The sequence below is a fragment of the Pseudomonas sp. Colony2 genome (assembly GCF_019382755.1).
Taxonomy (GTDB): Bacteria; Pseudomonadota; Gammaproteobacteria; order Pseudomonadales; family Pseudomonadaceae; genus Aquipseudomonas.
Window position 1 is genome coordinate 4,414,243 of sequence record NZ_CP080030.1, and the last position, 56,365, is coordinate 4,470,607.

The following is a 56,365-nucleotide window of genomic DNA, read 5'->3' on the forward strand; positions in this document are numbered from 1 at the left end:
CCTACAGGGGAATAGCGGCGCTGAAACTGGCGCCGACAGTGGAACAACAATAAATAATCACTGTGAGGGCTACCCAAATGTCAGAACACGCTCAACCCCTGGGCTCCGCCACCAAGGCGCGAGACAGCAACGACACACAGAAAGTCATCTTCGCCTCCTCCCTCGGGACGGTGTTCGAGTGGTATGACTTCTTCCTCTATGGCGCACTCGCGGCGGTAATCAGCAAGCAGTTCTTTGCCGGGGTCAACGACACCACGGCGTTTATCTTTGCCCTGATGGCCTTCGCCGCCGGCTTTGTGGTGCGCCCGTTCGGCGCGCTGGTGTTCGGTCGGCTGGGTGACATGATCGGGCGCAAGTACACCTTCCTCGCCACCATCATCCTGATGGGCCTGGCGACTTTCTGCGTCGGCCTGCTGCCGACCTATTCGAGCATCGGCATTGCCGCACCGATCATCCTCGTCGCGCTGCGCATGCTCCAGGGCCTGGCGCTGGGCGGCGAGTACGGCGGCGCAGCCACCTATGTGGCCGAGCACGCCCCGGCGGGCAAACGCGGCTTCCACACCAGCTGGATTCAATCCACCGCGACCCTCGGCCTGTTGCTGTCGCTGCTGGTGGTGCTGGCGTGCCGTTACTTCACCGGCGACCAATTCGAAGTGTGGGGCTGGCGCCTGCCGTTCCTGCTGTCGATCGTGCTGTTGGGCATCTCCACCTGGATCCGCATGAGCCTGCACGAGTCGCCGGCGTTCCTGAAAATGAAAGAGGAAGGCAAGGCCAGCAAGGCGCCGATCCGCGAGTCGTTCGGCAAATGGGAAAACCTCAAGATCGTGCTGATTGCGCTGTTCAGCATCAACGCCGGCCAGGCAGTGACGTTCTATGCCGCGCAGTTTTATGTGCTGTTCTTCCTCACACAGTTTTTGAAGATGGATCCGGCACTGGCCAACATGCTGCTGATCATCAGCGTGGTGATTGGTGCGCCGTTCTTCATCTTCTTCGGCTGGCTTTCGGACAAGCTGGGGCGCAAGCCGGTGTTGATGGTCGGCCTGCTGCTGGCCACCGCGCTGTACTTCCCGATCTTCAAGGGCCTGGCGCACTACACCAACCCGGCGATGGACCACGCCAGCCGCCAGTCGCCGATCACCGTATTGGCAGACCCGGCCACCTGCACCTTCCAGTTCGACCCGGTGGGCAAGGCGCGTTTTGACAGCCCGTGCGACAAGGTCAAGACCTTCCTGGTGAAACAGGGCCTGCCGTATGAAAGCGCGGCCGCCCCGGCGGGCAGCGCAGTGCAGGTGAGCGTGGGTGATGTGCGTATCGACGGTTACGACGAAGCCGCCCTGAAAGGCGCGGTGACCCTGGCGGGTTATCCGCAATCGGCTGATGTGGCCCAGGTCAACAAAACCATGGTGGTGGTGCTGATTGTCGCGCTGATCCTGATCGCCGCCATGTGCTACGGCCCGCTGGCAGCGCTGATGGTGGAGCTGTTCCCGACACGCATCCGCTACACCTCGCTGTCGCTGCCATACCACATCGGGAATGGCTGGTTTGGTGGCTTCCTGCCGACGGTGTCGTTTGCGCTGGTGGTGTACACCGGGGATATTTTCTATGGGCTGTGGTACCCGGTGGTCATTACCGGGGTGAGCCTGATCGTGGGGCTGATTTGCCTGAAAGAAACCAAGAACGTCGATATCGACAATAACTAAACGTCGATCCGGCCGACGCTGGAGTTTCAGTGTGGGAGCGGGCTTGCTCGCGAAAGGGGTGTGTCAGTCGCCAGACTTGTTGGCTGGCCCACCGCGTTCGCGAGCAAGCCCGCTCCCACATTGGGTTTAGCACCAGACACACAAATTGCTGTATATCCATCCAGATAAAAGTTGCCCAATTCTGATTTATTGCCCATCCTGCTCCCCATTCAATTGCGTAGCGAATGTGGTGACCATGCGGCTGTTCCTCTGTGAAAAACCGTCCCAGGCCAAGGATATCGCCGCCGTGCTCGGCGCGACCCGGCGTGGCGACGGTTGCTGGCTGGGTTCAGGCGTGACGGTGACCTGGTGCATCGGCCATCTGCTGGAAACCGCCCCGCCCGACAGCTACGACGCCAAGTACAAGCGCTGGGTGCTGGCCGACCTGCCGATCATCCCCGAGAAGTGGAAGATGCTGGTCAAGCCCAAGACCGCCAGCCAGTTCAAGGCGGTCAAGCGTCTGCTGGGGGAAGCCCAGGAATTGGTGATCGCCACCGATGCCGACCGCGAAGGCGAGATGATCGCCCGGGAACTGGTGGAGCACTGCAGTTATCGCGGCCCCATCCAGCGGCTATGGCTCTCGGCGCTCGACGATGCGTCGATCCGCAAGGCCCTGGCCTCGTTGAAGCCCGGTGCTGAAACCTTCAGCCTCTACCATTCGGCCCTTGGCCGCTCCCGTGCCGACTGGCTGATCGGGATGAACATGAGCCGCCTGTTTACCCTGCTGGGCCAACAGTCCGGCTACCAGGGCGTGTTGCCGGTCGGCCGTGTGCAAACCCCGACCCTGCGCCTGGTGGTAGACCGGGACCGCAGCATTGCCAACTTTGTACCCGTCGCTTATTGGGCCATCGATGTGGATCTGCTCCACGACGACATCACCTTTACGGCGCAGTGGCGCGCAACAGAAGACGCCTGTGACGATCAGGGCCGCTGCCTCAATCCGCAGCTTGCCCGGGACGCCGCCAATGCCATGAGCAACGCCGCCAGCGCCCGGCTGGTCAAACTGCGTACCGAGCGCATGCGCGACGTCGCGCCCCTGCCCTTCGACCTCGGCACCCTGCAGGAAATCTGCTCGAAAAAGCTTGGCCTCGGCGCCCAGGAAACCCTGGATGTTGCCCAGTCGCTCTACGAAACCCACAAGGTCATCACTTACCCCCGCAGCGATTGCGGCTACCTGCCCCTGAGCCAGCACGGCGACGCGCCGAAAATCCTCGCGGCGCTGGGGCGGGCCGATCCGGCGGTGAATGAATTGATGCCACACATCGACCCGAAGCGGCGCTCCCGGGCCTGGAACGACGCCAAGGTCAGCGCTCACCACGGTATCATTCCCACCGGCGCCGGCAAGGATGTCGGGCAATTGACGGGCAAGCATCGCGCCGTCTACACCTTGATTCGCGCCCGCTATCTCGCGCAGTTCCTGCCCAACCACGAGTACGACCGTACCCAGGCAGATTTCGATTGTGCCGGTGAAGCCTTGCGGGCTGTCGGTAAAGTCATCGTCGAGCCGGGCTGGAAACGCGCATTGCCGGAAGCATTGGCGCCGGCCAAAGGCCGTGAAGCACCTGCGCCGCAGTCCTTGCCAACACTGGTTCAGGGGCAGGACTACGCCGTGGCCAAGGTCAACCTCAAGGACCTGTGGACCCAGCCACCCAAACCCTTCACCGAAGGCGACCTGATCAAGGCGATGAAAAACGTCGCCAAGCTGGTGGAAGACCCGCTGCTCAAGCAAAAGCTCAAGGACACCACCGGGATCGGCACCGAAGCCACCCGCGCCGGGATCATCCAGGGCCTGCTGGACCGCGGCTACCTGGTGAAAAACGGCAAGGCGCTGTCGGCAACACCCGCCGCTTTCAGCCTGATTGATGCAGTGCCACGGGCAATTGCCGACCCCGGTACCACCGCTATCTGGGAGCAGGCACTGGACATGGTACAAAGCGGCGAGATGAGCCTGGAAGAGTTCGTCGCCAAACAGGCGGCATGGATGAGCAAACAGGTGACCCGCTGCACTGGCATGCGCCTGACCATCAGCGGCCCGGCCAGCCCGGCCGGACGTGGCGCCACACCATGGAAAAACAAACGCAAACCGGCCAAGCGCAAGACGGCCACCAGCCCGAAGCGGGCGGCAAAACCGGCAAACAAGGGCTGAGAAGCACTAAGAAATCGCGACAATGACGTTTTTCGACGGGATGTATGCCGCTTTGGACCTTGCCCTGCTGCAGGCCATCCAGGATTCTGTAGGGCCTGCTAACCTCCCAACAATAACAACACCGGAGTGGCCTCCATGAAAACCGTTGCCCAAGTGCTGAAGTCCAAAGACCAGCATAACCAGCAAGTCCACACCATCCCCCACGACCATACGGTATTTGAGGCCTTGATCGTGATGGCTTCGAAAAACGTCGGGGCCTTGCCAGTGCTCCAGGACGGCAAGGTGGTGGGCATCATCAGTGAACGAGACTATGCCCGTAAGGTCATCCTCCATGGATTGTCTTCGGTGACGACCAAAGCCCACGAGATCATGAATTCACCGGTGATCACCGTCGACACTCACCAGACTGTCGAGACTTGCATGACGATCATGACCGACCGACATCTGCGGCACCTGCCTGTGGTGGAGAATGGCGAACTGCTTGGCTTGCTGTCCATCGGCGACCTGGTCAAGGAAGCGATTGCCGAACAGGCCGACCTGATCAAACAGCTGGAGCAGTACATTCGCGGCGAATAATCATTGGGGACCCCATGCTCGATACCCTGCAACATCAAGTCGATAACCAACTCGACAGCCTGCACCGGGCCATGGCCGAACGGCGCTTCCTGGTGCTGACCGGTGCGGGTATCAGCACCTCTTCGGGGATTCCCGATTATCGCGACAGCGAAGGCGTGCGCCGGGGCAAGGCGCCGATGATGTACCAGGAGTTCCTGGCAACCCCGCAGGCGCGCCGCCGCTACTGGGCGCGGGCTATGCTCGGCTGGCCGAGGGTGCGTGTCGCGCAGCCGAACGCGGCGCATATCGCCCTGGCCACTCTGCAGCAACGTCAGCGCATTGCCGGGCTGATCACCCAGAACGTCGACACCCTGCACGATCAGGCTGGCAGCCATGATGTGATCGAACTCCACGGCAGCCTTCACCGGGTGCTATGTCTGGATTGCCAGCAGACCAGCGAGCGGGATCTGATCCAGCGCCAGATGGAAGCCGAGAACCCGTACCTGGCGGGTGTGGATGCCGTCCAAGCCCCCGACGGTGACACCTTGCTGGACCCGGCCTTTGAAGGACGCTTCCAGGTGCCCCTCTGCCCCCATTGCGGTGGGCAACGGTTGAAGCCGGATGTGGTGTTTTTCGGTGAGAACGTCGCCCAGGGCACGGCAGCCAAGGCGATGGCGGCGGTGGATGACGCAGAAGGATTGCTGGTGGTGGGTTCGTCGCTGATGGCGTATTCGGCGTTTCGATTGTGCAAGGCGATGGTCGAGCAAGGCAAGCCCGTGATCGCCATCAATCTGGGCAAGACCCGGGGCGACGAATTGCTGCAACTCAAGATCGAAGCCTCCTGCGAACGTTTGTTGCCGTTGCTGGCAGAACGCCTGGGATAGCCCAATCCTGCTTTTCTGTGGCGAGGGAGCTTGCTCCCGCTGGGCTGCGCAGCAGCCCCAAAACCGACAACCGAATGATTCCTGAAGAACCGCAGTCAGCCTGGTGGGGGCGCTTCGCACCCCAGCGGGAGCAAGCTCCCTCGCCACAAAAAGCCCCCGGATCCCGCGACCTGCCCGCACGAAAAGTGACGCCCAAGTCATGTTTTCCGCTCACACCCCCGCCCTGCAAGGATTTATGTAGTGCTAAAAAATAATCACTACATAATCGTTGACGTAACCGTTTTGTAATTGCATGATTCAAGCGTCTCCCGGATCGGGAGCGTTGGTAACACGCGTTTTGAACAAGCTCGTCTGACCGCCGAGCTGTTTTTTCCGGATGTGCACTGCCCACAAGGCAGATTGATGAAGCTGACCGGCCCGAAAGGATCGGTACAAGGAGCTCAAACGCTGCTTGTCTTCGTTATGAAACCATTGCGTAGCAGGTCATCAGCAAGACTACATGCATCGGTTCAAGACCCTGCCCGTATTCGGCAGACAGTCGCTGACGCCCGGTTTTCTGAGCCGGAGACAACTTAGTAGTTTTAACGGATCAACTAGAGATCGCCAACTGGTCAAGGGGCTTACACATGAATCTGAACAACCAACCAACTATCGATGAATTGGCTGAGATGTTCGCAGCGCAGAAAGACACGCTCGACGACCATATCCTCTGGATTGGTAAATCGGGCCAGGTCCATATTGACTGCCTGGCGCCCCACACCGTGGAAGAAGAGTTCGACAGGAATAACCGTGAACTGGCAGCGCGCCTGAAGATGTACCGCCGCGGCCAGGGTTATGTCGGCAAGAAAGCCGCCGCCGATCGCAACTTTATCGAGCAGGTCTTCCATACACTTAATACCGAGTGGCAGAACCTTAAAGGCCATTCGCAAGTTAAGGTGATCGACAGATACTGCTGATAACTACGCACTTATCACTTAAGCCTGCTCGCTTAAAACGAGCAGGCTTTTTTATGGCCGACGGTTATCGCAACAACGCCGGAAAACGCCCCTTCCCCGCTTCATCGCAAAAAATATCAAACATGGCCTGGGCCGCCGCTGAAAGTTCGTGGCCGGGCTTGGTCAGTACACCAATCGGCCGTTCGATCACCGGATCGCTCAAGGTGATGCAATGGGCGCCTGCTTCCTGCATTTGGCGTGCACACAACGCCGGCACTGCACTCACGCCCAAGCCACTGGCAACCATCTTGCCCACCGTCGCCAGTTGATGGCTCTCCAGGGCTACGGGCAGCTTCAGGTCCAGCGCCTTCAGGTGTTCTTCAAGCATCACTCGTACCGTGGACGGGCGCTGCAAGGTGATGAAGGGTTGTTCCAGCAGGGTGTGCCAGGCGATATCGGAGCGGCGTGCCAATGGCGAGTCACCGGGCACCACCGCCACAAAGCGGTCCACATACAGCGGGGTGAACACCAGCGATGAGCTTTCCGACGGTTCAAACGCCACGCCCAACTCCACTTGGCGATCGCGGACCATTTCCAGCACCTGCTCGTTGATCACGTCATTCACCGTTACGTTGACCTGAGGATAGCGCGCGCGAAAAATCTTCAGGATCGGTGGCAGCAGGTTTCCGGCAAACGACGGCATCGCCGCCACTGTTACCCGCCCGCGCTGCAAGGTGAAACGCTGGCGCAACTCATCCTCGGCATTGTCCCAGTCGGCGATCAAGCGCCGGGCCAGGGGCAGCAGGGATTCGCCTTCAGGGGTCAGCGCGACATTGCGCGTATTGCGGCTGAACAGGCGCCCGCCCAGGCCTTCTTCCAGGCCTTTGATGGTCAGGCTCAAGGCCGACTGGGAAAGATGCAAACGCTCACAGGCGGCCGCAAAGCTCAAGGTCTGGGCCACGGCAAGAAAGGCGCGCATCTGTTTAACTGTCATGAAGCTTCTCTCGATGGCTGAGGACTATGCTGTTTTTTAAATCAATCAACCTTAAAAAACAACTTAACAAATCAATCCGTCGGCGCAACACTCGGTTCATATGGCTGGCCCACAAACAATAAAAGAGGTGCATATGGCAGGTTTTGATAAACGCGTAGCGTCCTATGAAGAGGCGCTGGCAGGCCTGGAAGATGGCATGACGGTTCTTGCCGGTGGTTTTGGCCTGTGCGGCATCCCGGAAAACCTCATTGCCGAAATCAAGCGCAAGGGCACCCGCAACCTGACCGTGGTCTCCAACAACTGCGGCGTCGACGGCTTCGGCCTGGGCCTGCTGCTGGAAGGCAAGCAGATCAGCAAGGTCTTCGCGTCCTACGTCGGTGAAAACGCGCTGTTCGAGAAGCAACTGCTCAGCGGCGAAATCGAAGTGGTCCTGACGCCCCAAGGCACCCTCGCCGAAAAACTGCGCGCAGGCGGTGCCGGCATCCCGGCCTTCTTCACCGCCACCGGCGTCGGCACGCCAGTCGCTGAAGGCAAGGAAACCCGCGAGTTCAACGGTCGCCCGTACCTGATGGAAGAATCCATCACCGGCGACTTCGCCATCGTCAAAGGCTGGAAAGCCGACCACTTCGGCAATGTGATCTATCGCCATACCGCCCAGAACTTCAACCCGCTGGCCGCCACCGCCGGCAGGATCACCGTGGTCGAAGTCGAAGAAATCGTCGAACCGGGCGAGCTGGACCCGGCGCATATCCACACCCCAGGGATCTACGTCGACCGGATCATTTGCGGCACCTTCGAGAAGCGCATCGAACAGCGCACCCTCCGCAAATAATCCACCAGCCCAAATAATAAGGAGACAAAAAATGGCTCTTACCCGCGAACAAATGGCTCAACGCGTCGCCCGCGAAATGCAGGACGGTTTCTACGTCAACCTCGGCATCGGCATTCCGACCCTGGTGGCCAACTACATCCCAGAAGGCATGGAGGTCATGCTGCAGTCGGAAAACGGCCTGCTGGGCATGGGTCCGTTTCCTACTGAAGAAACCATCGATGCCGACATGATCAACGCCGGCAAACAGACCGTCACCGCGCGCATTGGCGCGTCGATCTTCTCCTCGGCCGAGTCCTTCGCGATGATTCGCGGCGGCCATGTCGACCTGACCGTGCTCGGCGCGTTTGAGGTCGATGTACAGGGCAACATCGCCTCGTGGATGATCCCCGGCAAGCTGGTCAAGGGCATGGGCGGCGCGATGGACCTGGTGGCCGGTGCCGAGAACATCATCGTGATCATGACCCACGCGTCCAAGGACGGTGAGTCCAAGTTGCTGAGCCAATGCAGCCTGCCGCTGACCGGCGCCAACTGCATCAAGCGCGTGCTGACGGACCTGGCCTACCTGGAAATCGAAAATGGCGCTTTTGTCCTCAAGGAACGCGCACCTGGCGTCAGTGTTGAAGAGATCGTCAGCAAGACAGCCGGTAAACTGATCGTCCCGGACCACGTTCCAGAAATGCACTTCCAGTGAGGACAGATTCCATGCAAGACGTCGTGATTGTTGCTGCCACCCGCACCGCCGTGGGCAGCTTCCAAGGTTCGCTGGCAAGCATCCCGGCCCCGGAGCTGGGGGCTGCGGTGATCCGTCGCCTGCTGGAGCAGACCGGCATCGACCCGGCACTCGTGGATGAAGTGATCCTTGGCCAGGTGCTCACCGCCGGTAGCGGCCAGAACCCGGCCCGCCAGGCCTCGGTCCTCGCCGGCCTGCCCCACGCCGTGCCGGCGCTGACCCTGAACAAGGTCTGCGGCTCGGGGCTCAAGGCCCTGCACCTGGGCGCACAAGCGATCCGTTGCGGCGATGCCGAGGTAATCATCGCCGGCGGCATGGAGAACATGAGCCTGGCCCCGTACGTATTGCCGGCCGCCCGCACCGGCCTGCGCATGGGCCATGCGAAGATGATCGACAGCATGATCACCGACGGTCTGTGGGATGCGTTCAACGACTACCACATGGGCATCACCGCCGAGAACCTGGTGGACAAGTACGGCATCAGCCGTGAAGCCCAGGACGCCTTCGCCGCCGCCTCCCAGCAAAAAGCCACGGCGGCCATTGAAGCCGGGCGTTTCAGCGATGAGATCACACCGATCCTGATTCCCCAGCGCAAGGGCGACCCGGTGGCCTTCGCCGTGGACGAACAGCCTCGGGCGGGCACCACCGCCGAATCGCTGGCCAAGCTCAAGCCGGCCTTCAAGAAAGACGGCACGGTCACCGCCGGCAATGCATCCAGCCTCAACGACGGCGCGGCTGCCGTGCTGCTGATGAGCGCGGACAAAGCCAAGGCCCTGGGCCTGCCGGTACTGGCACGCATCGCCAGCTACGCCAACGCCGGCGTCGATCCCGCGATCATGGGCATTGGCCCGGTATCGGCCACCCGCCGCTGCCTGGACAAGGCCGGCTGGAGCCTGGGCGACCTGGACCTGATCGAAGCCAACGAAGCCTTTGCCGCGCAGTCACTGGCGGTGGGCAAAGAGCTGGAATGGGACGCGGCCAAGGTCAACGTCAACGGCGGCGCGATTGCCATCGGCCACCCGATTGGCGCGTCAGGCTGCCGTGTGCTGGTGACCCTGCTGCATGAAATGATCAAGCGTGACGCCAAGAAGGGCCTGGCCACCCTGTGCATCGGTGGCGGGCAAGGTGTAGCCCTGGCCCTTGAACGCAGCTGATTTCAAAGAGCAACATGGAAAAGGCCCGGTTCCACGAAAACCGGGCCTTTTCTTTATCGGTCAGTCCCGCGCCTGGGGCACCGCAAACACCGCATTTGCCCGCACCACCACCTTCTCCCCGACCTGCACGCTGACCGTGGCAAACGCCATCTGCCGCCCGCGCTTGTGATGCTCCAGACGCACCTCGACCCACTCCCCTACCTGCACCGCGCCGAGATAGTCCAGGGTCATGCTCGCCGTGATCAACGGCAGCGGCGGCTCGCTGGAAAACGCCATGGCGTAGCCCATGCCCACATCCGCCAGGGTGGCCAGCACGCCACCGTGCACGGTGCCGCGTCCGTTGGCGTGGCGGTTGTCGGCGCGCAGGCCGATTTCCAGCTGCAAGCCTTCACCTCGGCTATACACCGGGCCAAGCAGGTCCAGGAGTGGGCTGCTTCGACGCAGCGGGGTAAAGCCTTCGGGGATGGCATGGGCAGTCATGTCAGGTTCTTCCTTGGGGACAAGGCTGGAGGTGTATCCCACCGCAGCCATCCGGACCATCAACATCAGCCCGGTAAATCCCCGGTGATAAGCCTAACGCTTCATGCAGCGCTGATAACGCTCATCCACGCGCTTGGCAAACCAGGCCGTGGTGAGGTTGCGGGTGATCTTCGGGCTTTTCAGCACGATGCCCGGCAGGATCGCCCGCGGCACCGGTTTGCCGGCGGCCTTGTCGGCCAGGGCGAACACCCGCTGGTACAGGGTAGTGTCTTCAAAATCCAAGCGCTCGCCCTGCTCCAGCTGGCTGCGGATGCTCGGGTTGCGCATGTCCAGCGCCTTGCCCAGAGAGCGCACTGCCAGCTCCGTGGTGCCCGGCAGGAACGAGCCGTAGTTGATCAGGTCGCCATCCAACGCCAGATTGGCGCCCGAGACTCGGCTGACCGCTGCCTGGAATGCGGCGTTGCGGCTGGCGTACCAACCGGCATTGAAATCGGCGAAGCGGTACAGCATCTGGTCGTAGTGCACCGGGTAACCCAGCAAATGGGTGATACCAAAGTACATGCCGCCTCGGCGAGTAAACACTTCCCGGCGGATGCTGCCATCCACGGTGTAGGGATAATCCCGGGCCTGCTTCTGTGCGAAGTCGATGCTGACCTGCATCGGGCCGGCGGTATGCACCGGGTTGAAGCCGCCAAACAGCGTATTGCCCAGGGGCACAACACTGATGAAGTCATCAAAGATTCCACTCAAATCCCGCTCGGTGCGCGCAGCGTTCAAGCGCTCGGCGTAGGACTTGCCGGTGGGCGAGCGCAGTTGCAGTGCCGTGCGCACCAATACCGCCGGCACATGGACTTTAGCAGCGCGCCGCAGGATCTCGTCCTGGGCGATCTTGCCCATGTTCGGGACCGGCGGGTCGACCTGATAGGTGGACTCCTGCTCGGTCACGGCCAATACCGCGCATATGTTCTCCGTACCGGGGTAGATTTTCTGCGTGTTGAAGGCGGTGTAGATGTCCTGGGCCCAGCCGCCACGATCCGGCACGCTGGCCGGCATCAGCCGCACGATCTGCGCTTTCACCTCGGCTTCGCTGCGCTCCGGCAGTTGCTGGGTGCGCTGGCTGGAGCAGCCGGCCAGTACCAATAAGGTGGTAAGGCACAGGATGAGGCGAGATGAACGCATGGGGCTTCCTTGGGCGACAATGGGCCAGTCTTGGCAGATATCGACCGGTAAGTCTAACCGGGGTTCGCCGACCTGCTGCTCTCGCCAAAAAAACCAGGACGTGAAAGGATTAGGCACCCGTCGTTCCTACAAGGAGTTTGAATGCCATGCTTAGCCTGAACTTCCTGATCACCTGCCTGATCGTCGTGCTCATTCCCGGCACCGGCGTGATCTTCACCGTGTCCACCGGACTGACCGCCGGCAAGCGCGCCAGTGTGTTCGCCGCGCTGGGCTGCACCGCCGGGATCGTCCCGCACTTGTTGGCCTCCGTGCTTGGGCTGTCCGCCCTGCTGCATACCAGCGCCCTGGCGTTCGAAGCCCTCAAGTATGCCGGCGCCGCCTACTTGCTGTACCTCGCCTATGCCACCTGGCGGGACCGCTCGGCCTTTGCCATGAACGACGCACCGACGATTTCCAGCGCCCACAGCCTGATGGTGCGAGGCCTGTTGCTGAATATTCTGAACCCCAAGCTGACGATTTTCTTCCTGGCGTTCCTGCCGCAATTCGTCACCCCGGGCGCGGGCGCACCGGCCCTGCAAATGCTGTTGCTGAGCAGTGTATTCATGGCGATGACGTTTGCGGTGTTTGTGATTTATGGCCTGCTGGCCAATGTGTTCCGCCGCGCGGTGATCGAATCGCCACGTGTACAGAACTGGCTGCGCCGCAGTTTTGCAGCGGCGTTTGCGGGGTTGGGGCTGAACCTGGCGTTTGCCCAGCGCTAAGTTGCAAGCAGCCGCGAACAGCCTTCTTGTGGCGAGGGAGCTTGCTCCCGCTGGACTGCGCAGCAGGCCCATTTTCAGGGCCGCTGCGCGCCCCAGCGGGAGCAAGCTCCCTCGCCACAGGTTACTTAGATCCCGGCAAGTGCCAGGTCCATCGCGAAGTAGGTGAAGATCAAGTCCGCACCGGCGCGCTTGATCGAGCCCAGGGTTTCCCGCACTACGCGGGCTTCGTCGATCGCGCCCGCCTGGGCGCCGAACTTGATCATCGCGTACTCGCCGCTGACCTGATACGCCGCCACCGGCAAACGCGAGGCTTCGCGGATGTCGCGGATGATGTCCAGGTACGCGCCGGCCGGCTTGACCATCAGCGCGTCCGCACCTTCTTGCTCATCCAGCAACGATTCGCGCACCGCTTCGCGGCGGTTCATCGGATTCATCTGGTAGCTCTTGCGATCGCCCTTCAGCGCGCTGCCGCCGGCTTCGCGGAACGGGCCGTAGAGGGCCGAGGCGAACTTGGTGGAATAGGCCATGATCGGGATATGGCTGAAGCCTGCTTCATCCAGGGCCCGGCGAATGGCCTGGACCTGCCCGTCCATCGCGGCGGACGGGGCGATCACATCGGCACCGGCACGAGCGGCAGCCACAGCTTGCTTGCCAAGGTTGACCAGGGTGCGGTCGTTGTCGACTTCGGCGCCGTGCATCACGCCGCAATGGCCGTGGTCGGTGTATTCGCAGAAACAGGTATCGGACATCACGATCATTTCCGGCACCGCATCCTTGATGATCGAGGACATGCGCGACACCAGGCCACGCTCTTGCCAGGTGTCACTGCCCGAGGCGTCCAGGTGGTGGGACACGCCGAAGGTCATCACCGACTTGATCCCGGCTTTGGCATAGCGTTCGATCTCGCCGGCCAGCTTCGACTCGGGAATGCGCTGCACCCCGGGCATGCTGGTGATTGGCACGAAGTCGTCGATTTCTTCTTCAACGAAGATCGGCAGCACCAGGTCATTGAGGGTGAATTCGCTTTCCTGGAACAGGCCACGCAACTCCGGGGAGCGGCGCAGGCGGCGTGGACGGGCTTCGGGGAACTGGCTGGACATTGATGCTCCTGAAAAAAGGCAGGCCAAAAATCTTTGGGGCGAAAGCTTATGCCTCGTGCACCGCAGAGCACAAACGCCAAGTGCGGAACAGTTTATTGCAGGCTTGGTAACAATTGCATTGATCTAGAGCTGTAGACGGCCTTCAATGCAAACGGCAACCGCGCCGCCGACCCAGATTTCCTCGCCGCTGTGTTCAACGCGGATTCGCCCGGCGCGGCCCATGGCGGTGCCCTGGCTGACCACATAGCAACTGGGCGCCAAACCCTCGCCCAGCAACCACTGGGCGACACCGGCGTTCAGGCTGCCGGTGGCCGGATCTTCCGGAGCGCCGTCGCCGGCAATAAAGGCCCGCACCTCAAACTGCGCCTCATCGCCATCCCGCTCGGGGTTCCACGGGGCGATCACGCCCACGGCCAAGCCCTGCAACTGCGAATAGTCAGGCCGCAGTGCCAGTACCTGCTCGCGATCCGCCAGCATCACCGCCAGCCAGCCCGCGCCGTTATCCACCCACTGGCTGCGCAAAATCGCACCGGGCTCAAGGTCCAGGGCCCGACGCACGCGCTCGACCAATTCAGCTTCCAGCGGGCCGGAACGCAGCAACGGTGGCGCGATAAACGCCAGTTCATCGCCCTGGCGGCGGATGCGCACCAGGCCGATCTCACACTCCTGGATGATCTCCTCCCCAGCGGGTTGGCCACCGGCCAGCAACCAGGCATGGCAACTGCCCAGGGTCGGATGGCCGGCAAACGGCAATTCATTGAGAGTCGTGAAGATCCTTACGCGGTAGTCCGCTCGTGGATCACGGGGCTTGAGCAGGAAGGTGGTTTCGCTGAGGTTGGTCCAGTTGGCGAAATCCGCCATCTGCTGGTCGCTCAGGCTGTCGGCGCCCAGCACCACGGCCAACGGGTTGCCCTTGACGGCCACGCTGCTGAAAACGTCCAGTTGTTTGAAGTCGAAAGAAGCCATGCCGGTCCTTATGCTGGGATGTTCAAGCCACGGATCACCGCCGGCCGGGCGACGAACCCGTCCAGGGCCCGCAGTACGTTCGGGAAGTCGGTAATACCCACCAGGTCGCCAGACTCATAGAAGCCGATCAGGTTGCGAACCCACGGGAAGGTGGCGATATCGGCGATGCTGTACTCGTCACCCATGATCCAGGTGCGGCCCAACAGGCGCTTTTCCAGCACCTCCAGCAAGCGGCGCGACTCGGCGACGTAGCGGTCGCGCGGGCGCTTGTCTTCATAGGCCGCGCCGGCGAATTTGTTGAAGAACCCCACCTGGCCGAACATCGGCCCGATACCGGCCATCTGGAACATCAGCCACTGGATCGTCTCGTAACGCATCGCCGGGTCTTCGGGAAGCAATTCACCGCTCTTCTCGGCGAGGTAGATCAGGATCGCGCCCGACTCGAACAGCCCCAGCGCCTGGCCGCTCGGGCCATTGGGGTCGATGATCGCCGGGATCTTGTTGTTGGGGTTCAGCGACAGGAACTCGCTGGAAAGCTGGTCCTGGGTCTCGAAACTGACCTTGTGCGCCTCGTAGGGCAGGCCGATTTCCTCGAGCATGATCGACACCTTGACCCCGTTGGGCGTGGGCAACGAATACAGCTGCAGACGCTCGGGATGCCGGGCCGGCCATTTGGCGGTGATGGGGAAGTCTGAAAGTGAGTTCATCATGGGACTCCTGATAAAAGTAGGAGAGTAGTGGTTCAGTGCCTATCGTGCATCCGTCTTAATTCAGCAACATCGGCGGGTTAATCTCCTGCACACGGCAAGGATGCCGCCCCATCTCCCCCGCGAAACGAACCAAACTGCCTTGGGGGACTCTTAAAGAGCGCCCGATGGCTGGGCTTGCTTGCCCTGAATCCCTGCACCGAGACTTAGAACCATCATGACCTACAAGCCTCTGTGTCTTGCGAAACGCTTCAAACGCTACGCCTACATCCTGCTGCCGGTATTGCTGGTGAGCGCCGCGGTCGGCCTTAGCCTGGAATCGCGGGTCAGCCGCGCCCAGCCGGTCGACGGCGTGCAAACCCTGGTGTTCCTGCGCCATGGCGAGAAACCTGCCGGGGGCCTCGGCCAACTCAACTGCCAGGGGCTTAACCGTGCGATGAACCTGGCCACCGTGCTGCCGGAAAAATTCGGCAAGGCCAACTACGTGTTCGCACCCAACCCGACCCGCAATGTCGAGGAAGGCGAGAAAGACAACTCCTACAGCTACATCCGCCCGTTGATGACCATCAGCCCCAGCGCGATCAAGCTCGGGTTGCCGGTCAACATCAAGTTCTCGGCCAATGACACCAGCGCCCTCGCTGACGAACTGGTGGAAGACAAATACCACAACGCCGTCATCTACACTGCCTGGTCCCATGGGTATCTGCCGGACTTGATCAACAAGGTGGCAAGCGAGGCCGTCGGTGAAAAACATGTGATTACCGACGATTGGTCCGGCAGCGATTTCGATAGCTTGTATGTGTTGACCCTGACCTGGCACAACGGCAAGGCCTCGCTGCTCAGCCGCAACTACAAGCAAGGCCTGGATAATGGCCAGCAGACTTGCCCGGACGCAACGCAAGTCAGCGCCGATATCTGACCGCCCCTGAAGACCCGTGGCGAGGGAGCTTGCTCCCGCTGGGCTGCGAAGCGGCCCCAAAATTCTGGGAGCGCTTCGCACTCCAGCGGGAGCAAGCTCCCTCGCCACGGCAAGCTCCCTCGCCACAGTGCTTCGGAGGCGGCCTTGTACAGCGTATGATGTTGCGCTATTGACTCACCTGCGGATCATCTACATGTCCAACCTCTCCTCCACCCAGCCTGCCCGGGGCTGGTCCTTCTGGTGGAAACCAGCGCTGTTCCTGCTGGTGGCCTGCGTCGGCCTCTACTACGTGAAATGGTCGCCCTACTACGCCAAGGCGTTTATCGCGGCAGACAACCACAGCATCGGCGCCTCGATTCTCAACGACCAGCAAAGCGCGCCACTGGCCGCCGCGCTGGCCTATGCCCAGGTGTATTTCCTGGCGATCTGGAAGGCTGCGGTGCTGGCGGTCATTCTCGGCTCATTGCTGCAGGTGCTGATCCCACGGGACTGGCTGCTGCGCCTGTTTGGCCGTGCCGGGCTGGGATCTACCCTGCGTGGCGGGCTGTTCGCCCTGCCGGGGATGATGTGCAGTTGCTGCGCCGCTCCGGTGGCGGCCGGTATGCGTCGGCAGAAAGTCTCGGTCGGCGCGGCGCTGGCGTTCTGGATTGCCAACCCGGTGCTGAACCCGGCGACACTGGTGTTCATGGGATTTGTGCTGGGCTGGGGCTTTACCGCGCTGCGGTTGGTGGCCGGGATCGTGCTGGTGGTGGGTGTTTCGCTGGTGGCGCAACGCATCGCGCGGCCGGAGCAGGTACCGGAAGCCGCGCTCGACGCCGTGGCCCAGGCCAGCCATGCCGAAACCGAACCGTTCCTGACCCGCTGGCTGCGCACCCTGTGGCAGCTGTTCTGGAGCACGATTCCGGTGTACATCCTGGCGGTGCTGATCCTCGGCGCGGCGCGGGTCTGGCTGTTTCCCCACGTGGACGGCGCCATGGCCAACAGCCTGGTGTGGCTGGTGCCGCTGGCGATTGTCGGCACGTTGTTCGTGATCCCGACCGCCGCCGAAATCCCCATCGTGCAGACCATGATGACCCTCGGCATGGGCACCGGCCCGGCCGTGGCCTTGCTGATGACGCTGCCGAGCGTGAGCCTGCCGTCGCTGCTGATGCTGCGCAAGGATTTCGATGCGCGGGTGCTGGTGACCGTGGCCGGGCTGACGATGCTGATGGGGGTGGTGTGTGGGCTGATCGGGGCGTTTATCCTGTAGTGATCGAGTGAATTCGAGGGCCTCTTCGCGGGCAAGCCCGCTCCCACATTCGACCGCATTTATCCTGTAGGAATGCGGTCGAATGTGGGAGCGGGCTTGCTCGCGAAGGGGCCGGCAAACTCAATCAATCACGTACGCCGAGCGAGCCTGCCCCGGAAATACTCCACCACCGCCGCTTGCTCTCCCGCAAACTCGATACGCGCGCCTTTGCTTTCCCGCTGGAACGCATACATCGGGTCGTAGTACTCACGCAGCAGCCCTTCAATCCAGCCGCGGTGCAAATCCACCGCGCCGCTGCTGGCTTGTTCTGCCAATGCTTCCTGCATGATCGCGTGCAACCGCGCAAACCGCTCGCCGCCCAGGCGCTTGTGGATATTGCCCAGGCTCTGGGTCAGGCGCTCGGCAAACAGTTCCTGGCCAGTGTCGCCAAACACCGCGACAAACTCGGCGCAGAGGTCCACTACATAATCCTTCAGGATGCGCTCCACCCGGCCTTCAACGCTGTCTTCCAGCCAGACCATCGGGAAGCCCTGCATGCCTTTGTGCAAGGGCAACGGCAGCGCGCAGCTGCCGATCATGCGGCTCTCATCCTCGACCACAAACTGCTCGATACCGGCGGCGCGCTTTTTCAGCAGGTCCACCGCCAGGCGGTTTTCGAAGTCGATGTTGGAAGGTTGCGCCGTAGCGCGTTTGCCGAAGCTGGAACCGCGATGGTTGGCGTGGCCTTCCAGGTCCAGGGCGTTGTTCAACTGGCCGAGCACTTCGGTCTTGCCGGTACCGGTCATGCCGCCCAACAGTACGAAGTCGCATTGCGCGGTGGCGCTTTCAACCGTGTCGAGCAGGAAAGTCCGCATGGCCTTGTAGCCACCGCCCACTCGCGGATAGTCGATACCCGCCTCGGTTTTCAACCATTGCTGGGCAATCTGCGAACGCATCCCGCCGCGAAAGCAGTACAGCAGACCATCCGGATTGGCCTGGGCAAAACGCGCCCAGTGTTCGATACGTTCGGCCTTGATCGCCCCGGACACCAGTTCGTGCCCGAGAACAATGGCCGCCTGCTGGCCTTGCTGCTTGTAACAGGTGCCCACCCGTTCGCGCTCGTCGTCGGTCATCAACGGCAGGTTGACCACCCCGGGAAACGCGCCCTTGATGAACTCGATCGGCGCGCGGGTATCCATCATCGGCCGGTCGTTGAGAAAGATATCGCGGTAATCGGTGATGTCGATGGGCATCAGAACACCTCAACCGCGTTGGTCTGTCGCTCAACCAGTTCGCCGATCGGCTCAAGGTTCAGGCCCAGCTCCGCCGCCACGGCGAGGAATTCGGCATTGCCTTCGGGGGTGACCGCCACCAGCAGCCCGCCGCTGGTTTGCGGGTCGCACAGCACGCGTTTGTGCAGTTCGTTCAGGCGCCCCAGCTTGCTGGCGTAGCTGTCGAAATTGCGCAAGGTGCCGCCGGGGACGCAGCCCTGTTCCAGGTAGTACTCAACCCCGGGCAGGCGTGGGACTTTTTCGTATTCGATGCGGGCAGTTAATTGGCTGCCGTCAGCCATTTCCACCAGGTGGCCTAACAGGCCGAAACCGGTGACGTCGGTCATGGCCGTGACACCGGCCAGCTTGCCAAAACGGCTGCCGGGTTTGTTGAGGGTGCACATCCAGTCACGGGCCAGGCCCACGTCGGCCTCGCGCAGCTTGCCCTTCTTCTCGGCCGTGGTGAGGATGCCGATGCCCAGGGGTTTGGTCAGGTACAGTTGGCAACCGGCGGTGGCGGTGTCGTTGCGCTTCATGTGGCGCTTTTCCACCAGCCCGGTGACGGCCAGGCCGAAGATCGGCTCCGGGGCGTCGATGGAGTGGCCGCCGGCCAGGGGAATCCCGGCAGCGTCACACACGGAACGGCCGCCGCGAATCACTTCCCGGGCAATCTCCGGAGCCAGCACGTTGACCGGCCAGCCGAGAATCGCGATGGCCATCAACGGATCGCCGCCCATCGCATAGATATCGCTGATGGCATTGGTGGCGGCAATGCGGCCGAAGTCGAAGGGGTCATCGACGATCGGCATGAAAAAGTCGGTGGTGGACACCACGCCGCGCTCCTCGTCGATGGCGTACACCGCCGCGTCATCGCGCGAAGCGTTGCCTACCCAGAGCTTGGGGTCGAGGTTCTGTGCGCCACTGCCGGCGAGGATCACTTCCAGTACCTGAGGTGAGATCTTGCAACCGCAACCAGCACCGTGGCTGTATTGGGTCAGGCGAATCGGCTCGTTCATGGGTATCCCTCAAGGCGTCAAGTGGGCGGATTCTAGCAGACAGCAAAAGGCCGACTGCATGCAGTCGGCCTTTATGTTCAGCCCTTAGTGTTTGGCAGCAAGCCGTTTATGCCGGTTGCGTCGCATCATGTTCAGGCACTCGATGGCCGCCGAGAACGCCATGGCCGCATACACATAGCCTTTTGGCACATGGGCGCCGAAACCTTCGGCGATCAGCGTCATACCGATCATGATGAGGAAGCCCAGGGCCAACATCACGATGGTCGGGTTGTCGTTGATGAACTTGGCCAGCGGCTCGGCCGCCACCAACATCACGATCACCGAGACCACCACGGCAATGATCATGATCGGCAAGTGCTCGGTCATGCCCACGGCGGTGATGATGCTGTCGATGGAAAACACCATGTCCAGCAGCAGGATCTGGCCAATCGCCGAGGCGAAGCCCAGGGTCACGCTCGGCGCGCCGGTGTCCACATGCTCCTTCTCGGGGTCCATGCTGTGATGGATCTCGGTGGTGGCCTTCCACACCAGGAACAGGCCACCGGCGATCAGGATCATGTCTTTCCAGGAGAACGACTGCCCCAGGATGTCGATGACCGGCTCGGTCAGCTGCACGATAAAGGCGATGGTGCTCAACAGGCCCAGACGCAGGATCAATGCCATGCTGATGCCGATGCGGCGGGCCTTGGCCCGGTGCTTCACCGGCAACTTGTTGGTGAGAATCGAGATAAAGATCAGGTTATCGATCCCCAGCACGATCTCCATGACGATCAGGGTGGCCAGTGCGATCCACGCGGTCGGGCTGGCGGCCAGTTGTAAAAGGTATTCCATAGGTCATTCCTGGTGTTGTGTGCGGGTATCAGGTTTCTTGGGAGGTGGACTCAGGCTTGCTGTCTTCCTGTTCCGGCTTGTCCGGCTTGCCTTGCGGCGGTGCGATCAAGCCCTTGGTCGCGTCACTCAACGCCTGCTCGGCGGCCTGGTGGGTGTCGTCAATCACTTGCTTGGCCGACTCGGTGGCCTTGCCCAGCAGTTGTTGCGCGCTTTTTTCCGCTTGGTCACAGCCACTGAGCATGACTAATGAAAGCCCAAGTAACGCCGTTGCGCCCAGGGAATTGAGTTTCATGATGCGTTCCTCGTTAGAACCGTCGGGTCCAAGTAGTGGCCCCTCGATAGCGACGCATTCTATGCAGGGGAACACTTCAGGAAAATTCGTATTTTTTTCGTTTATACTTCGGTTTTCACGAAGTATTGGCTGCCATGCTCAATTACCGACAACTGCACTACTTCTGGGTCGTCGCCAAGACCGGCAGCATCGTGCGCGCCTGCGAGCAACTGAACCTCACGCCGCAGACCATCAGCGGGCAGATCAGCCTGCTGGAACAGACCTTTGGCGTGGCATTGTTCCAGAAGGTCGGGCGCCAGCTGGAGCTGACCGAAGCCGGGCGCCAGGCGCTGCCCTATGCCGAGCAGATGTTCCAGCTGGGCAATGAGCTTGAAGCGATGTTGCGTACCCAGCCCAATGAGCAGCAGATCCTGTTCCGGGTTGGCGTCGCGGATGTGGTGCCCAAGTCCATCGTCTATCGGCTGATTGCGCCAACCATGGAGTTGAGCGAGCCGATCCGCATCACCTGCCGTGAAGACAAACTCGAACGCTTGCTGGCGGACCTGGCGATCCAGCGCCTGGACCTGGTGATCTCCGACAGTCCGATGCCGCCGCATCTGGACATCAAGGGCTACAGCCAGAAGCTGGGGGAATGCGGCATCAGTTTCTTCGCAACCCAGGCATTGGCTGACCAGCATCGCGGCGATTTCCCACAATGCCTGCAGGGTGCGCCGCTGTTGATTCCGGGGGCGGAGACGGTGGTGCGCAGCCGTTTGCTGCGCTGGTTTGCCGAGCAGCAGATCCAGCCGCGGATCGTCGGGGAATTTGACGACAGTGCGTTGATGCAGGCCTTTGGCCAATCCGGCAGCGGGATTTTTATCGCGCCGAGCGTGATTGCCGACGAGGTGGAACGCCAGTATGGCGTGGCGCTGATCGGCCAGACGGATGCGGTGACCGAATCGTTTTATGCAATCTCGGTGGAGCGCAAGGTCAAGCACCCCGGCATCGTGGCGATTACCGAAGGTGCCAGACGGGAGCTGTTCACTTCCCTGCCCTGAAGGCTCAGGCGCAGACGGCGCGAGTCTTGGCGGTCATCAGCCACAGCGCCAGCAGGATCGACAACAGGATAAAGCCCGCCGCGGCAAACCCGAGGCTGCCCAGGCCCAGGGTGTCGATCACGTGCCCGCCCACCAGCGCCCCCAGGCCAATACCCAGGTTGGCCCCGGCAATGTTCAACGAGGCGGCAAACGCCGGCGCATGAGGTGCGGCCTTCATCAGTCGCACATGGCTGACCAGAAACAATGCCGCCTGGGTCACGCCCCATACCGCCATCGCCGCCGCCAACCCGATCGTGGAATGGATGGCGGGCACCAGCGCCACCATGCCGGCGATCATGAAACCGCAGAACACCATCGACGCAATCAGCGGATGACGGTCGACCATGCGCCCGCCCAAAGAGTTGCCGATCAGGCCGACCGCGCCAAAGCCCATGAGGCACCAGCCCACTACCGTGCCGTCAAAACCCGCCAGGCGTTCGAGAATGTCTGCCAGGTAGGTGTAGGCGGTGAACATCCCGCTGAACACCAGGATCGACAGCAGGATATGGCCCTGCATCAGCGGGCTGCGCAAGATCTTGAACTGCGAGCGCAGGCTGACCTGGTCGTTCTTTGCCCGGGTCTTCGGCAGGTAGATAAACAGCAGCAGGGCCTTGGCAAACGCCACCACCGCAAGAATGCCAAAGGCGGTGCGCCAGCCGAACATATCGGAAATCAGCGTGCCCACCGGGATCCCGAAGACCGTGGCACACACGATGCCGAAGCCGATTTTTTCAATCGCGCGGCCGGCGAAGTCCGGCCCGACAATGTCCACCGCTGTTTCGCTGGCCAGGGCCCAGAACACCGGCAGCCCCAGTGCCGGGATCAACCGGGCCAGGGACATAACCCAGATATTCGAGGCCATCGCCGCCAGAGTGTTGGCCAGGCCGAACATGATCAGGATCGTGATAAACAGCCGCTTGCGCTCGAACCGGGCGAAATATGCGGTGAGGAACGGGCCAAACGCCGCCACGGTGAAGGCGAACAACGTCACCAGCAACCCGGCCTGGGACACGCTTACATCGAGGTCCCGGGCGATGGAAGGCAACAGGCCGACGATGATGAACTCTGTGGTCAGCACGGTAAAACCGGCTGCCGACAACAGCAGGATCGGAAACAACATCAAAAACTCCAGAAAACAGCGACATCAACGACAGCCCGGAGGGCCCGCTGATAGAGAAGAAATAAGAGGATGGGCAATGTTAACAGAATGTGTAGCGGCGTGGTGACGGAACGCCGCACCCGGATTAGACGTTTCCTACAGATGTTAGACTTCGCCCCTGCCAGATTCATGCTGCCTAGCTGCATCTATTAAAAAAACCAGAGACAACCTTTTTATGACTGCTGCCCCTTCCCTCTTTCAACGCCTGATGTCTATCAGCCTGGTCACCCAAATTGTCATCGGCCTGATCGCCGGTATCCTGTTGGCCCTGCTGTTGCCCGACGTCGCACAAGCCACCGGGTTTATTGGCAAGGTCTTTGTCTCGGCGCTCAAGGCCGTCGCGCCCATCCTGGTATTTGTGCTGGTGATGGCCTCGATTGCCAGCCACAAGCACGGCCAGGAAACCCATATCCGCCCGATCCTGTTCCTGTACCTGCTGGGCACGTTCGCTGCCGCCGTGGTCGCGGTGATCGCCAGCACGCTGTTCCCCTCCTCGCTGGTGCTGGCCACCCACGATGTGGCCGTCAGCCCTCCCGGCGGTATCGGTGATGTGTTGCAAAGCCTGTTGCTGAGCGTGGTGGACAACCCGGTCAGCGCGCTGATGAACGCCAATTTCATCGGTATCCTGGCGTGGGCCATCGGCATGGGCATCGCCATTCGCCATGCCAGCGACACCACCCGCACCGTACTGGGCGACCTGTCCAACGGCGTCACGCTGATCGTGCGCATGGTGATCCGCTTCGCGCCCCTGGGGATTTTCGGCCTGGTGGCCTCGACCCTCGCCACGTCCGGCTTCGGCGCCCTGCTGGGCTACGCACACCTGCTGCTGGTGTTGATCGGCTGCATGCTGTTCGTCGCGCTGGTGATCAACCCGGCCATCGTGTTCTGGAAGCTGCGCCGCAACCCTTACCCGCTGGTGCTGATGTGCCTGCGGGAAAGCGGGATCACCGCGTTTTTCACCCGCAGTTCGGCGGCCAACATTCCGGTCAACCTGGCGTTGAGCAAGCGCCTGGGCCTGCATGAAGACACGTACTCGGTGTCGATCCCGCTGGGCGCCACCATCAATATGGCCGGCGCTGCCATCACCATCACCGTGCTGACCCTGGCCGCCGTGCACACCCTGGGCATTGCCGTGGACATCCCCACCGCCGTGCTGCTCAGCGTGGTCGCGGCGGTGTGTGCCTGCGGCGCGTCGGGGGTTGCCGGGGGCTCGCTGCTGTTGATCCCGCTGGCGTGCAGCCTGTTCGGCATTCCCAGCGAAATCGCCATGCAGGTGGTGGCCGTGGGCTTCATCATCGGCGTGTTGCAGGACTCGGCGGAGACCGCACTGAACTCGTCCACCGATGTGTTGTTCACCGCTGCCGCGTGCCTGGGCAAGGAAGAACAAGCCGCGTAGACCTTGCGCGCACAAAAAAGCCCGGGGCGGTTCGTGAATGAACCGCCCCGGGCTTTTTATTACAAGGCTTAGAACGCGCCCATGTAGTCGCGCTTGCCCACTTCCACGCCGTTGTGACGCAGCAAGGCGTAAGCGGTGGTGACGTGGAAGAAGAACTGCGGCAGGCCGTAGCTCAGCAGGTACGACTGGCCGCTGAAGCGCTTCTCTTTCGGGGTGCCAGGGCGAGTGATGATCTCGATGCCTTCTTTACCGTCGACCTGGGCCGGGGTGATGGTGTCGATAAACGCCAGGACCTTGGCGATCAGCGCTTGCAGGTCGGCGAAGGTGACTTCTGTATCGTCGTATTTCGGAACTTCGATTTCAGCCAGGCGGGCAGAAACGCCTTTGGCGAAGTCGACGGCGATCTGCACCTGGCGCACCAGCGGGAACATGTCCGGGTACAGGCGTGCCTGCAGGAAGGCGTTCGGGTCGATGTTCTTGGCGGTGGCGTGGGCCTCGGCCTTGTTCAGCACATCGCTCAGGGCGTTGAGCATTTGCTTGAAGACCGGGAGGGAAGCGGCGTACAGGGAAATAGTCATGACAGTCTCGACAGTTGTGGCAGGGTTTGAAACAGCCGCGATTATAGACATGCCGGCCACCGGCGCCGCTTGTCTTTTATTTTTTCAGGATTAGGCTAGTGAGCTCACTGCATTAGGGAAAGCGCGATGACCACCGAGCACGACACCACTTCCGAAGAGCCGCGCCTGAACAGCACGGAGATCCGCATCCTTGGCTGCCTGATCGAAAAACAGGCCACCAGCCCCGAAACCTACCCGTTGACCCTCAACGCGCTGGTGATCGCCTGTAACCAGAAAACCAGCCGCGAACCGGTGATGAACCTCAGCCAGGGCCAGGTTGGCCAGAGCCTGCGGGCCCTGGAAGGCCGCGGGTTTACCCGGCTGGTGATGGGCAGCCGCGCCGACCGCTGGGAGCATCGGGTGGACAAGGCGCTGGAGCTGGTGCCGGCCCAGGTGATTCTCAGCGGGCTGCTGTTCCTGCGGGGGCCGCAGACGGTCAACGAACTGCTGACCCGCAGCGGGCGCATGCATGACTTTGAAGACGCCGAGCAGGTGGTGCATCAACTGGAACGCCTGATTGCCCGTGGGCTGGCGTTGTTGGTGCCGCGTCAGTCGGGGCAGCGGGAAGATCGGTACATGCACGCCCTGGGCGACCCGGCGGACATTGAAGCGATCCTGGCGGCACGTGGGAATCCGGTGGAGCGTGGTGCGGGAAGTGGGGTTTCCCTGGAGCGTATCGAAGAGCTTGAAGCGCGGATTGCGGCGCTGGAAGAGCGCCTTTCGCGGCTCGAATAATGTTTGTGGTGAGTGGGCTTCTGTGGTGAGGGAGCTTGCTGTGGYRAKGGAGCTTTTGTGGCGAGGGAGCTTGCTGTGGCGAGGGAGCTTGCTCCCGCTGGAGTGCGTAGCGCTCCCATTTTCTTGGGGCTGCTGCGCAACCCAGCGGGAGCAAGCTCCCTCGCCACAAAAGCTCACTCGCCACAGCAAGCTCACTCTCCACACCGCCAGCGGTGATGCTCAGCTCCGGGCAAATGCCACCGCCGCCTGAAACTGTTCATCCGTCGGCCGCACGCCGGTGTACAGCACGAACTGCTCCAACGCCTGGATGGCGATCACTTCCAAACCGGTGATCACTCGTTTGCCCTGGGCCCGTCCACGCAGGATCAGTGGCGTTTCCGAGGGAATCGCCACCACATCGAAGACCGTCTCGGCCGCATCAACCGCGTCAGCTTCAAACGCCAACTGATCCGCTTCCGCCCCTCCGGTCATGCCAATCGGCGTCACGTTGACCAGCATCTGCGGGCGCAAGGCACCCAACTGCGCCTGCCACTCATACCCCAGGCTCTGGGCCAGCGCCCGGCCCGCTTCTTCATTGCGCGCCACGATCACGCCCTTGGCGTAGCCGCCATCGCGCAAGGCACTGGCCACCGCCTTGGCCATGCCGCCGCTGCCGCGCAGGGCGAAGGTCGAGTCCTTGGGCACCTGGTGCTTGTGCAGCAGTTGCTCGATGGCGATGTAATCGGTGTTGTAGGCCTTCAAATGCCCGTCGGTGTTGACGATGGTATTGATTGACGCAATGGCCCGCGCCGAATCGTCCAGCTCATCCACCAGGGCAATACAGGCTTCCTTGAACGGCATCGACACGCCACAACCCCGAATGCCCAAGGCCCGAATGCCACCGACGGCGCCCGGCAGGTCCTGGCTACTGAAGGCCTTGTAGTAGAAATTCAACCCCAACTGCTCGTACAGGTGGTTATGAAAGCGCAGGCCAAAGTTCCCGGGGCGCGCCGACAGTGACATGCACAGTTGGGTGTCCTTGTTGGGGTTCATCTGCATCGGTAACTCCTTGAAGCCATTCCAGAGGCGGTTTCGGATAGACGGAATACCCGCGCCGGCGGGTTGTCATGGATCATACGCACTGTGCCCGGCCACTTGTGTAAGCCAACCGATACAGACCTTACACAACCTTTACCTATCGGCTGTGCTGTTTTTTAGAAATACGCTGTCTTAAAAGTATCCCCGCGACAATCCTTGAGTCGATTGATTGCAGACCATGAGCGCAGGGGCTAACCGAGGAATGACCATGATTCGTAAACTCCCCAAGATCGCCTTGCTGATCGGCGCACTCGCTATGGCAGGACAGGCCTCCGCCCACGGTGGTGGTTGGGGTGCTCCGCTCGCACTGGGAGCCGTTGTTGGTGCAGTGGTAGGCGGCTCGATCGTCGCCAGTCAATCGCGGCCGGTCTACGTGCAACAACCGGTGTATGTCCAGCCGCAGCCGGTGTATGCCGCTCCGCCGCCGGTCTACTACGCACCGCCACCGCCTGTGTATGTGCAACAACAGGTTTATTACCGCCCGGCGCCGGTCTACTACGGCCCACCGCGCGGCTACTACGGCCCTCCACACGGCTATTACGGTCGCGGCTGGTAAGCCTCAACTGATACACCTGAACAGGCTCCGCCCTAAAAGCGGGGCCTTTTTTTGGCCTGCAGGTCTGAATAAATCTCGCCAAGGTCGTTATAAGGACAATGGCTGTGGCCAAATCCCACATCATTGATCTCAATAGGCGCTTGCCCGAACGGGGCCTGCGCTGTCATGTTTGTGTCTCAAAAGGCTTCCACTATCAACACTGTCCGACCAATAACAACAAGGACGATTGCCCATGCCCACGCAAAACCCACATCGCACCGCCGGCCTCTGCACCTCGAGCAAGGTCTATAGCGTACTGACGGAGCTCAAGGCCCTGGAAGGCCATCGCAACGCCAAGTTCCTGTCCTTGCTGACGGAAAACCTGGTGCGCAAGGGCCTGCTCAGTGAACAGGAAGTGGTGCATATGCTCGACCAGGTGGTCGACTGACAGAGGGTCGCTCGATAACAGTGATGTCGACTATCGAGCAGGTTGATTTTCCCTGAAGGCCCGCGCACCGTAATGTCACCTCCATAGCGTATCGGAGGTCATCATGCCCACTATTCAAATCATGTCTGTCATCGGCAGTGCCGTTCCCGCCTCTCTCCGGGAGCTGGGTCTACTCGCCTGCTGGTACCTGGTACGCGATGGCGAAGCCATCAGCGGCCCACTCACTTCACTACCGGCCGCCCAGGCCCTGTCGGTCAAAATGGCGCATTGCTTTCATGCCTAAGGCAGTTGCACCCGCGGCTTGGTTTCCACAAACAGCGCCCAGCTGGACATGAACAACGCAGCAATCAGTGGCCCGATGACAAAGCCGTTCAAGCCAAAGATCGACAGGCCGCCCAAGGTTGAGATAAGGATCAGGTAATCCGGCATGCGGGTGTCCTTGCCCACCAGGATGGGCCTTAGCACATTGTCCACCAGCCCGATCACAAATACCCCGAACAACCCGAGCACCACGCCCTGCCAGATCGACCCGCTCAGCAGGAAGTACGCCGCCACCGGCCCCCACACAATCCCCGCGCCCACCGCCGGCAGCAGCGACAGAAACGCCATCAACACCGCCCAGAGCAACGCGCTGGGAATGTCCAGGAACCAAAAGATCAAGCCACCCAACGCGCCTTGCGTGACCGCAACCAGCACGTTGCCTTTCACCGTGGCACGCACCACCCGGTTGAACTTCAATTGCAGGCGACGCTTCTGCGGTTCGGCCAGCGGCACCGCGGTGCGCACCTTGCGCACCAGCTCGGGGCCATCGCGCAGCAGGAAGTACAGCAAGTACAGCATGATGAAAAAGCTCACCAGGAAGTCAAAGGTGCCCTGGCCGAAGCTGAACGCCTGGGTCGCAAAAAACTGGCTGCCCTGCATCGCACTCTTGACGATCTTCTCCCGCAGGCCTTCCAGGTTGCCCATGCCGAAGCGGTCCAGCAGATGCTGGAAATACGGTGGCAGGAAGTTCTTGAACTGCTCGATATACCCGGCAACGTCGAGCTTGCCGCTCTCGACGTTCTTGTAAAGCGTCGCGCCTTCCTGCACCAGCAAGGCACTGGTGATGATCACCGGCAAAATCGCAATTATCAGGCACACCGTCAGGGTTGCCAGGGATGTCAGGTTGCGGTTCCAGCCAAAACGTTGCTGGAAGCGCCGTTGCATCGGCGCAAAGATGATCCCCAGGATCACCGCCCAGAACACCGCGCCGTAGAACGGCAGCAAAATCCAGATAAACGCGATGGTCACCAGGGCGAGCAGTAACAGCAGGGTTTTGAATTGCAGGTTGGTTTGGTTCATGTTCGGTCCATGTCTAAAACACCAGGCGCTCATGTGCGCCTTGATGTTTAGTCCACTGCAAATCCCGCGAGTGCCCTACTTATTAGACCTGGATCAATAAACTGCGCACCCGGCCCGGCTACCCTGCCGCCCTTTTGCGACCCGAACCCATGCCTCCCGTTATCGCCCCCGAACTGCTCGCCCCCGCCGGCACCCTGAAAAACATGCGTTATGCCTTTGCCTACGGTGCCGATGCCGTCTACGCCGGGCAACCGCGCTACAGCCTGCGGGTGCGCAATAACGAGTTCGACCACGCCAACCTCGCCCTCGGCATCCAGGAAGCCCAGGCCCAGGGCAAGCGGTTCTATGTGGTGGTCAACATCGCGCCTCACAACGCCAAGCTGAAAACCTTCCTCAAGGACCTTGCCCCGGTGATCGCCATGGGCCCGGATGCGCTGATCATGTCCGACCCGGGCCTGATCATGCTGGTGCGCCGGCACTTCCCGCACATGCCGATCCACCTGTCGGTGCAGGCCAATACGGTGAACTGGGCCAGCGTCGAATTCTGGCAGGCGCAGGGCATCTGCCGAATCATCCTGTCGCGGGAGTTGTCGCTGGAGGAAATCGACGAGATTCGCCAGCAAGTCCCCGCCATGGAGCTGGAAGTATTTGTGCATGGCGCGCTGTGCATGGCCTATTCCGGGCGCTGCCTGCTGTCGGGCTACATGAACAAGCGAGATGCCAACCAGGGCACCTGCACCAACGCCTGCCGCTGGAAATACCAGGCGACGCCTGCGGTGGAAAACGCCGCCGGCGACATCGTGCAGCACTATGCGCCCGAGCCGACCCTGGGCCTCGGCGCGCCCACCGACCAGGTATTCCTGCTGCAGGAGGCCAATCGCCCCGACGAACAGATGCCCGCCTTCGAAGATGAACACGGCACCTACATCATGAACGCCAAGGACCTGCGGGCGGTGCAGCACGTCGAGCGGCTGACGCGCATGGGCGTGCACTCGTTGAAGATCGAAGGCCGCACCAAATCCCACTTTTACTGCGCCCGAACCACCCAGGTATATCGCCAGGCGATTGATGACGCGGTGGCCGGGCGCGACTTTGACCGGGGCTTGATGACCAACCTCGAATCCCTGGCCCAGCGCGGCTACACCGAGGGTTTCCTGCGCCGGCACGTGCACGATGAGTATCAGAACTATCAGAACGGCAGCTCGGTGTCCGAACGCCAGCAGTTCGTCGGCGAACTGACCGGTGAACGGCGCGGCGAACTGGCCGAGGTCAAGGTCAAGAACCGTTTTGCCGTGGGCAATCACCTGGAACTGATGACCCCGGCGGGGAATTTCCACTTTGACCTGGGCTCATTGCACAACGCCAAGGGCGAGGCCATCGCGGTGGCGCCGGGTGACGGGCATACGGTGTATTTGCCGATCCCGGCGGAGATGGACCTGCGTTTCGGCCTTTTGATGCGCGACGTTTAACTTCGCCAGACACCTCAATGAGTGTGAGACAGCTTGYTGTGGTGWGGGAGCTTGCTCCCTCACCACAGCACTCTCCTTCACCACAGCAAGCTCCTCACCACAAAAAGCAGGGCGTACGCGCAATAGGTTCATTTGCAAAGTAGAATTGGCGGTTCTGCGTACCGCCACCTTGTCTTGAGCGGTCACCCTCTTTTTTACGGAGATCGCCTTGCGTCTGTTTCACACCTCCGACTGGCACCTTGGGCAAAACCTGCACGGCCAGGAACGCGACTTCGAACACGCCTGCTTCCTCGACTGGCTGCTGGGCCAGTTGGGCCTGCATCGCCCTGACGTGCTGTTGATCGCCGGCGATATTTTCGACACGGTCAACCCGCCACTCAAGGCCCAGGAGCGGCTGTACGACTTCATCATCGGCGCCCATGAGCAAAACCCTGCACTGACCATCGTGATGATCGCCGGCAACCACGACTCCGGCTCGCGCATCGAACTGCCGGCGCCGTTGATGCGCCGCCTGCGCACCCACGCCCTGGGACGGGTGCTGTGGCTGGATGACGGACAACTGGATGTCGAACGCCTGCTGATTCCATTGCCCGGTGCCGACGGTGAAATTGCCGGCTGGTGCCTGGCATTGCCGTTCCTGCGCCCGGCCGAAGTGACCGGCGCCCAACTGGGGGACGATTACCTGCGGGGCATCGGCCAGGTTCACGAGTGGCTGATTGCTGCCGCCAATGCCAAGCGCCAGCCGGGCCAGGCACTGGTTGCCATCAGCCATGCGCACATGGCCGGCGGCTCGGTGTCGGAAGACTCCGAGCGCAGCCTGATCATCGGCAATGCCGAAGCGCTGCCCGCCAGCCTGTTCGATGCCACCGTCAGCTATGTGGCCCTCGGCCATTTGCACAAACCCCAGCGGGTGAATGGCGAGGAGCGGATTCGCTACTGCGGCTCACCGATTCCGCTGTCATTCTCGGAAATCGGCTACCAGCACCAGATCCTCGACGTGCAACTGGACGGCGAAACCCTGGTCAGCGTCGAATCCCGCCTGATCCCGCGCTCGGTCAACCTGCAACGCCTGGAAGCCGCGCCCCTGGCCGACATCCTCAAGCAACTGGCCGACCTGCCCGACATCGACCTGCTGGCCGAAACACAGCGCCAACCGTGGCTGGAAGTGCGGGTGCGCCTCGACGAACCGCAGCCCGACCTGCGCCAGCAGGTGGAAAACGCCCTGCAAGGCAAGGCCGTGCGCCTGGTGCGCATCGCCGCTGAATACGCAGGCAACGGAGGCCGTGAAGACAGCCAGGAAGACCGCCTGATCGAACTCGACCAGCTCACGCCCCAGGAATTGTTCAGCCGCGCCTGGCAGGAAAGCTACGGCAGTGAAGTGGACGAACAGACCCTGAAGGACTTCGCCGTGCTGCTCCAGGAAGTGCAACAGGAGGGCGAACAGCCATGAAGATCCTCGCCATTCGCCTGAAAAACCTTGCCTCCCTGGCCGGGCCGTTTGAAATCGACTTTACCGCCGAGCCCCTGGCCAGCGCCGGGCTGTTCGCGATTACCGGGCCCACCGGCGCCGGTAAAAGTACCTTGCTCGATGCGCTGTGCCTGGCGCTGTTTGGCGCCGTGCCGCGCCTGGGCGATACCGGCCAGGCAAAAATGCCGGATGCCGACACCGATATTTCCATCGGTGACCCACGCACCCTGATTCGCCGGGGCACTGGCGGCGGTTATGCCGAAGTGGATTTTGTCGGCGTCAGTGGCCGTCGCTACCGCGCCCGCTGGGAAGCCAACCGCGCCCGGGACAAGGCCAGCGGCAAGCTGCAAGCCAGCCGGCAAAGCCTGATCGACCTGGACAGCGAGCAACTGCTGGCCAGCCAGAAAACCGAATACAAGACCCAGCTGGAATTGGCCCTGGGCCTGAACTTCGAGCAGTTCACCCGCGCGGTGTTGCTCGCGCAAAGTGAGTTCAGCGCGTTCCTCAAGGCCAACGACAACGAGCGCAGCGAACTGCTGGAAAAGCTCACCGACACTGCGCTCTACACCCAACTCGGTCGCCGCGCCTTCGACAAGGCCAAGGACGCCCGGGACGCCCACAAACACCTGCAGGACCAGGCCACCGGCGTCACCCCGCTGGCCCCCGAGGCCCGCGCCGAACTCGACGAGCAACTGGCCGCCGCACAGCAACAGCTCAAGACCCAGCAGGCGCAACTCAAGCAACTCGAGTTGCAGCACACCTGGCTGAAGGAACTGCGAGAGTGGCAGGAGCGCCAACAAAGTGCGGTCGAGCAACTGCAACAGGCCCAGCAACACTGGGCAAGCCAGGGCCCGCAGCGCCTGGACCTCAGCCGCCTGGAACAACTGGCGCCGCAACGTCACCACTTCGCCCGCCAGGCCGAACTGACCACGCAGCTGCAGCCCCTTGCCGCGCAGATCCAGCAGCACCTTGAGCAACAAACCGCGCTGCACACCCGCCAGACCCAACTGCAACAGCAACAGGCCGACGTGCAAGCCACCCTCGCCCAGGCCCTCAAGCAGCAAGCCGACGCTGTGCCCTTGCTGCGCCAGGCCTTCGAGGAGCAAACCACCCTCGCCCACTTGACCCGCGAGCTGACCAAACGCAGCGAAGAGAAACAGCTGGGTGAAGCTGCCTGCGTGGAAGGCCAGGCGACGTTGACCGGCTTGCTCGACAAGCAAAAAGTTGTCGCCGAGCGCCTGCACCGGCTCGCCGCAGAGCTTGAACGCAGCGCCGCCCTCGCGCCGTTGAGCGAGGCCTGGAGCGCCTACCGCGACCGCTTGCAACAGCTGATGCTGATCGGCAATCGCCTCAATAAAGGCCAGGCCGAACTGCCACAACTGGAAGAGCGCGCCACCCGTCTCGGTGAAAAATGGACCGAGCAACGCGAAGCCCTTGACCTGCTGTACCACGAAGCCGGCGCCGAGCCCCATGCAGTGGCCGAACAGATCCAGTTGCTCGGCAGCCTGCTCCAGGACAACCGCAAGCAACATCGCGCGTTTGAGGACTTGGCGCGGCTGTGGGACAGCCATCAGCAACTCGACAGCCAGAGCCAGGCCCTGACGCAAAAGCAGACCCTCGCCCAGCAACAACGCGAACTGTTGAACCAGAGCGGCTTGCAGGCCAAGGCCGAGTTGGCCGTCGCCGAACAGACCCTGACCGTCACCAAGCAACTGCTGGAGCGCCAGCGCCTGGCCCGCAGTGCCAGCGTCGAGGAATTGCGCGGCCAGCTGCAGGATGAGCAGCCGTGCCCGGTGTGCGGCAGTGTCGAGCACCCGTATCACCAGCCCGAAGCCATGCTGCAAAGCCTGACCCGCCACGACGAAAGCGAAGAAGCCAACGCGCAGCAAGCCGTGGATGTGCTCAAGGAAAAACTCACTGACCTGCGTGGCGAAGTGGGCGGCCTGATCGCCCAGCAAAAGGAATTCCTGCAACAACAGGAGCAACTCGCCAGCCAGTTGCAGGCCTTGCTGCCAAGCCTTGAAGCCCATCCGCTGTCGGCCTCGCTGTTCAACCAGGACGCGGCCAAGCGCGACGCCTGGCTCGCCCAGCAACTGAGCCAGCTCAGCCAGAGCCTCACCCAGGACGAGCAACGCCAGGGCGCCCTGCTCAACCTGCAACAGAACGCCGGGCGTTTGCAGCAACAACTGCAAGCCGCCCAGGACGCCAGCCAACAGGCGCGCCAGTTACTGATCGACCAGCAACGGGAACTGTCCAACGACCGCGAACGCCTGGACGAAGAACTCAACGCCTTCGCCAGCCTGCTGCCCACCGAGACCCTCGAAGGCCTGCGCAGCGAGCCGGCGGCGACCTTCATGTTGCTCGACCAGCAGGTCAGCCAGCGCCTGGAACAGCTCGACAACCAAAAGGAAGAATTGGCCGAGCAGCTGCAGCGCCAGCAAGCCATCGAGAAAGAGCAGGACCGCCAGCAACATCGCCAGCAGCAGCTGGAGACTTTGCACAAACAGCTCGCCGAACAGAGCGCCCTGCAACACGCCGCCAAGGAAAAACTCGCCGGCCTACTGGGCGAAAACTCCAGCGCCGAACACTGGCAACAGCAATTGGACCTGGCCGTCGACCAGGCGCGGCAACATGAGGCCGAGGCCAACCAACAGTTGCAGGACACCCGCAACCAGTTGATCCAACTGGCCGCCGACCTCAAATCGCTGCAAGAACGCCAACAGTCCCTGGAAACCGAACACGCGGCCCTCACTACGCGCCTGAGCGACTGGCGCGCGTTGCACCCGGAACTCGATGACGAAGGCCTGGCGCGCCTGGTGGCCTTCGATGAGCCGCAGGTGGCCGAGCTACGCCAGCAACTGCAACACAGCGAAAAAGCCATCGAGCAGGCCAAGGTGTTGCTGCAAGAGCGCGAACAGCGGCTCAAGGATCACCAGGCGCTGCACAACGGCAACCTCGACGCCGAGCAACTGGACAGCGCCCTGGCCGAACTCAATGCCGCGCTGATCATTGGCGAAAAACACTGCGCCGAACTGCGCGCCCAACAGGCCGACGACCAGCGCCGCCAGGATGCCAACCAGGCCTTGGCGGCCGAGATCGCCAAGGCCTACGAAGAATGGCAACGCTGGGCACGCCTGAATGCGCTGATCGGCTCGGCCACCGGCGATACCTTCCGCAAGATCGCCCAGGCCTACAACCTCGACCTGCTGGTGCACCACGCCAACGTCCAACTGCGCCAACTGGTGCGCCGCTACCGCCTCAAGCGCGGCGGCAGCATGCTCGGCCTGCTGGTACTCGACACGGAGATGGGCGACGAACTGCGTTCGGTGCACTCGTTGTCCGGCGGCGAGACGTTCCTGGTGTCGCTGGCGCTGGCCTTGGGCCTGGCGTCGATGGCGTCGAGCACGTTGAAGATCGAGTCGCTGTTTATCGACGAAGGCTTCGGCAGTCTCGACCCCGAGTCGCTGCAACTGGCGATGGACGCCCTCGACGGCTTGCAGGCCCAGGGCCGCAAGGTCGCGGTGATTTCCCATGTGCAGGAAATGCACGAGCGGATTCCGGTGCAGATTCAGGTCAAGCGCCAGGGCAATGGCTTGAGCACCCTGGAGGTCAAGTGAGCGACGCCGTGTTGTATTCGTTCCGCCGTTGCCCCTATGCGATGCGGGCGCGGATGGCCCTGCGGTATTCAGGGGTGGCGGTGCAGATCATCGAGGTCAGCCTCAAGGCCAAGCCGGCTGAGATGCTGGCGTTGTCACCCAAAGGCACGGTGCCGGTGCTGAGCGTGGATGGCCGGGTGATCGATGAAAGCCTGGCGATCATGCGCTGGGCACTGGCACAGAACGATCCTGAGGGTTGGTTGCTTGGGGATGATCGGGCGACGCAGGCGCTGATTGAAGAGAATGATCAGGGCTTCAAACATCAATTGAATCGATACAAGTATGCCGAGCGCTATCCGGAGTATCCGATGGAGCATTATCGGGCCGAGGGTGAGGTGTTTTTGATGAGGCTGGAGGGGTTGCTGGCGGAGCGGGAGTATTTGCTGGCCGGGCATTTGAGCCTGGCGGATGTGGCACTTGCGCCGTTTGTGCGGCAGTTTGCCCATGTGGATCGGGAGTGGTTTGGCCGGGCGCCGTATCCGCGGTTGCGAGCTTGGTTGCAGCGGTTTCTGGAATCGCCGTTGTTCATCGCCGTGATGGCAAAAACCTGAGACTGTCGCAGGACAAAATGTGGGAGCGGGCTTGCTCGCGAAGGCGGTGTATCAGTCAGCCCATGTATAGACTGACCCGGCGCTTTCGCGAGCAAGCCCGCTCCCACATTTGATCTTCATCAGCTTCAAGATCAGTTCTGGATTTTGTGGTCCAGCGCTGCATAGAAGTTGGCGCTTTGTTGCAGGTATTTCTGGGTGTAGGCGCTGGTGCTGGTTTTTTTGCTGCTGATTTCAACACTGGCGCTGGCTGGCAACGCTACGGTGGCGGAAACAGCGGAAGCGGCGATGATCGAGAAAAGATTGAAGTTCATGTCGGTAACCCTTGTGTTCGGTTAGCTTGGTGGCCTGTGTTGGCCTTGGAACCAAACTTACGCCCGAGGGGTTAGCCTTAGAAATTCATTGAAACACTAGCCGCTATTAATAGTATTAATACAACAAGTCAGGCCCCGCACTGCGGGGCCTGTGGCTTATTGCCGCACCAGGAACTTGAGGTCGCTGGGGGCATCAATCGCCAGTTTCTGCACGGTTTTGCCCAAAAGACCGGTCTTGGGATCGCGCTCGACGACCACAATCTCGTTGCTCTTCTGGTTGGCGATCAGCAGGAACTTGCCGCTGGGGTCCAGGGCGAACTCCCGGGGATGGTCACCTTCCACCGATCGGCGCTGGATCTCTTTGAGCTGCGCAGTGGCCGGGTCGATGGCAAACACCAACATCTGGTTGGCGGTGCCACGGTTGCTCACGTAGAGGAACTTGCCGTCGCTTGAGGTGTGCAGTGCAGCACCGGCCTTGTCGGACACCGGCTGGCCATCCGCGAAGTTGACCAGTTGCTTCTGGGTCAGCTTGCCATCGTTGTAGTCGAACACCGCCACTTGCGCGCTCATCTCGGTGGTCAGCCACGCGTGCTTGCCGTCTGCGGTGAACAGCAGGTGCCGCGGGCCGCTGCCCGGTGGCAATTGCACAAACGCAGGGTCGGCCGGGGTCAGCGGCAGTTCATGGTTGGCCTTGGGGTCGTAGTGGTAGGCAAAGATCTTGTCCGCCCCCAAGTCCTGGACAAACACGTATTTGCCGTCCGGCGAAGACACCACCGAATGCACGTGGTTGGACGCCTGGCGCTCCGGGTTGACCCGGCTGGCCGGGTGCCCGCTCAACTGCACCGGCGGCGACAGCTTGCCTTCGGTGTCTAGCGGCAGCACCGCGAGGCTGCCGCCCGGATCTTCCAGCACCGAATAGTTGGCCACGAACAGGTAGCGCCCGTCACTGGCCAGGCTGGAATGGGTCGGCTCGTTGCCCAGGCTCTGCACCTGGTTGATCAGGGTCAGTTGATGGTTCTTCGGGTCGATGCTGTAGCTGCTGACGCGCCCCACCGGGTCTTTTTGGCCCGGGCCGTTTTCGTTGACCACAAACAGGTGCTTCTGGTCCTTGGACAGGGTCAGCCACGACGGGTTGGCCGCCTTGGCGGCGAGCACCGGCTGGCCGCTGAACTGCCCGGTACGGCTGTCGAACTGCAAACGGTAGATACCTTCGCTGGTGCCGGCGGTGTAGCTGCCAACGAGCAATTCATAGGTGTCCACCGGCGCGGCCTGGACCGACATTGCGCCTACGCTGCCGGCCATCAGCAGGGGCCAGAATTTACGCATCATCATCCGCTTCATCCTCGTCATTATTGTTGCCGGTGACGCCGCTCATGCAGACCAGGCGGTGTTCGCCCTTGTCATCGGTAAGTGTCCAGCTTTGCAGGGTTTGATCAAAGGTCGCCGCCTTGACTTGCTCCAGGGTGAAACTCCAGCGCTTCTCGACGCGACCGTCCATGCAGATGATCAATAACTTCTGGTCATCCAGGCTGAAATCGAAGCTGTGCAGGCCATCGATTTCGACCATCTGGCAGTCTTCAAAAGCGTCGGGCAAGGTAGCGGTGTCGGCAGTCATAACCATCAATCATCAAGAGGAAAGACCTCATGATAGGTCAAATCGTTGCATCGGCCTAAGCCCGCGCAATGCAAAACGCCGTGGCACAGGCCACGGCGTTTTGGCAAACAGCGTTGGATCAGTGGGCGAACAGCGAATTGCCTTTCTGCCCCGCCAGCTTCTCGGGCTTGATCAGGAAGCGTGCCAGCGCCGGCAGCAGCCACAGCGCGCCGAACATGTTCCACAGCAGCATGAAGGTCAGCATCAGACCCATGTCGGCCTGGAACTTGATGGCCGAGAAGATCCAGGTGCATACGCCGATTGCCAGGCACAGGCCGGTGAACAGCACGGCTTTACCGGTGGACTTGAGCGTCTGGTAATAGGCTTCCTGCAACGGCAGGCCGGCCCGCAGGAAACTCTCCAGGCGGCTGTAGATGTAGATGCCGTAGTCCACGCCGATCCCCACCCCCAGCGCCACCACCGGCAAGGTCGCGACCTTGACACCGATGCCCATGAACGCCATCAGCGCGTTGCCCAGCACCGAGGTCAGCACCAGCGGCAGCACGATGCACAGGGTCGCCGCCCACGAGCGGAAGGTGATCATGCACATGGTGGCCACGCACAGGTACACCAGGATCAGGATGGTCAGCTCGGACTCCTTGATCACCTCGTTGGTGGCCGCCTCGATCCCGGCGTTACCGGCGGCGAGGATGAATTCCAGGCCGTCCTTGTTGTTCTCTTTCGCGAAGTCCTGCACCGCATGCACCGCGCGGTCGAGGGTTTCGGCCTTGTGGTCGTTGAGGAACACCAGCACCGGCGCCAGGGAGCAATTGTTGTTGTACAGGCCATCGGCGCGGGCAATGGAGTTGTTCAGCACGTCCGGGTTGCGCGACAGGGTTTCCCATTTCAGGTTGCCCTCGTTCATGCCCTTGATCATCTGCTTGGACACGGTGACCAGCGAGATGGCCGACTGCACGCCCTCGGTGTTCTGCATCTTCCACATCAACTGGTCGATGGGCGCCATGGCTTCATACCGCGAGCAGCCTTCGGGCGGAGTCTTGACCATCACCACCAGCACGTCGGAGCTGGTGGAGTAGTTGTTGATGATGAAATTGTTGTCCTTGTTGTATCGCGAGTCCGGGCGCAGCTCCGGTGCACCCTGGTCGAGGTCACCGATCTTCAGGTTCTGGCTGTACCAGAGGCCGCCACCGAAGGCGATCAGCGCCAGGGCTATCGACACCGGCGCGACCTTGGGGCTGGCGAACTTCGACAGCAGGCGCCAGAACGGGTGTTCGCGGTGCGCATCCTTCTTGCTCTTGGCGATGGCGCGTTTGCTGATGCCGACATAGGAGATCGCCACCGGCAGCAGGATCAGGTTGGTGAACACGATGACCGCCACACCCACCGAAGCACCGATTGCCAGCTCGCGGATCACGCCGATGTCGATGATCAACAGGGTGATAAAACCGACCGCATCGGCGAGGATCGCGATCATGCCCGGCAGGAACAGCTGGCGGAAGGTACGCCGGGCCGCGGTCAGGGCGTTGTCGGCATCACTGGATTGCAGGGCGATGCCGTTGATCTTCTGTACGCCGTGGGAAATACCGATGGCGAAGATCAGGAACGGCACGAGCATCGAGTAGGGATCCAGCCCGAAACCCAGGGCATGCATCAGCCCGAGCTGCCAGATCACCGCCACCAGCGTGGTGCTCAACACCGCGACGGTACTGCGCAGGCAGTTGGTAAACCACAGCAGCAGCACCAGGGTGATGACGAAGGCGATACCGAAGAACATCACCACCATCACCAGGCCGTCGATCAGGTCGCCGACCTTCTTGGCAAAACCGACAATGTGGATCTTGACGTTGGGGTTCTGCGCTTCGAACTTGTCGCGGATCTTGTCTTCGAGCTCATGGGAGAACTTGCGGTAGTCCAGGGCCAGCAGCTTGCCCTGGTCCTGTGGGTCCGGATAGGACTCCAGCAGCGGAATGTCGACGATGCTCGACTTGAAGTCGTTGGCCACCAACCGCCCGACCTGCCCGGACTTCAGCACGTTGTTGCGCAACTGGTCGAGGCTTTCCGGCGAGCCGTTGTAGCTCTGCGGGATCACTTCACCGCCGGCAAAGCCTTCTTCGGTAACTTCGGTCCAGCGCACGCTGGGGCTCCACAGGGACTTGAGGCCGGAGCGGTCGACGCCGGAGATGTAGAACACCTCGTCGTTGATCTGGCGCAGGGTCTCCATGTACTCCTTCGTGAAGATGTCACCGTCCTTGGCCTCCACCGAAATGCGCACCGTGTTGCCCAGGTTCGCCAGGTCGTTGCGGTGCTCCATCATCCTCTCGATGAAGGGGTGCTGGAGGGGGATCATTTTTTCGAAGCTGGTGGACGGGCGAATCAACGTCGCCTGCCAGAACAGGAAAATACTCACCAGCAGGCAGATCGTGATGACTGCCGGGCGGTTATTGAAAATCAGGCGCTCGAGAAACGTGGCCTTGTCGTTGTGATGACTGCTCATTGTGTCCCCGCCTTCTTATTGTTTTGTCGGCTCGGCGCCGGTTGGACTGGCCACGCGAACGCCGCCCTGCCCCGCCAGAATCAAGTTGCCGTTGCCCGCCGCGGTGACCGCCGACAGCGAAATGCGGTCCGGGCGATTGAATACGCTGAAGGTCAGGCCGTCGTCGTGGCTGACCACCACGCTGCCACCGTTGCCCACTACCACGATGGAACCGTCGTCCAGCAGGGTCGCCCCCGACAAACCGAATTCCAGCGCGCCACGAGTGGCGTTCAGTTCCACCGGCTCCCAGGTGCTGCCAAAATCCGTGGAGCGGAACAGGTTGCCACGCAGGCCGTAGGCCAACAGCGTCTGCGCCTGGGCGGTGCCGATCACGCCGAACAGCGAGCCCTCGTAGGGGCCTTCGAGTTTTTCCCAGGTTTGCCCCTCGTCATGGGAGCGGAACATGCTGCCCTGCTCACCGACGATAAACAGCCCGGCGTCTTTCACCTGGGCGATGGCGTTGAGGTGGTATTGGTCTTCGTTGTCGAGGCGGTCGCTGACGTCGTCCCAGGTCTTGCCCCCGTCGGTGGTTTCGATCAGCGCACCGTAGGCACCCACGGCAAAGCCGTTGCTGGCGTCCTTGAACCAGACGTCGAGCAGCGGTGCTTCGCGCTTGAGGTCCTGGAATTGTTGGGTCCAGGTCATGCCGCCGTCGGTGGTGGCGAGGATCTGTGCGTCATGGCCCACCGCCCAGCCGTGTTGGTCGTCGGCAAAAAACACGGCGGTCAGCAGTTGCCGGGTGGGGACTTTGCCTTGGGTCCAGGTGACACCCTGGTCGTCGGAATAGAGGATGTGCCCGCGATCACCGACCGCGACCAGGCGCTTGCCTGCGTGGACCACGTCGATCATCAGGCTTTTGGCGGCCTTGGGGGAGTCAATGGCGAACACCGCGGCGGCGGTGGTTTCTGTGGCGGCATGGGCCGGTGTCGACAACGCGACAACCCCCAGCAACGAGAGCGCTGTGGCCAGCAATGCGACCCTGCGCGTGGCCTTCGGGCGGAAAAACACCACACCCATGACAGGCTCACTCATAGACCTTTCTCCCATTTATTATTGTTAGGTCGTCTTGCCGTGGGGAGCCCTGAAACCTGCAATCTAGAGCGCCTTGGGCAAGCTGGGCCATCCTAGCGGGCTTTGGAATCGTCTGACAATCGGCGCTACGTTATGTTTTGTTAACTGGAGGGGTTTGGGTCGGTGCTGAATGTAGTGCTATCAGCGGCGGTGATCCGTGGAGGGGGGCTGTTGGGGTGAGGGGGCTTGCTTCCGCTGGAGTGCGCAGCGCTCCTACGCTTTTTGGGGCCGCTGCGCAGCCCAGCGGGAGCAAGCTCCCTCGCCACGGGTGAATGGAGAGCCCTGGAATGAATTTTTATTCTATGTGTTGAGTTTTGGGAATATTTATTCCATAAATAGGCTTCTCAATACAATAATTCGAAGGAACCCGGCTATGCGCGAACTCGGAATCGGCCTGATTGGTACAGGCTTTATGGGGCGTGCCCACGCCTTGGCGTTTAATAACGCGCGGGCGGTGTTCGAGCTGCCGGTGAAGCTCACGCTGGCCGCCCTGGCCGATGCCGATACCGAGCGCGCAATACGCTGCGCCGCTGACTGGGGGTTTGCCCAGGCCCATGGCGACTGGCAGCAGTTGATTGACGATCCCAAGGTGGATGTTGTCGCCATCACTACTCCCAACCATTTGCACTACCCCATGGCCATGGCTGCACTGGCGGCAGGCAAGGCGGTGTATTGCGAGAAGCCGCTGGCGGTGAGCCTGGAGCAGGCGGCCGCGATGCGTGATGCGGCGAGCAAGGCCGGGGTGGTGACGCGGGTGGGTTACAACTATCAGCACAACCCGATGATTGGTTTGGCCCGGCAGTTGATCGCCCGCGGTGAGTTGGGGGAAATCATCAGTTTTCAGGGGGAATTCAGCGAGGATTTCATGGCGGATTCGGCGTCGCCGTGGTCGTGGCGCTGTGAGGTGGGACATGCCGGCGGTGCGTTGGCGGATCTGGGCAGCCATTTACTGTCCATGGCGCGCTATTTGGTGGGGGATGTGGTGAGTGTGTGTGCCGATACGCAAACGGTGCACGGGCAGCGGCCTGCCACCGCCGGGAGTGAGACGCTGCGGGAGATTGCGGTGGATGACCAGGTGCATGCGTTGTTGCGGTTTGCCAATGGGGCACGGGGGACGGTGAGCAGTAGCTGGCTGAAGCATGGGTATAAGAATCACCTGAGCTTTGAGATCAGTGGCACCCGGGGCACGTTGTTGTTTGATCAGGAACGGTTGAATGAATTGCAGCTGTTTCGGGTTGGGCAGGAGGGGTTTCAGCGGGTGTTGGCGGGGCCTTCGTTGCCAGGGTATGCGGCGTTCAGTCCGGCGCCGGGGCATCAGTTGGGGTACAACGAGTTGAAGACGCTGGAGGTGCATGAGTTGGTGATGGCGTTGGCCGGCAAGGGTAGTGACGGGACGGATTTTGCGGCGGCTTGGGAGATTGAGCGGTTGGCCACGGCGATTCGGGTGGCGGCCAAGGAGGAGCGGTGGGTCAGGCTGAATGAGGTCTAAATGTGGGAGCGGGCTTGCTCGCGAACGCGGTGGGTCAGCCACGGCATCTGGCGACTGACACACCGCKTTCGCGAGCAAGCCCGCTCCCACATTTGATTGTCGTTAGCTTTTGGATTTGCGCATTAGCCTATATGCCGCCGGGATGACGAACAGGGAGAGCAAGGGCGCTGTGAGCATGCCGCCAATCATGGGCGCGGCAATCCGGCTCATGACTTCGCTGCCGGTGCCGCCGCCTAAAAGGATCGGCAGCAAGCCGGCGATGATTACGGCCACGGTCATCGCCTTGGGCCGTACGCGTAATACGGCACCTTCGGTGATGGCTTCCAGCAGGGCCTGGTCCCCTCCTCCCTGGCGTTCGGCCCAGGCGTTTTTCAAATACAGCAGCATGATCACGCCAAACTCCGCCGACACCCCCGCCAACGCGATAAATCCAACACCCGTCGCCACCGACAGGTTGAAGCCCAGCCAGTACAGCAACCACACCCCACCCGTCAGCGCGAACGGCAACGTGGCGAGGATCAGCAGCGCCTCATCCACCCGCCGGAACGTCAGGTACAGCAGCACGAAGATGATCAGCAAAGTCGCCGGCACCACCAGTTTCAGGCGTTCATTGGCCCGCTCCAGGAACTCGAACTGCCCCGAGTAGCTGAGGCTCATGCCCGGTTGCAGTTGCACGTTCTGGTTGATCGCCTCGCGCAAGTCCTTCACCACCGACGCCAGGTCGCGATCACGCACGTCAATGTACACCCAGCCGGAAGGCCGAGCGTTTTCGCTCTTGAGCATCGGCGGGCCTTCGCTGACCTTGATCCTGGCCACGGTGCCCAGGGTGATCTGGCTGCCTGACGGCGTATAGATCGGCAGGTTGCTCATCGCGCTCACCGAGTCGCGCCATTCTTTCGGGTAGCGCAGGTTGATGGGAAACCGCGCCAAGCCTTCGACGGTCTCGCCGATGTTTTCCCCGCCAATCGCCCCGGAGACAATGGACTGCACATCGGTGATGTTCAGGCCATAACGCGCGGCGGCCGGGCGGTCGATATCCACGTCGATGTAGCGCCCGCCCGTCAGGCGTTCCGCCAGCGCCGAGCTGACGCCGGGCACCGTCTTGGCGACCTTTTCCACGGCCTGGGTCACGGCATCGATGTCCATCAGGCTGGAACCCGCGACCTTCACGCCGATCGGGCTTTTGACCCCGGTGGCGAGCATGTCGATGCGGTTGCGGATCGGCGGAATCCAGATGTTGGTCAGCCCCGGCACCTGCACCACCCGGTCGAGTTCCTTCACCAGTTTTTCCGGGGTCATGCCCGGCCGCCATTGGTCTCGCGGCTTGAACTCGATGGTGGTTTCGAACATTTCCAGCGGCGCCGGGTCGGTGGCGGTTTCGGCGCGGCCGGCCTTGCCGAACACGTGGGCGACTTCCGGCACGCTCTTGATCAAGCGGTCGGTACGTTGCAGCAATGCGCCGGCAGTTTGCGTCGACAAACCAGGCAACGCCGACGGCATATACAACAGGTCACCCTCATCCAGCGGCGGCAGGAATTCACCGCCCAGGTGCGACACTGGCCATAGCGCACTGGCGACCATCAGCAGCGCGACCAGCAAGGTCATGCGCGGCCAGCGCAGCACCGCGTCGAGGGCCGGTTGGTAGAGTTTGATCAGGCCGCGATTCAGCGGGTTGCGTTGCTCATCGGGAATACGCCCGCGAATCCAGTAGCCCATCAGCACCGGGATCAGGGTCACCGACAACCCCGCTGCAGCGGCCATGGCATAGGTCTTGGTGTAGGCCAGCGGCCCGAACAAGCGGCCTTCCTGGGCTTGCAGGGTGAACACCGGGATAAACGACAAGGTGATGATCAGCAGGCAGAAAAACAACGCCGGCCCCACCTCCACTGCTGCATCGGTGATGACCTTCCAATGCGCCTCCCCCTTCAATTCCTGGTTCGGATGCGCGTGGTGCCAGGCTTCGATTTTCTTGTGGGCATTCTCGATCATCACCACCGCGCCATCGACCATCGCGCCGATGGCAATCGCAATCCCGCCCAGGGACATGATGTTCGCGTTGATGCCCTGGAAGCGCATGACGATAAAGGCAATCAACACCCCCACCGGCAACGAAATGATCGCCACCAGCGAGGAGCGCAGGTGCCACAGGAAGATCCCGCACACCAGCGCCACCACCAGGAACTCTTCGAGCAGCTTGTGGCTGAGGTTGTCCACGGCGCGATCGATGAGTTTGCTGCGATCGTAGGTGGTGACGATTTCCACCCCGGGCGGCAGGCTGGTTTGCAGTTGCTCCAGCTTGGTCTTGACCGCCGCGATGGCCTCGCGGGCGTTCTTGCCGCTGCGCAGGATCACCACGCCGCCCACCGCCTCGCCTTCGCCATCCAGTTCACTGATGCCCCGGCGCATGTCCGGGCCCAGCTGGATCGTCGCTACATCCCCAAGGGTCACCGGCACGTTGTGGGTGTCGAGCCGCAGGGGAATGCCGCGAAAGTCCTCCAGGGTTTTCAGGTAGCCGGACGCACGCACCATGTATTCCGACTCACCCATGTTCAGCACCGAACCGCCGGTTTCCTGGTTGGCCTTGCCGATGGCTTCCACCACCTGGGCCTGGGTGATGCCGCGACTGGCCAGGGCCAGCGGGTCGATCTGCACCTGGTACTGCTTGACCTGGCCGCCGATGGTCGCCACTTCGGCGACATTGGGCAGGGTCTTGAGCTCGAACTTGAGGAACCAGTCCTGCAACGAGCGCAGTTGCGCCAGGTCGTGTTTGCCGGTGCGGTCCACCAGCGCGTACTGGTAGATCCAGCCGACACCGGTGGCATCCGGGCCCAGCGCCGGCTTGGCCGATGCCGGCAAACGCGCCTGCAACTGGCTCAGGTATTCCAGCACCCGCGAGCGCGCCCAATACAGGTCGGTGCCCTCGTCGAACAGCACGTAGACGTAGCTGTCGCCGAAGAACGAAAAGCCGCGCACGGTCTTCGCCCCCGGCACCGAGAGCATGGTGGTGGTCATCGGGTAAGTGACCTGGTTCTCGACAATCTGCGGGGCCTGGCCCGGGTACGGCGTGCGGATGATCACCTGCACATCCGACAGGTCCGGCAAGGCGTCCACCGGGGTGTTCTGGATCGCCCACAAACCCCAGGCCGTCACGAATAAAGTCGCCAACAACACCAAAAAGCGGTTGGCCACCGACCAGCGAATCAACAGGGCGATCATGGCCGGGCTCCCGGTTGCATGCTCATGCCGTCCATGGCCCCCTCATCTGAAAAACCGCCGGACGATTGAGTGGTAATTCCCTTCAAACTTGCTTCGGAGTCCAGCAGAAATTGACCGGAGGCCACCACCTGCTGGCCTTCCTGCAGGCCGGCGAGGATGACGGTGTTGTCCTGGTTTTCTGCACCTACCTGGACTTCTACCGGGCGATATCGCCCGCCCTCCTCGGCCACCATCACCAGCACGCGTTTGCCGGTGCGAATCAACGCCTCGCTCGGCAGCAACAGCACCGATTGGCCGCTGGATTGGGCCAGGCGCACCTGGGCGGTCATACCGGGGCGCAACATACCGTCAGGGTTGGGCAGTTCGACCCGAACCTGCACGGTGCGGCTGTCCATGGCAGTTGCCGGCAGAATCGCGGCGACGGTGCCTTTGACGACCTGTCCCGGCAACCCGACAAAACGGCTCTCGACCGTTTGCCCAACGGCCAGCGCGGCGCCCTGGGCTTCAGGCACGGCGACCTGCAGCCACACGGTGCCCAGGCCATTGACCCGCGCCAGGGTTTGGCCCGCCGCGACGGTCATGCCTTCGCGTACGTCGAGGGTTTGCAACGCGCCGCCCAGCGGGGTGGTGATGGTCATCACCGATTGCACCCGGCCGCTGCGCTCCATCTGCGTGATCAACCCGGCAGGCATTCCGCTCAAGCGCAGACGCTGGCGGGCGGCAGCCAACAAACCTGGATCGCTATGTCGCAGAGCAAGGAACTCTTCCTGAGCGGCGGCCCATTCGGGCACCAGAATGTCCGCCAGGGGCGCCTGAGCCTTGAGCACATCCCCCGGCGCACGGGCGTAAACCCGCTCGACAAATCCCGCAGCGCGCGCCTGCACCACCGCCACATCGCGGTCGTTGAAGGCGAGGATTCCCGACAGCTCAAGACTCGACGCCAGCACCCCACGGCTGACGCTCGCCAGGCGCACGCCGATGTTCTGGGTCAGGCTGGGGTCGATCTGAATCGCCGCACTCTCCTCGGCGCCACCGGCGTAGCGCGGCACCAGTTGCATGTCCATGAAGGGCGACTTGCCCGGCTTGTCGAATTTTTGCTGCGGGTACATCGGGTCGTACCAGTACAGCGCCTTTTTCTCGTCCGGCGCCCGCATCGTCCCGACCATGGCCGGCTGTGCCTCGCGTGTCTGCGCCAGCCAATAGCCGCCACCCAGACCCAGCAGCAGGACGCCGCCCAACAGGGCCATATTCACGATTCGGTTATTCATTGGCGGGTTCCCCGTAAGCGAAATACAGCTGGGCGCCGGTCAGGGCACGCTGCTCAATGGCGTCAATCTGTTTGAAGCGCGCCTCGACCCACTCGCGGCGGGCGCTGACCACGCTCATCAGGTCGCCCTTGCCCGCGCGATACCCCGCCAGGCTCAGCGACAATTTCTCCTCGGCCAGCGGCACCAGGCTGTCCTGGCTGCGCTGCACGGCGCGGTCCAGGCGCTGGTAGTTGGCCAGGTCGTCTTCGAGTTCCTGGGTATGTTCACGCGTCTTGGCTTCGCGTTCGGCGTCCAGTTGGTCGAGTTCGGCCTGCTTGGCGGCGATACCGGGGTTTTGTCGGCGACCGGGGAAGATCGGCAAATCGAAGGTGAATTGCAGGCTGACCATGTCGCCGTACTCACGGCCTCGGTGCTGGTAGTCCACTTCCCAACTCCAGTCCGAGGTCTTTTGCGCCTTGGCCTCGTTCAGCCGGGCTTCGGCCTCGCGGGTGCGCGGTGCAAAGGCTTGCAGAACCGGGTGCTGGTGCAGGTTGTGGGTGAAGCCGGTGGTGTCGATTTTCCAGTTCGGCAATTGCCCGCTGGGGGCTTCACTGGCGGCCGGGCCGATCCAGCGCTTGAGGGCCGCCCGGGCCTGGGCGCGTTGCTGGATCAGCTCATCCTCGCGCTCGGCCAGGTCAGCCGCTTCCTGCTTCGGGATCACGACGTCGGAAGGCTGCCCGCGACCGCCGGCCAGTTGCGCACGCACGGTGTCTTGCAGCAGGCGATTCTGCTGATAGAAGTCCTTGAACAGTGCCTCTTTGCGCTCCACCGCATAGGCGCGAATCCACGCCTGGGCGGTGGCCTGACGCACATTCAAGCGCTCGATCCGGCCTTCGGCGGCAGCCGTGTCCACGCTGGCCGACGCCAACTCAACCCGTGCCTTGCGCTTGTCGCGGCTGGGCACTTGTTGCTGGATGCCGATCATTTGCTCGGTCATGTCATCGCCATACAGCGTGCCGCGATTGGGCCCGCCGACGGGGAAATTTTGCAGGCCTACTACCAGTTTCGGGTCCGGCAGTTCGCCGGCCGGAATCGCCGCCTGGGTCGCGGCCTGCAATTTGGAGGATTCAGCCGTCAGCGACGGCGCGTTGTTTTGCGCCAGGCGCAAGGCCTCATCCAGGGTCAGCGCAGACGCCAGCGTCGGCCACGCCAGCACGCCCATCACCAGGGCACGCACGCATAGGAAATTCATCTTGAAGTGTCCTGTTCTGTTGCGCTGCGCACCGCTTTACGCGGCCCACAGCAAGGCCGTCCCGGTTCAGGGACGAGTCTTCAGGTGCAACAGGATTCAGCTACGGGGCGGGCGCCAGACGCCGGACGGCGTGCGGTCGGGAATGAAGTCGGAAGAGACGCTGACGACCAGCGCATTGGAGGCAGTTACCGGGGCCTTGAGCACCGGCATCGACAATTGCAGCATGCCGCCGGTCTTGCACTCCTGGCCGGGCTTGCAGCTTTTGCTGTGATCGGCGGCTGCGCCGTCCTGGCAACAGTCAGGGGCCATGTCGCTCATCATCTGCATGTCGGACATCTGCATCGGGCACGGCTCGGTGCTCGACGGCACACCCGCCATCCCGGTCAGGGGAAGCGCAAGACTCAACAGCAGGACCAGGAAAAAACGCAGATAGCGGCTCATGGGACGGGAGCTTAGCCAAAAGGCGGTTAAGCAACAATTAACAAAATCCGGAGATTTCGCCTTCGCCCGGAATGCAGCAACGACACAAAACAAAATGTGGGAGCGGGCTTGCTCGCGAAAACGGTGTATCAGCCAATCCATATGAGACTGATACACCGTTTTCGCGAGCAAGCCCGCTCCCACATGGGGACCGAGCAAGCCTGAGGATCAGTGCATGAAGATCGCGATCAGGATAATGACCGGGATAGGCACACCGAGGAAAAACAGCAGTAATGAGCGCATGACGTTCTCCTTGAATTAACGAACGGAAGTGGTGTGGGGAGTGGTTTCCAGATACACCACGGCATCCCGGCGACGACCACCAAAGGTTGCAGCGAGGCTGGCAAAAAACGCACCGATCAACAGCGCCACGAAGGTCCACAGCGACGTGTAGGCAGCCACTTTTGCAGCCGTGTCGGCAGCCTGCTTGGCTTTCAACTTGGCGTCATCCAGGGCTTTTTGAGCCTGGCCATAGACCTGGTCAACACGCGCCTCGGCATCGGCCTGGCTGAGGTTGGTCCGCTGGCTGATCAACTGTGCAAGGTACGCACGGTCTTCAGGTGCCAGCTGACCATTGTTGCTCACGGTACGAGCGAAGATGCGAGCGACCACACCATGCACCGCGTCATCACTGACGGCGGCCGGGCGATCATCACGGAACAGGCTGTCAACGTAGTAGCCAAAGTCTTCGCCCTTGGAGGCAGCGCCAGCCACCTGGCTCATGCCACTGACGGCACCCGAGGCCACACTGGCACCGGCCTTCACACCACCGCTGACCACACTGCTGACCGAACCGACGATCAGCACCGCCGTCACCAGTGTCGCCACGGCCCAGGCCAGGAAGCCATGGGCGGTGTCGCGAAAGTACACCTCATCGCCGTGCATATTGGCCCATTTCACCCGCAGGCGACCGGCGATGTAACCGCCCATCCCCGACGCGATGATTTGCGTAACCGCCAGCCAGACAATGGTAGAAATGCCAAGCCCTTTGGCGCTGATGCCACTGTCGGCCCACGGCGACACCGCCGAAAAGCCCAGGCCGAAGCCCAGCAGTACCAGAATCAAGGACAGCGCAGCCGCGGCAGCGGCCCCGGCAAAGATCGCGCCCCAGGAAACCCCGGAGAGCGTGCTCGACTCTTGCAGCGTGGATGAGGATGTAATCATTGTTGTTTTGCTCCAGGCATGAAAAATAGTGTTACAAGTCTCAAAAGGGACAGTGCAGGCGACGTGCCAGAAGCTCGAAAATTAAAACTTCATATATTTCAACAACTTAATTAAGTTGAACTAATTTGAACCATGCAACTTGCAAGAAATGGCCCGGAGCGGCGGGCGTATTGCATTCCTCGTAGGAAATAACCCGTACGCCCCCCATGGCATGCAAAAAATCCTACACACACAGCGTTCGTTCAGATTCAGCGGGTTATGGTGAATTGTGTCGTTTGTGCCTACATAAATTTTTATTTAGGAAGCGGGCTATCATTTCTTGGCAAAATGCCCGCACTTCAGTGTGAATCGCTCACCAGGTAATCCTTATGACCCGCATTTTGACCATCGAGGACGACGCCGTAACGGCCCGCGAGATCGTTGCCGAGCTGAGTAGCCATGGACTGGACGTAGACTGGGTAGACAATGGCCGCGAAGGCCTGGTCCGTGCCGTCAGCGGTGATTACGACCTGATCACCCTCGACCGCATGCTCCCGGAACTGGATGGCCTGGCCATCGTCACCACCCTGCGCACCATCGGCGTATCCACGCCGATCCTGATGATCAGCGCCCTCTCCGATGTGGATGAACGGGTACGCGGCCTGCGGGCCGGTGGTGATGACTACCTGACCAAACCGTTCGCCTCCGACGAAATGGCCGCCCGCGTCGAAGTGCTGCTGCGGCGCAAAAGCACGGTCAAGGAGTTCGAAACTGCCTTGCGCGTGGCGGATCTGGAACTGAACCTGATCAGCCGTGAAGCCAGCCGTGCCGAACAGCCCCTGAGCCTGTTGCCGACCGAATACAAACTGCTGGAATTCCTGATGCGCAACACCGGGCAAATCCTCTCGCGGATGATGATCTTCGAGGAAGTCTGGGGTTATCACTTCGACCCGGGCACCAACCTGATCGACGTGCACATCGGTCGCCTGCGCAAAAAAATCGACCCGCCGGGCCTCACGCCGCTGATCCGCACGGTACGAGGTTCCGGGTATGTCATTGCTGAACCCCTCTAAAGGCTGGCGCTCTTCCAGCAGCCGGCTGCTGGCGCTCTACAGTTCGTTGTTCGTGGCCTGGAGCTGCATCCTCATGGGCGTGCTGTACTACGAGGTGTCCGGTTACCTGGGCGACCTCTCGCGCCACTCCCTGATGCAGCGCCAGCACCTGTTCCAGCGGTTTGACGGCGAAGAGCTGGTGGAAGCCCTGACCACCAGCATGACCTTCGACATGAAGGGCGTTGACGCCTACGGCCTGTTCGACAATCAGTTCAACCCGATCAGCGGCCCGATCCGCGTGATACCGCCCGACCTGCCAATGGACGGGCACATCCACGCCCTGGCCAACTGCATCGACTCCGACGACCCGAAACTGCCGCGCGACAGCTGCGACGCCGTAGCCACCCACACCGAAGACGGCCGCTGGCTGATCCTGGTGCGGGCCAACGGCTCGCTGTTCGGCGTGACGCGGATCATCCTGCACGCCTTGCTGTGGGGGATCACCCTGACGATCATTCCCGGCGCGGCCGGCTGGCACCTGCTCAGGCGGCGCCCGTTGCGGCGGATTCGCGGGATCCAGGCGAGTGCCGAAGCCATCGTGGCCGGCGACCTGACCCACCGTTTGCCATTGTCCGACCGACGCGACGAACTGGACATGCTGGCGGCCATCGTCAACGCGATGCTCGACCGTATCGAGAAGCTGATGAACGAGGTCAAGGGCGTGTGCGACAACATCGCCCACGACTTGCGCACCCCGCTCACACGCCTGCGGGCGCAGCTGTACCGAATCCAGCAACAGGCTGATGAAGACGCGCCCCACGCCCTGCAACTGGACGCGGCCATCGCCGAGACCGACACCTTGATGGCGCGTTTTCGAGGCCTGCTGCGGATTTCCGAACTGGAAGACCACCAGCGCCGCTCGGGCTTCCTGGTGCTTGATCCCCTGCCCTTGCTGCAGGAACTCCACGACTTCTACCTGCCCCTGGCAGAAGAAGGCGAGATGGAACTGCTGCTGCAAGTGCCGGACTCATTGCCCTGGATCACCGGTGACCGCGCGCTGCTGTTCGAAGCCCTGGCCAACCTGCTGAGCAACTCGATCAAATTCACCCCGCCGGGCGGCGAAGTGATTTTGCGCGGCGTGAACGATGCCGGCAGCACCCGCATTGAAGTCCTCGACTCCGGCCCCGGGATTCCCGCAGCTGAACGTGCGGCAGTGTTCCAGCGGTTTTACCGGGTGGACGAAGGCAATCAGCAACAAGGCGGGTTTGGCTTGGGGCTGTCGATTGTGGCCGCGATCATCAACCTGCACGGTTTCAAGCTGGAAGTCGGCAGCAGCGAACGAGGCGGCGCGAAGCTGATCCTCGAATGCCGCCAACAACTGATGCCCGAAGCCTGAAGCCTGAAGAACACCACAAAACCAATGTGGGAGCGGGCTTGCTCGCGAAWGCGKAGTGTCAGTCAACCCATCTGKSRCTGATCCACCGCATTCGCGAGCAAGCCCGCTCCCACATTTGATCTTCATTCAGCCCGGAAAATTACCGCGCAACGCATCCAGCCCGCCGCTGTAGACACCGGTAAACAACTCCTCCACCGCCGCATCCGTCACACCGGCCACCGGAGTAAACACGCCCGACCAGGTCACCTTCGCGGAGCTGTCACCCAGCGCCTCAACCTTCAACGTCGCCAGATACTCACTCACCGGAAACGGCGACTCGCTGATCGAATAACTGTAGGTACGCGCTGCATCATCAAAGCGTTGCAACCGTTCCACCACCACACCACCATCCGCCGTTTGCAGATGACGCACGCGCCCGCCTTCACTCGGCTCGCTCTTGACGATAAAGGGCAGCCAGTCCGGCAGCGAATTGAAGCCGCCGACCAATTGCCAAACCTGTTCGGCCGAAACCGGGATTTCAATAACAGCAGATGCTTTTGCCACGATTAACACTCCAAACCATTCAAGAAAAATCAGATCGCCATGCTGTCGACAACACCGCCGTCGACCCGCAACGCGGCACCGGTGGTGGCAGAGGACAACGGTGAAGCAATGTACGCCACCAGATTCGCCACTTCATCCACATTCGCTGCGCGCTGGATGATCGACGTCGGCCGCGCATTGCGCACAAACACATCCGCCTCGTCCCGCGCACTGCGCCCGGACTTGGCCACGGCGTCCTTGAGCATGTGCTCCAGGCCATCGGTAAAGGTCGGCCCCGGCAGGATCGCATTGACCGTCACCCCGGTGCCCGCCAGGCGTTTGGCCAAGCCATGGGAGACCGCCAGGTTGGCGCTTTTGGTCACGCCGTAATTGATCATGTCAGCCGGCGTTGCCACCCCGGATTCCGACGACACAAAGATCACCCGGCCCCAGCCCTGCTCGACCATGCCCGGCGTGTAATGCCGCGACAAACGCACACCGGAGATCACGTTGACCTCGTAGAAACGCGTCCACTCGCTGTCGGGAGCGTCAAAGAAATCGACGTCGTTGAAGATCCCGAGGTTGTTCACCAGGATGTCGGCGCGCGGCTCGGCGGCGAACAGCTTTTCAGCGCCCTCGGCCGTACCGAGGTCCGCCACCAGCCCACGCAGATCCGCGCCGGGCACGGCCTGGCGAATGGTCGCCAGCGCCTCGTCGACCTTGCCCGATTCACGCCCGATCACCACCACCGTAGCGCCGGATTGCGCCAGCGCCTGGCTGATGCCCAGGCCTATGCCGGCGGTGCTGCCACTGACGATTGCGACTTTGCCACTGATATCAATTTTCATGTTCGCGTTCCTGTGGTTAGAGCGGCAACGGTGCACGGGCCGAAATCAATCGTGCCTCGCGCAGGGCCTGCCAAAAGGCTGCGGGAATCTTCTCTGACAACGCCGCGACGTCTTCAGCAATGCGCCCCGGACGACTGGCACCCGGAATCACTGCGGCCACTGCCGGGTGAGCCAGGGAGAATTGCAGTGCAGCGGCTTTCACACTCACGCCATGGGCCGCGGCAATCGCCTTGATCTGCTCGACCTTGCTGATGATCGCCGGGCTGGCTTTCTGGTACTCAAAATGTGCGCCGCCCGCCAGGATCCCGGAGCTGTAAGGGCCACCGACCACGATCTCGACGTTCTGCGCCTGGGCTGCATCCATCAAGCGCTGCAAGGCGCGTTCATGGTCGAGCAAGGTGTAGCGACCGGCAAGCAGGAAACCGTCGAGCTGGGCTTCGGCCAGGTCCAGGGTCAACTCGCAAGGCTCGACCCGATTGACGCCCAGGCCCCAGGCCTTGATCACGCCTTCTTCACGCAGGCGGGTCAGTACTTTGAAAGCACCGGTGCGCGCCTGATTGAAGTAGTCCAGCCATTGATCACCGTAGAAGTCCTGGGCGATATCGTGAATCCACACGATGTCGAGGCGGTCGGTTTGCAGGCGGTTGAGGCTGTCTTCGATGGAGCGCAGGGTGGCATCGGCGCTGTAGTCGTTGACCATCTTGTTCGGCCGGCCATGTTCAAACACGCCGCTTTTCTCGCCGAGGTCGCGGGCGCTTTCTTCCACTTCATCCAGGATCACCCGGCCGACCTTGGTGCTGAGCACATAGTCGTCACGGTTGTACTTGGACAGGGCCTGGCCCAGGCGAATTTCCGAGAGGCCCGAGCCGTAGAACGGGGCGGTGTCGAAGTAACGCACGCCCTGGTTCCAGGCTGCTTCAACGGTGGCTTGCGCCTCCTCTTCAGGAATCGCACGGAACATGTTGCCCAAGGGGGCGGTGCCAAAACCCAGCACGCCGGGCAGTTTGTCTTTCAAGCTCATGGGGTAAATCCTCAAGATTGTTCAAGGTCGCTGTGTTGACCGTTGAGCAGATCGTAGATTGCAGAGATCGGACCGTCCAAGACATACTGCGACCAACTTGAGTCCCTTAAGGTCTGACATGATCGACTTCCGCCAATTGCGCTACTTCGTTGTAGTCGCTGAAGAAGAACACGTGGGGCGTGCTGCCGAACGGTTGCACATCTCCCAATCGCCCCTGAGCCGGCAGATTGCCCAATTGGAAGAGCGCCTGGGCCTGACCCTGTTCGAGCGCAGCCAACAGCGCATCCGCCTGACCCGCGACGGCCAGACGTTCCTCGCCGAAACCAAGGCGCTGCTGACCCACGCCAACCGCCTGGAGTCATTGGGCCGGCGATTGGGCAAAGGCGAAGAAGGCGGACTGTGCATCGGCTACATCGAAAACGCCATGCACGCGGGGGTGCTGCCCAACGCCCTGAAGGTACTGCGTGACGCGCGGCCCAACGTGCATATCGCCCTGTACAACCTGCCCTCCATCGAGCAACTGGAAGGCCTGCGCCAACGCAGCCTGGATATCGCTCTGGTGGGTGAACCACCGGCGGCGGATGACCCGGACCTGATGGCATTGCAAGTGCTGGACGATCCGATGCTGCTGGCGCTGCCCGAGCAGCATCCGCTGGCCAGCGTCAGCGAGTTGCTGCCTGAGCATCTGGCCGAGCAGCAATGGATTGGCGTGCAGCGCAAAGCGGGTGCAAACCCGGCGGATGACTTTGTTGCGGCGTGCATTCGGGCAGGGTTTACCCCGCAGATTCCGATGGAAGCCAGCGAGCCGTTTACCGCGTTGGGGTTGGTGGCGTCGGGGCTAGGTGTCGCGATGGTGCAAAAGGGCTTGAGCCGCAATGCACCGCCGGGCGTTGTGCTGCGAGAACTGCCGTGGCTGACCTAC

Annotated in this window: 52 protein-coding genes (1 of these 52 cut by a window edge); 25 read left to right on the forward strand and 27 right to left on the reverse strand. The window is 61.8% G+C overall.

All coding sequences use genetic code 11. The features are described from left to right. The first annotated feature begins 77 nt into the window (after positions 1–77). The 5 genes from JV201_RS17490 to JV201_RS17510 all read left to right on the forward strand — a co-directional run bounded on the left by JV201_RS17490 (position 78) and on the right by JV201_RS17510 (position 6,280). Entirely contained in the window at positions 78–1,700 is a 1,623-nt protein-coding gene (locus JV201_RS17490; protein ID WP_219405799.1) for an MFS transporter, read from the forward strand. 235 nt (positions 1,701–1,935) lie between these two features. Next, positions 1,936–3,885 carry a DNA topoisomerase III gene (locus tag JV201_RS17495; protein WP_219405800.1) on the forward strand — a complete coding sequence of 650 codons (1,950 nt, stop codon included), beginning with the start codon at positions 1,936–1,938 and terminating at the stop codon, positions 3,883–3,885. A 135-nt stretch (positions 3,886–4,020) separates the two neighbouring features. Continuing rightward, positions 4,021–4,461 (forward strand): CBS domain-containing protein, encoded by a 441-nt coding sequence (locus tag JV201_RS17500; protein WP_219405801.1) that lies wholly within the window; start codon positions 4,021–4,023, stop codon positions 4,459–4,461. A gap of 14 nt (positions 4,462–4,475) precedes the next feature. Then, complete coding sequence (locus JV201_RS17505; RefSeq protein WP_219405802.1) at positions 4,476–5,324, forward strand: NAD-dependent protein deacetylase; 849 nt, start codon at positions 4,476–4,478, stop codon at positions 5,322–5,324. 626 nt (positions 5,325–5,950) lie between these two features. Beyond that, on the forward strand, positions 5,951–6,280 hold the full coding sequence (locus JV201_RS17510) for a hypothetical protein (RefSeq protein WP_003211618.1): 330 nt from the start codon (positions 5,951–5,953) through the stop codon (positions 6,278–6,280). Positions 6,281–6,344: 64 nt separating this feature from the next. Here the strand turns inward: JV201_RS17510 and JV201_RS17515 are convergent, their stop codons facing one another. Further along, positions 6,345–7,253, reverse strand: a complete 909-nt coding sequence (locus tag JV201_RS17515; RefSeq protein WP_134326891.1) for a LysR family transcriptional regulator — start codon at positions 7,251–7,253, stop codon at positions 6,345–6,347. 133 nt (positions 7,254–7,386) lie between these two features. On the opposite strand from JV201_RS17515, the gene JV201_RS17520 reads away from it, so the two are divergent. Genes JV201_RS17520 through JV201_RS17530 form a run of 3 tightly spaced genes read left to right on the forward strand, consistent with a single transcriptional unit; the run spans position 7,387 to position 9,969 of the window. Further along, entirely contained in the window at positions 7,387–8,085 is a 699-nt protein-coding gene (locus JV201_RS17520) for a CoA transferase subunit A (protein WP_008435892.1), read from the forward strand. Between the two features lie 31 nt (positions 8,086–8,116). Next, positions 8,117–8,776, forward strand: coding sequence for a CoA transferase subunit B (locus tag JV201_RS17525; RefSeq protein ID WP_003211625.1), 660 nt, complete (start codon positions 8,117–8,119; stop codon positions 8,774–8,776). 11 nt (positions 8,777–8,787) lie between these two features. Further along, on the forward strand, positions 8,788–9,969 hold the full coding sequence (locus JV201_RS17530; protein ID WP_219405803.1) for an acetyl-CoA C-acetyltransferase: 1,182 nt from the start codon (positions 8,788–8,790) through the stop codon (positions 9,967–9,969). A gap of 60 nt (positions 9,970–10,029) precedes the next feature. Here JV201_RS17530 and JV201_RS17535 read toward each other — a convergent pair whose 3' ends face one another. Together JV201_RS17535 and JV201_RS17540 are read right to left on the reverse strand one after the other, a co-directional pair. Then, the gene (locus tag JV201_RS17535) at positions 10,030–10,449 is read right to left on the reverse strand and encodes a PaaI family thioesterase (RefSeq protein WP_003211628.1); all 420 of its coding nucleotides are present in this window, start codon (positions 10,447–10,449) and stop codon (positions 10,030–10,032) included. Positions 10,450–10,542: 93 nt separating this feature from the next. Then, positions 10,543–11,628, reverse strand: a complete 1,086-nt coding sequence (locus tag JV201_RS17540; protein WP_177009756.1) for a DUF1615 domain-containing protein — start codon at positions 11,626–11,628, stop codon at positions 10,543–10,545. 146 nt (positions 11,629–11,774) lie between these two features. Here JV201_RS17540 and JV201_RS17545 point away from each other — a divergent pair, with 146 nt between their 5' ends. Next, a complete protein-coding gene (locus JV201_RS17545) occupies positions 11,775–12,389 on the forward strand; it encodes a LysE family translocator (protein ID WP_102369383.1) in 615 nt (204 codons plus the stop codon). Positions 12,390–12,514: 125 nt separating this feature from the next. Here the strand turns inward: JV201_RS17545 and hemB are convergent, their stop codons facing one another. The 3 genes from hemB to JV201_RS17560 all read right to left on the reverse strand — a co-directional run bounded on the left by hemB (position 12,515) and on the right by JV201_RS17560 (position 15,162). Beyond that, a complete protein-coding gene (gene hemB / locus JV201_RS17550) occupies positions 12,515–13,489 on the reverse strand; it encodes a porphobilinogen synthase (protein WP_003211635.1) in 975 nt (324 codons plus the stop codon). A gap of 123 nt (positions 13,490–13,612) precedes the next feature. Next, on the reverse strand, positions 13,613–14,455 hold the full coding sequence (locus tag JV201_RS17555; protein ID WP_003211637.1) for a PhzF family phenazine biosynthesis protein: 843 nt from the start codon (positions 14,453–14,455) through the stop codon (positions 13,613–13,615). A gap of 8 nt (positions 14,456–14,463) precedes the next feature. Beyond that, positions 14,464–15,162 carry a glutathione S-transferase N-terminal domain-containing protein gene (locus tag JV201_RS17560; RefSeq protein ID WP_008435902.1) on the reverse strand — a complete coding sequence of 233 codons (699 nt, stop codon included), beginning with the start codon at positions 15,160–15,162 and terminating at the stop codon, positions 14,464–14,466. Between the two features lie 217 nt (positions 15,163–15,379). On the opposite strand from JV201_RS17560, the gene JV201_RS17565 reads away from it, so the two are divergent. Both JV201_RS17565 and JV201_RS17570 read left to right on the forward strand, forming a co-directional pair. Beyond that, positions 15,380–16,081: a histidine phosphatase family protein gene (locus tag JV201_RS17565; RefSeq protein ID WP_219405804.1), complete on the forward strand. Its 702-nt coding sequence runs from the start codon at positions 15,380–15,382 to the stop codon at positions 16,079–16,081. Between the two features lie 193 nt (positions 16,082–16,274). After that, on the forward strand, positions 16,275–17,330 hold the full coding sequence (locus JV201_RS17570; RefSeq protein WP_003211251.1) for a permease: 1,056 nt from the start codon (positions 16,275–16,277) through the stop codon (positions 17,328–17,330). A 128-nt stretch (positions 17,331–17,458) separates the two neighbouring features. Here JV201_RS17570 and mnmH read toward each other — a convergent pair whose 3' ends face one another. From mnmH to JV201_RS17590, 4 genes are all read right to left on the reverse strand, one after another. Then, on the reverse strand, positions 17,459–18,562 hold the full coding sequence (gene mnmH, locus JV201_RS17575; RefSeq protein ID WP_219405806.1) for a tRNA 2-selenouridine(34) synthase MnmH: 1,104 nt from the start codon (positions 18,560–18,562) through the stop codon (positions 17,459–17,461). Next, the gene (gene selD, locus JV201_RS17580) at positions 18,562–19,596 is read right to left on the reverse strand and encodes a selenide, water dikinase SelD (RefSeq protein ID WP_003211248.1); all 1,035 of its coding nucleotides are present in this window, start codon (positions 19,594–19,596) and stop codon (positions 18,562–18,564) included. The genes mnmH and selD overlap by 1 nt, the downstream gene beginning before the upstream one ends. A gap of 84 nt (positions 19,597–19,680) precedes the next feature. Beyond that, positions 19,681–20,427: a TerC family protein gene (locus tag JV201_RS17585; protein WP_003211245.1), complete on the reverse strand. Its 747-nt coding sequence runs from the start codon at positions 20,425–20,427 to the stop codon at positions 19,681–19,683. 28 nt (positions 20,428–20,455) lie between these two features. Continuing rightward, the gene (locus JV201_RS17590) at positions 20,456–20,719 is read right to left on the reverse strand and encodes a hypothetical protein (protein WP_023658942.1); all 264 of its coding nucleotides are present in this window, start codon (positions 20,717–20,719) and stop codon (positions 20,456–20,458) included. A gap of 134 nt (positions 20,720–20,853) precedes the next feature. Here JV201_RS17590 and nhaR point away from each other — a divergent pair, with 134 nt between their 5' ends. Continuing rightward, positions 20,854–21,756 (forward strand): transcriptional activator NhaR, encoded by a 903-nt coding sequence (gene nhaR / locus JV201_RS17595; protein WP_003211241.1) that lies wholly within the window; start codon positions 20,854–20,856, stop codon positions 21,754–21,756. Positions 21,757–21,760: 4 nt separating this feature from the next. On the opposite strand, the gene JV201_RS17600 is transcribed toward nhaR, so the two are convergent. After that, entirely contained in the window at positions 21,761–22,915 is a 1,155-nt protein-coding gene (locus JV201_RS17600; protein ID WP_102604855.1) for an MFS transporter, read from the reverse strand. A gap of 214 nt (positions 22,916–23,129) precedes the next feature. Here JV201_RS17600 and sstT point away from each other — a divergent pair, with 214 nt between their 5' ends. Further along, entirely contained in the window at positions 23,130–24,350 is a 1,221-nt protein-coding gene (gene sstT, locus JV201_RS17605; RefSeq protein ID WP_003211235.1) for a serine/threonine transporter SstT, read from the forward strand. Positions 24,351–24,418: 68 nt separating this feature from the next. On the opposite strand, the gene JV201_RS17610 is transcribed toward sstT, so the two are convergent. Next, on the reverse strand, positions 24,419–24,928 hold the full coding sequence (locus tag JV201_RS17610; protein ID WP_003211233.1) for a DUF1993 family protein: 510 nt from the start codon (positions 24,926–24,928) through the stop codon (positions 24,419–24,421). A 126-nt stretch (positions 24,929–25,054) separates the two neighbouring features. Here JV201_RS17610 and JV201_RS17615 point away from each other — a divergent pair, with 126 nt between their 5' ends. Then, on the forward strand, positions 25,055–25,702 hold the full coding sequence (locus tag JV201_RS17615; protein WP_003211232.1) for a YceH family protein: 648 nt from the start codon (positions 25,055–25,057) through the stop codon (positions 25,700–25,702). A 219-nt stretch (positions 25,703–25,921) separates the two neighbouring features. Here JV201_RS17615 and JV201_RS17620 read toward each other — a convergent pair whose 3' ends face one another. Further along, positions 25,922–26,740, reverse strand: a complete 819-nt coding sequence (locus JV201_RS17620; protein WP_003211230.1) for a shikimate 5-dehydrogenase — start codon at positions 26,738–26,740, stop codon at positions 25,922–25,924. 241 nt (positions 26,741–26,981) lie between these two features. On the opposite strand from JV201_RS17620, the gene JV201_RS17625 reads away from it, so the two are divergent. From JV201_RS17625 to JV201_RS17635, 3 genes are all read left to right on the forward strand, one after another. Further along, positions 26,982–27,335 carry a hypothetical protein gene (locus JV201_RS17625; RefSeq protein ID WP_008435927.1) on the forward strand — a complete coding sequence of 118 codons (354 nt, stop codon included), beginning with the start codon at positions 26,982–26,984 and terminating at the stop codon, positions 27,333–27,335. Between the two features lie 232 nt (positions 27,336–27,567). Continuing rightward, positions 27,568–27,762 (forward strand): hypothetical protein, encoded by a 195-nt coding sequence (locus JV201_RS17630; protein ID WP_003211226.1) that lies wholly within the window; start codon positions 27,568–27,570, stop codon positions 27,760–27,762. 103 nt (positions 27,763–27,865) lie between these two features. Beyond that, positions 27,866–28,045: a hypothetical protein gene (locus JV201_RS17635; RefSeq protein WP_003211225.1), complete on the forward strand. Its 180-nt coding sequence runs from the start codon at positions 27,866–27,868 to the stop codon at positions 28,043–28,045. Here JV201_RS17635 and JV201_RS17640 read toward each other — a convergent pair. Then, positions 28,042–29,103: an AI-2E family transporter gene (locus JV201_RS17640; RefSeq protein ID WP_003211223.1), complete on the reverse strand. Its 1,062-nt coding sequence runs from the start codon at positions 29,101–29,103 to the stop codon at positions 28,042–28,044. The two genes, JV201_RS17635 and JV201_RS17640, sit on opposite strands and share 4 nt — an antisense overlap. A gap of 149 nt (positions 29,104–29,252) precedes the next feature. On the opposite strand from JV201_RS17640, the gene yegQ reads away from it, so the two are divergent. The 4 genes from yegQ (at position 29,253) to JV201_RS17660 (ending at position 36,247) form a co-directional block, all read left to right on the forward strand. Continuing rightward, complete coding sequence (gene yegQ, locus JV201_RS17645; protein WP_008435935.1) at positions 29,253–30,572, forward strand: tRNA 5-hydroxyuridine modification protein YegQ; 1,320 nt, start codon at positions 29,253–29,255, stop codon at positions 30,570–30,572. A gap of 208 nt (positions 30,573–30,780) precedes the next feature. After that, positions 30,781–32,022: an exonuclease SbcCD subunit D C-terminal domain-containing protein gene (locus tag JV201_RS17650; protein WP_219405807.1), complete on the forward strand. Its 1,242-nt coding sequence runs from the start codon at positions 30,781–30,783 to the stop codon at positions 32,020–32,022. Then, the gene (locus JV201_RS17655; protein WP_219405808.1) at positions 32,019–35,657 is read left to right on the forward strand and encodes an AAA family ATPase; all 3,639 of its coding nucleotides are present in this window, start codon (positions 32,019–32,021) and stop codon (positions 35,655–35,657) included. Before JV201_RS17650 ends, JV201_RS17655 begins: the two co-directional genes overlap by 4 nt. Further along, positions 35,654–36,247 carry a glutathione S-transferase gene (locus JV201_RS17660; RefSeq protein ID WP_219405809.1) on the forward strand — a complete coding sequence of 198 codons (594 nt, stop codon included), beginning with the start codon at positions 35,654–35,656 and terminating at the stop codon, positions 36,245–36,247. The genes JV201_RS17655 and JV201_RS17660 overlap by 4 nt, the downstream gene beginning before the upstream one ends. A 131-nt stretch (positions 36,248–36,378) precedes the next feature. Here JV201_RS17660 and JV201_RS17665 read toward each other — a convergent pair whose 3' ends face one another. The 5 genes from JV201_RS17665 to JV201_RS17685 all read right to left on the reverse strand — a co-directional run bounded on the left by JV201_RS17665 (position 36,379) and on the right by JV201_RS17685 (position 41,723). Continuing rightward, positions 36,379–36,558, reverse strand: coding sequence for a hypothetical protein (locus JV201_RS17665; protein ID WP_003211212.1), 180 nt, complete (start codon positions 36,556–36,558; stop codon positions 36,379–36,381). 156 nt (positions 36,559–36,714) lie between these two features. Continuing rightward, positions 36,715–37,890, reverse strand: a complete 1,176-nt coding sequence (locus tag JV201_RS17670) for a lactonase family protein (protein WP_008435939.1) — start codon at positions 37,888–37,890, stop codon at positions 36,715–36,717. Continuing rightward, positions 37,877–38,173 carry a DUF5629 family protein gene (locus JV201_RS17675; protein ID WP_219405810.1) on the reverse strand — a complete coding sequence of 99 codons (297 nt, stop codon included), beginning with the start codon at positions 38,171–38,173 and terminating at the stop codon, positions 37,877–37,879. The genes JV201_RS17670 and JV201_RS17675 overlap by 14 nt, the downstream gene beginning before the upstream one ends. Positions 38,174–38,291: 118 nt before the next feature. Continuing rightward, complete coding sequence (locus JV201_RS17680) at positions 38,292–40,667, reverse strand: RND family transporter (RefSeq protein ID WP_003211205.1); 2,376 nt, start codon at positions 40,665–40,667, stop codon at positions 38,292–38,294. Between the two features lie 15 nt (positions 40,668–40,682). Next, complete coding sequence (locus JV201_RS17685; RefSeq protein ID WP_250884673.1) at positions 40,683–41,723, reverse strand: YCF48-related protein; 1,041 nt, start codon at positions 41,721–41,723, stop codon at positions 40,683–40,685. A gap of 427 nt (positions 41,724–42,150) precedes the next feature. Between JV201_RS17685 and JV201_RS17690 the strand changes: the two genes are divergently transcribed. Beyond that, positions 42,151–43,266 carry a Gfo/Idh/MocA family protein gene (locus JV201_RS17690; RefSeq protein WP_177019746.1) on the forward strand — a complete coding sequence of 372 codons (1,116 nt, stop codon included), beginning with the start codon at positions 42,151–42,153 and terminating at the stop codon, positions 43,264–43,266. A 102-nt stretch (positions 43,267–43,368) separates the two neighbouring features. Here JV201_RS17690 and JV201_RS17695 read toward each other — a convergent pair whose 3' ends face one another. The 5 genes from JV201_RS17695 to JV201_RS17715 all read right to left on the reverse strand — a co-directional run bounded on the left by JV201_RS17695 (position 43,369) and on the right by JV201_RS17715 (position 50,625). Further along, positions 43,369–46,482: an efflux RND transporter permease subunit gene (locus tag JV201_RS17695; RefSeq protein WP_219405812.1), complete on the reverse strand. Its 3,114-nt coding sequence runs from the start codon at positions 46,480–46,482 to the stop codon at positions 43,369–43,371. Further along, complete coding sequence (locus tag JV201_RS17700; protein WP_177035705.1) at positions 46,479–47,750, reverse strand: efflux RND transporter periplasmic adaptor subunit; 1,272 nt, start codon at positions 47,748–47,750, stop codon at positions 46,479–46,481. Before JV201_RS17700 ends, JV201_RS17695 begins: the two co-directional genes overlap by 4 nt. After that, a complete protein-coding gene (locus JV201_RS17705; RefSeq protein WP_102606345.1) occupies positions 47,743–48,981 on the reverse strand; it encodes a TolC family protein in 1,239 nt (412 codons plus the stop codon). Before JV201_RS17705 ends, JV201_RS17700 begins: the two co-directional genes overlap by 8 nt. 96 nt (positions 48,982–49,077) lie before the next feature. Further along, the gene (locus JV201_RS17710) at positions 49,078–49,422 is read right to left on the reverse strand and encodes a hypothetical protein (protein ID WP_003211193.1); all 345 of its coding nucleotides are present in this window, start codon (positions 49,420–49,422) and stop codon (positions 49,078–49,080) included. 297 nt (positions 49,423–49,719) lie between these two features. Continuing rightward, positions 49,720–50,625, reverse strand: coding sequence for a hypothetical protein (locus JV201_RS17715; RefSeq protein WP_003219728.1), 906 nt, complete (start codon positions 50,623–50,625; stop codon positions 49,720–49,722). A 368-nt stretch (positions 50,626–50,993) separates the two neighbouring features. Between JV201_RS17715 and JV201_RS17720 the strand changes: the two genes are divergently transcribed. Continuing rightward, on the forward strand, positions 50,994–51,677 hold the full coding sequence (locus tag JV201_RS17720; RefSeq protein ID WP_003219726.1) for a response regulator transcription factor: 684 nt from the start codon (positions 50,994–50,996) through the stop codon (positions 51,675–51,677). After that, positions 51,655–53,052 carry a cell wall metabolism sensor histidine kinase WalK gene (locus JV201_RS17725; RefSeq protein WP_008435962.1) on the forward strand — a complete coding sequence of 466 codons (1,398 nt, stop codon included), beginning with the start codon at positions 51,655–51,657 and terminating at the stop codon, positions 53,050–53,052. The genes JV201_RS17720 and JV201_RS17725 overlap by 23 nt, the downstream gene beginning before the upstream one ends. Positions 53,053–53,178: 126 nt before the next feature. Here the strand turns inward: JV201_RS17725 and JV201_RS17730 are convergent, their stop codons facing one another. Genes JV201_RS17730 through JV201_RS17740 form a run of 3 tightly spaced genes read right to left on the reverse strand, consistent with a single transcriptional unit; the run spans position 53,179 to position 55,443 of the window. Further along, positions 53,179–53,595, reverse strand: coding sequence for an SRPBCC family protein (locus tag JV201_RS17730; protein WP_087694116.1), 417 nt, complete (start codon positions 53,593–53,595; stop codon positions 53,179–53,181). A 29-nt stretch (positions 53,596–53,624) separates the two neighbouring features. Continuing rightward, the gene (locus tag JV201_RS17735) at positions 53,625–54,422 is read right to left on the reverse strand and encodes an SDR family NAD(P)-dependent oxidoreductase (RefSeq protein ID WP_003219722.1); all 798 of its coding nucleotides are present in this window, start codon (positions 54,420–54,422) and stop codon (positions 53,625–53,627) included. A gap of 16 nt (positions 54,423–54,438) precedes the next feature. Beyond that, positions 54,439–55,443 carry an aldo/keto reductase gene (locus tag JV201_RS17740; RefSeq protein WP_219405814.1) on the reverse strand — a complete coding sequence of 335 codons (1,005 nt, stop codon included), beginning with the start codon at positions 55,441–55,443 and terminating at the stop codon, positions 54,439–54,441. A 118-nt stretch (positions 55,444–55,561) separates the two neighbouring features. Here JV201_RS17740 and JV201_RS17745 point away from each other — a divergent pair, with 118 nt between their 5' ends. Then, positions 55,562–56,365, forward strand: partial view of a LysR substrate-binding domain-containing protein gene (locus tag JV201_RS17745; protein WP_214498589.1) — the 5' portion only. Its footprint extends 138 nt past the window's final position; only the first 804 of its 942 coding nucleotides appear in the window; its start codon is at positions 55,562–55,564; its stop codon lies beyond the right edge, outside the window.

What these genes read in the sequence shown, in the direction of transcription:
- JV201_RS17505 (WP_219405802.1), top strand. Translation starts at nt 4,476, where the DNA reads ATGCTCGATACCCTGCAACATCAAGTCGATAACCAACTCGACAGCCTG.
- JV201_RS17715 (WP_003219728.1), bottom strand. Translation starts at nt 50,625, where the DNA reads ATGATTACATCCTCATCCACGCTGCAAGAGTCGAGCACGCTCTCCGGG.
- yegQ (WP_008435935.1), top strand. Translation starts at nt 29,253, where the DNA reads ATGCCTCCCGTTATCGCCCCCGAACTGCTCGCCCCCGCCGGCACCCTG.
- JV201_RS17525 (WP_003211625.1), top strand. Translation starts at nt 8,117, where the DNA reads ATGGCTCTTACCCGCGAACAAATGGCTCAACGCGTCGCCCGCGAAATG.
- JV201_RS17570 (WP_003211251.1), top strand. Translation starts at nt 16,275, where the DNA reads ATGTCCAACCTCTCCTCCACCCAGCCTGCCCGGGGCTGGTCCTTCTGG.
- JV201_RS17510 (WP_003211618.1), top strand. Translation starts at nt 5,951, where the DNA reads ATGAATCTGAACAACCAACCAACTATCGATGAATTGGCTGAGATGTTC.
- JV201_RS17670 (WP_008435939.1), bottom strand. Translation starts at nt 37,890, where the DNA reads ATGATGATGCGTAAATTCTGGCCCCTGCTGATGGCCGGCAGCGTAGGC.
- JV201_RS17565 (WP_219405804.1), top strand. Translation starts at nt 15,380, where the DNA reads ATGACCTACAAGCCTCTGTGTCTTGCGAAACGCTTCAAACGCTACGCC.
- hemB (WP_003211635.1), bottom strand. Translation starts at nt 13,489, where the DNA reads ATGTCCAGCCAGTTCCCCGAAGCCCGTCCACGCCGCCTGCGCCGCTCC.
- JV201_RS17530 (WP_219405803.1), top strand. Translation starts at nt 8,788, where the DNA reads ATGCAAGACGTCGTGATTGTTGCTGCCACCCGCACCGCCGTGGGCAGC.
- JV201_RS17490 (WP_219405799.1), top strand. Translation starts at nt 78, where the DNA reads ATGTCAGAACACGCTCAACCCCTGGGCTCCGCCACCAAGGCGCGAGAC.
- JV201_RS17665 (WP_003211212.1), bottom strand. Translation starts at nt 36,558, where the DNA reads ATGAACTTCAATCTTTTCTCGATCATCGCCGCTTCCGCTGTTTCCGCC.
- JV201_RS17515 (WP_134326891.1), bottom strand. Translation starts at nt 7,253, where the DNA reads ATGACAGTTAAACAGATGCGCGCCTTTCTTGCCGTGGCCCAGACCTTG.
- nhaR (WP_003211241.1), top strand. Translation starts at nt 20,854, where the DNA reads ATGCTCAATTACCGACAACTGCACTACTTCTGGGTCGTCGCCAAGACC.
- JV201_RS17545 (WP_102369383.1), top strand. Translation starts at nt 11,775, where the DNA reads ATGCTTAGCCTGAACTTCCTGATCACCTGCCTGATCGTCGTGCTCATT.
- JV201_RS17620 (WP_003211230.1), bottom strand. Translation starts at nt 26,740, where the DNA reads ATGCAGATGAACCCCAACAAGGACACCCAACTGTGCATGTCACTGTCG.
- JV201_RS17630 (WP_003211226.1), top strand. Translation starts at nt 27,568, where the DNA reads ATGCCCACGCAAAACCCACATCGCACCGCCGGCCTCTGCACCTCGAGC.
- JV201_RS17710 (WP_003211193.1), bottom strand. Translation starts at nt 49,422, where the DNA reads ATGAGCCGCTATCTGCGTTTTTTCCTGGTCCTGCTGTTGAGTCTTGCG.
- JV201_RS17685 (WP_250884673.1), bottom strand. Translation starts at nt 41,723, where the DNA reads ATGGGTGTGGTGTTTTTCCGCCCGAAGGCCACGCGCAGGGTCGCATTG.
- JV201_RS17610 (WP_003211233.1), bottom strand. Translation starts at nt 24,928, where the DNA reads ATGACTATTTCCCTGTACGCCGCTTCCCTCCCGGTCTTCAAGCAAATG.
- JV201_RS17590 (WP_023658942.1), bottom strand. Translation starts at nt 20,719, where the DNA reads ATGAAACTCAATTCCCTGGGCGCAACGGCGTTACTTGGGCTTTCATTA.
- JV201_RS17560 (WP_008435902.1), bottom strand. Translation starts at nt 15,162, where the DNA reads ATGAACTCACTTTCAGACTTCCCCATCACCGCCAAATGGCCGGCCCGG.
- JV201_RS17600 (WP_102604855.1), bottom strand. Translation starts at nt 22,915, where the DNA reads ATGTTGTTTCCGATCCTGCTGTTGTCGGCAGCCGGTTTTACCGTGCTG.
- JV201_RS17705 (WP_102606345.1), bottom strand. Translation starts at nt 48,981, where the DNA reads ATGAATTTCCTATGCGTGCGTGCCCTGGTGATGGGCGTGCTGGCGTGG.
- mnmH (WP_219405806.1), bottom strand. Translation starts at nt 18,562, where the DNA reads ATGCCCATCGACATCACCGATTACCGCGATATCTTTCTCAACGACCGG.
- JV201_RS17740 (WP_219405814.1), bottom strand. Translation starts at nt 55,443, where the DNA reads ATGAGCTTGAAAGACAAACTGCCCGGCGTGCTGGGTTTTGGCACCGCC.
- JV201_RS17585 (WP_003211245.1), bottom strand. Translation starts at nt 20,427, where the DNA reads ATGGAATACCTTTTACAACTGGCCGCCAGCCCGACCGCGTGGATCGCA.
- JV201_RS17725 (WP_008435962.1), top strand. Translation starts at nt 51,655, where the DNA reads ATGTCATTGCTGAACCCCTCTAAAGGCTGGCGCTCTTCCAGCAGCCGG.
- JV201_RS17690 (WP_177019746.1), top strand. Translation starts at nt 42,151, where the DNA reads ATGCGCGAACTCGGAATCGGCCTGATTGGTACAGGCTTTATGGGGCGT.
- JV201_RS17635 (WP_003211225.1), top strand. Translation starts at nt 27,866, where the DNA reads ATGCCCACTATTCAAATCATGTCTGTCATCGGCAGTGCCGTTCCCGCC.
- sstT (WP_003211235.1), top strand. Translation starts at nt 23,130, where the DNA reads ATGACTGCTGCCCCTTCCCTCTTTCAACGCCTGATGTCTATCAGCCTG.
- JV201_RS17735 (WP_003219722.1), bottom strand. Translation starts at nt 54,422, where the DNA reads ATGAAAATTGATATCAGTGGCAAAGTCGCAATCGTCAGTGGCAGCACC.
- JV201_RS17720 (WP_003219726.1), top strand. Translation starts at nt 50,994, where the DNA reads ATGACCCGCATTTTGACCATCGAGGACGACGCCGTAACGGCCCGCGAG.
- JV201_RS17520 (WP_008435892.1), top strand. Translation starts at nt 7,387, where the DNA reads ATGGCAGGTTTTGATAAACGCGTAGCGTCCTATGAAGAGGCGCTGGCA.
- JV201_RS17555 (WP_003211637.1), bottom strand. Translation starts at nt 14,455, where the DNA reads ATGGCTTCTTTCGACTTCAAACAACTGGACGTTTTCAGCAGCGTGGCC.
- JV201_RS17615 (WP_003211232.1), top strand. Translation starts at nt 25,055, where the DNA reads ATGACCACCGAGCACGACACCACTTCCGAAGAGCCGCGCCTGAACAGC.
- JV201_RS17495 (WP_219405800.1), top strand. Translation starts at nt 1,936, where the DNA reads ATGCGGCTGTTCCTCTGTGAAAAACCGTCCCAGGCCAAGGATATCGCC.
- JV201_RS17625 (WP_008435927.1), top strand. Translation starts at nt 26,982, where the DNA reads ATGACCATGATTCGTAAACTCCCCAAGATCGCCTTGCTGATCGGCGCA.
- JV201_RS17675 (WP_219405810.1), bottom strand. Translation starts at nt 38,173, where the DNA reads ATGACTGCCGACACCGCTACCTTGCCCGACGCTTTTGAAGACTGCCAG.
- JV201_RS17540 (WP_177009756.1), bottom strand. Translation starts at nt 11,628, where the DNA reads ATGCGTTCATCTCGCCTCATCCTGTGCCTTACCACCTTATTGGTACTG.
- JV201_RS17535 (WP_003211628.1), bottom strand. Translation starts at nt 10,449, where the DNA reads ATGACTGCCCATGCCATCCCCGAAGGCTTTACCCCGCTGCGTCGAAGC.
- JV201_RS17655 (WP_219405808.1), top strand. Translation starts at nt 32,019, where the DNA reads ATGAAGATCCTCGCCATTCGCCTGAAAAACCTTGCCTCCCTGGCCGGG.
- selD (WP_003211248.1), bottom strand. Translation starts at nt 19,596, where the DNA reads ATGAACGAGCCGATTCGCCTGACCCAATACAGCCACGGTGCTGGTTGC.
- JV201_RS17500 (WP_219405801.1), top strand. Translation starts at nt 4,021, where the DNA reads ATGAAAACCGTTGCCCAAGTGCTGAAGTCCAAAGACCAGCATAACCAG.
- JV201_RS17640 (WP_003211223.1), bottom strand. Translation starts at nt 29,103, where the DNA reads ATGAACCAAACCAACCTGCAATTCAAAACCCTGCTGTTACTGCTCGCC.
- JV201_RS17680 (WP_003211205.1), bottom strand. Translation starts at nt 40,667, where the DNA reads ATGAGCAGTCATCACAACGACAAGGCCACGTTTCTCGAGCGCCTGATT.
- JV201_RS17700 (WP_177035705.1), bottom strand. Translation starts at nt 47,750, where the DNA reads ATGAATAACCGAATCGTGAATATGGCCCTGTTGGGCGGCGTCCTGCTG.
- JV201_RS17695 (WP_219405812.1), bottom strand. Translation starts at nt 46,482, where the DNA reads ATGATCGCCCTGTTGATTCGCTGGTCGGTGGCCAACCGCTTTTTGGTG.